This is a genomic window from Shewanella sp. 10N.286.52.E4 (genome assembly GCF_041468785.1).
Lineage (GTDB): Bacteria > Pseudomonadota > Gammaproteobacteria > Enterobacterales > Shewanellaceae > Shewanella > Shewanella electrodiphila.
In genome coordinates, this window is sequence record NZ_JBFRJJ010000001.1 from 1 (window position 1) to 57,671 (window position 57,671).

Sequence of the window (57,671 nt, forward strand, 5' to 3'; positions counted from 1 at the left end):
CGAAGCGCCACGACCTTGACATTAATCCAAACGAAGTTTGGAAATCAAGAGAGCACCACTACGTTGATTTTTCAAAATAGTAAACAAATTTGGGGTAGAAATGAGCGACTCCTACCCCGTTTCGACCAGCATAAAGTGCCAGAAACTATCAATAATCGCCATAGTGAATACACAGTCACAGTGAAACTAACCGTTGTTAACTAACGCAATAATGACAATAAATCGTCCGCATTACCTTGCCATTGACTCTTGGCACTACCCGCTAAAATACTGTCAGCTAAGCTTTGTTTATGCTGCTGCATTTCTTGAATTTTCTCTTCAACTGTACCTTGGGCAATCAACTTATAAACAAACACAGGATTTAGCTGCCCTATGCGGTGCGCTCTATCAGTTGCTTGCTTTTCAGCTGCTGGGTTCCACCAAGGATCAAAGTGGATCACAGTATCTGCAGCGGTTAAGTTAAGCCCTGTTCCGCCAGCTTTTAAACTGATCAAAAATACGGGTACTTCACCTTCTTGGAATGCATCAATTTCAACCTGACGATTACGGGTTTGCCCAGTGAGCTTACTGTAACTAATCCCCATATTGATAAATTCTTGCTCGATAAGCGCAAGCATCCCAGTAAACTGACTGAATATGAGGATTTTACGCCCCTCTTCCACCATTTCAGGTACGTTTTCAGTTAGCCAAGTTAGTTTGGCATTATTCTCAACATGTTGAGCTTGTTCGAGTTTCACTAAGCGTGGATCACAACAAGCTTGGCGTAGCTTAAGTAATGCATCTAAAAATTCAATATGACTACTTGAAACACCTTGTTTAGCAAACAGTTCACGCAGCTTTTTCTCCATCACTAAACGGATACTTTCATATAAATTACGTTGGTCTTTTTCAAGCTCAAGCGTTTGCACAATGATGGTTTTTTCAGGCAGTTCCGACATCACTTCAATCTTAGTACGGCGTAATAAGAAAGGCGCAATACGATTAAGCAAAATCGCTGATTTTTCAGTGTCAGCTTGCTTTTCAATCGGTCCTCTAAACTCTTTGTTAAAGTAGGCGTGCTGACCTAAAAGCCCGGGTAAACAAAAGTCCATTAACGACTTTAATTCACCTAAATGGTTTTCAAGCGGCGTACCCGAAAGGCATAATCTGAATTGGCCTTTAAAGGTTTTCAGCGCTTGAGTCACTTTTGCTTGGGCATTTTTGATTTGCTGCGCTTCATCTAAAATGATGTGCTCAAAGCTGTATTCACTGTAAACCATTTCATCGCGCAAAATTAATGGATATGTGGTCACAATGACATCAAAATCTTCAATTTTATCTAACAGTGCTTGGCGTTTGTTGCCATGTACCACCAGCACTTTTAAATCTGGGGTAAATTTCTGTGCTTCTTTATACCAATTACCGACAAGGCTGGTAGGACAAACAATCAGGCTGGGTCTGGTTTTCCCTGAGGTCGATCTTGCTGGAGTATTTAAGCTGGTACTCGCTGCAGATGCTTTCATCTGTTTTGCTTTTAACAAAAATGCTAGTGTTTGAAGCGTCTTACCTAAGCCCATATCATCGGCAAGGATCCCGCCTAATTGGTACTCTTTCAGGAAACAAAGCCAATCATAGCCTTGTTTTTGATAATCACGTAACGTGGCATTTAAGCCTGTTGGTAACTCAACAGCTTGAATACCTTTGAACTCTGACAATTTAGTCGCAAGGTGCCTGACGCGCTCACCGTTTAATAAACGGATATCACTTTCAGATAACTCATTGAGTAAGTCAGCACGATTTCGTGGCACTTCTAATAAGTCGCCGCCGCCTCGTTGAAACAGTTCTTGGATTACCGAAATCAAAGGTTTAATGGTTTTGGCTTTTATCTTCACAAATCGGCCATTTGGCCCTGGTAGGATAAGTTCTTGCTCATCATCAGGCTCGCCATTTTGCTGTAGCCAACGAGCAACTAAACTCAATAAAGGCACGCTTTGGCCTTCGATATCCGCATTCAGTGATAATGAGAACCAACCACTGTCTTCATCGTCATCTAAATCGACTTCGATGTCTGCATCAATAATGTTGAGATCAAACTCAGGAGCAAACTCAACTTCATAACCTAAGTCTTCTAAGGTCATGATCCCAAACGTGGTTAATTGCGCCCATTCGTTCACCATTTCAGGCATCAAACCTAGACTATAAAAACAGGCTGAATGATTGGTATAAGTTAATAAACTATTATCAATGGCTTGTAACTGCAGGCTTTGTAAACATGCTATTGCTTGTGCTTCACCTTCTAGTTCTCGATGAATTTGATATTGCACCTTACCTTGTTTAATTAAGCTGATTTTCTCACGACTCACTTTACCTGCAATCGCAATATCACCATAAGCAAACTCAAGTTGTAATACTGGTTGAAGCACCGCGCTGTCATTGAGCTGCACCATGGTAAAGGTTAATTTTACCTTTAATGGATCTTCAATCTCATGAAACTCTATCTCACTGGGAACAGGCACACTTTTAGGCGAGAAATGACGTAGCATTTTGTCGCTGATCGAGTCGACCTTATCCAGCGGCACTGGCGGCATTTGTTGTAATAGCTTGAGCTTTTCAACAGTTAAATCCGTTGCAACTGCACCAATTTTTAAATAGTCCAAATCAACGAACATCGGCGGACAAGTGGCAATAAATTCCCAGTTGTCTAATTCAGGCATGCTCATACTAATTTGCGTATGACGTGCATCAGTTTCTTGCCAAACAAAATCGGGAGCTACGGGATGTGTTATTGCTAATGGTGTGCGACTCTCTTCCCAAAAACATGTGCCTAATTCCAGCATTTTGTTCAATGCTAATGCACAAATTTCACCTTCTAGATAAATCTTTGAGGCACTTTTTGAAGAAGATAATAACAAGCTGATTATCTGGCTATCTTCAGGGTTAATCCACCAAGGAAGATGATACTTAACATCGTTTAAGGCGACTTTACTGCCTTTGTTGTATTGGCCTTTCTTATTCAATTTGCTGCGCTTGAAGTCAACAAAAATGCCATGATGATCGCTAGATAAAGAGAAGATGATACGATCTTTCTCTTCGTCCTCTTCTTCGACTGGATTAATAAGATCTTGTTTTTCTAACTGCATTAACCACTGACTTAAGCGTTGCTCTTCAACTGGTTTTTTGTCAATTAGGGCTAAGAGTGCTGCTGCAACATGCTTACAGTTGCTTGCAACAGGACAAGAGCAATGAGATTTCATCACAATTTTATGGTTCACGTTAACCAAGGTTATATCTTGTCGATAAGGCTCAATCGCAGAGCCCACCACGTAAGATTCAATATTATGATTCTCTTGGCTTGCATGTACTTCAAGTACACGCCCTTCAATTAGATAGTTCTGTGCTTTTTGAAGTTGAGCAGAAGAAAATAACTTAGCAATAAGGTCTAAGCTAATTTTAATTGGAAGATTAAATAATTTGGCCGACATGCACTATTCCATACAAGCTGTAGCAAGAAAAATTGGCTACACAACAACGAACGTAACCATCCATTGTATGGAAGAAGATGGCAAAATTCTACTGTATTCGGCCATCTTCAAAAAAAACCATCACCCTTGCAATAAATACTCTTCAGCAGTTTCTATTGCACGGGGTTTTCCCACTAACATAATGATATCTTTACGTTGAAATACCCAATCCTCAGGCGGAGGACTAATTTCCTCTCCTTTTCGCCTTACAGCGCGTATTTCAGCCCCTAACTCAGACCATGGAATAGCCGTCAACGTCTTACCTACCGCGTTAGAACCTGTATCTAAAGACACCGCATGCAATAACTCAAGGGTGAAGTCGGTTTCTGCCCCAGTAAAAAAGCCGTGCAGATATTGATAATGATTGCGTCGTTCTGATTCAAGACGCTTAATAATTCGCGGCAAAGGTACACCACATTTATAAAGTACCTGTGACACAAGCATCAAACTGCCTTCTAGTTTTTCGGGGATAACTTGTGTTGCGCCCATTTCCTTTAAGCTATCAAGCTCCGCATCATCTGTGGTGCGGACAAGAATTTTAGTCTCTGGGGCAAGCTTTCTCGACAATGCTAAACAATCTTCAACTTGCCTTGATTCGCCAAAGGTAATCACCACCATACTGGCGCGGCGAATACCAATTTGTTTTAGCAGACCCATTTTACAAGCATCACCGAAGAATACGGGCTCACCAGCAAGTTTGGCTTCGGACACACGTTTAGGATCTAAATCTAACACCACAAAAGGCACAGCCTCTGTTTTTAAAAAGCGGGCAATGGTTTGGCCCACACGGCCATAACCTAAGATCAATACCAAATCGCCGTCTTCTGGTGGTGGTAATTGAAACTCATCTTCTATTGTCGATTTTTTTGATGTTTTACCTTCAATCTTTTGCGCAATAATAAGGCTATTTCTGACAAGCCATGGCGCTATCGACATTGAAAGCACCGCAACCATGACAAATATCGTGCTCATCTGAGTTTCAAGCAGTTCATAATTAACCGCTAGCGCCAGCACGACAAAACTAAATTCGCCTACTTGTGCAAGGCTGATAGCTGTACTTAACGCGACTTTAAATTGCTCACCACCCAGTTTAAGGATCCCAAACACCACTATGGTTTTAGTTAATAACACCGCGATTAGGATCAATAATATTTGCCACCAAAATTCAGCGACAATTGAGAAATCAAGTAGCATACCAATGGAAATAAAGAACAGACCCATTAACAAGTCACGAAACGGTCTTATATCGGCTTCAAGTTGACGGCGATATTGGCTTTCACCTAATAGCATGCCAGCAATAAATGCCCCAAGCGCCATTGATAACCCAAGCCACTGAGTAAACGCACCCGTCACTAATACAACAACCAAGGTTGAAAGAACAAACAACTCATTTGAGCGAGAGCGTGCAACTTCATCAAATATGCGCGGTAGGATCCACTTACCAAAAGACATTAAACCAATAAACGCTAAGATCCCTGTCAGCATTCCCCATGCAATTTCAAGAAAGCCTATCGGCTCGCCGTTGGTTGATAATAGCGGTAATACAATCAATAAAGGCACGACGGCAATGTCTTGAAACAACAGCACACTGACCGATAGCTCGCCATGCCGTCTTCGCATCCAGCCTTGCTCATTGACTAGCTTAAGGACAATTGCAGTTGAAGAGAGTGCCACTGCAGAACCAATCACCACAGCTGAAATCATGTTTTGCCCAAATAGCAAAGCCACTAACCCTGCAATGAGTGCAGTAAAAGTCACTTGCGCACTACCTAAACCGAATACTGTGCGCCGCATTGACCAAAGTTTAGGTACCGAAAACTCAAGCCCTAAACTGAACATCAGTAATACTACTCCAAGCTCAGCCACAGAGTGCATTTGTTGTTGAGTAAACCAATGAAAACCACTAGGGCCGCTCACAACACCTGTCAGTAAATAAGCAAGAATAGGCGGCAATCCAAATCGTCGAAGTATTGAAATTGCCACAATAGCAATCACCAACATTGAGAGAATATGGATAAAAATGCTGTGCTCCATAAATACGTGTTCTCCGAGTCAAAAAACCAACGATTAAAGAAACAGTCTATTAACAAAGTAATTCATTAACAATAACTATATGAAAATAAGGTATAAAAAATAGTAGGCGCACTTTTTGCATTAGTTATACAAGTTAATAACAAACGGTTCACCACTTTTTGCAGGAAGCAATCATTGAATGAGGTACTAACAATGGATTACGCAATTGCTTCACAGCCATATCCAGAACAAAACTGGGGTAAATCAGCGTCTTATACAAAATATAACAGCGCTAACTCAGAACGTAATTTGATGAATATCCTGCAGCAAATGCATTCGAGTTTAGACCCTAGAACAGTGTTTGCCAGCTACGGCAAAACGCTCGGCCAACTATTGCCGATCCAAGGGTTGCAACTTAATCAACAGCTCAAACTTAACTGGGGACGCTGTCATGGTTTAAACCAACAACGTGTTATCAGTGGGTTTGGTGAGCCATACAGCATTAAATATTATCTAACAGCGCCGTTAACACCGAGCCAAACACTGCAATTAAACGAACTTGAATCTTTGTTTTCTCAGCCATTTTTTAATGCGATTAAATTTGATCAAATGTCTAATAAAGCCATGTTTGATGCGTTGACCGGTTTAGGCAATCGTTACTACTATCGCCAAACCATTAAAAATGCATTGGCGAGAGCTAATCGTAACCAAGGTGATATTGCTTTGTTAGTTTTAGACTTAGACAATTTTAAAAGTCTAAATGATAAACACGGTCACAAGTTAGGTGACACGGTATTGTCTGAATTTGCGGAATTAATCAATGAAGCCATTCGCAATACCGACCAAGCGTTCCGCATTGGTGGTGATGAATTTATTATTATAGCTCAAGGAAATGAACTCGAAATGACACCTTTGTGTCAACGCATTATTGCAGCAATGGCTGAGCACCCATTAATGCACGCTTTTAATGTTCAGTGCAGCATTGGTGTGACGGATTCGACCGTTTCAAATGTGCAAGATAAGTTATATGAAGCCGCTGATAAAGCACTATATAGTGCGAAAGCTGCTGGAAGAAATTGCTTTAAAATGAGCAACAAAAACCTTTAACTGGATATGCGAATTAGTATATCCAGTAGTTAAGAGGCTTTATTAAACTAAGTGCATTGGTTTTATCGTTGAGATATTAAGACGTAAAAACAAATCCCAATGTTTGCTGCTTGGCTAAATAACGCTTATCGACCCAAAGTCCCACTGCTGCAACAAGATTATCGTTATAGAAAACCAGTGGAATTTGACTTCTGATCCAAGGCGGCACGGCAAGTTCTTGCCATATTTTTTTAAGCTCACGTCCTTTATCTCTAAAGTGAGGCTGACAACGTGTACTGCCTTTAGCGCCGAATACCACACTCACTTGTTCACCATTAGGCAGCCTTAACCGCACTCCATCTGTTACAACATTCACCTTCAAACGATTAATGCCAGCTTCAGTGCTTATTAGCTCAGAGCTCGGTAACTCAGAGCTCTGTAACTCAAAAAAAGCACCCGAAATTAGCTCTGACTGAGGCTTATTAACAAAATTGACCAGTTTATCTGTAATCAGCTTCTGCTCTTTCGCCAACTCAGTCAGCTTAATTGCAGAAACAATATAAGCTTTACCTGCAAAACGCTTTATTGAATAGTCGCCACAATGCACATCGACTTTGGCATCATCAGCGGCATATAGCACTTGTTCTAGTACTTGCTCCAGCTGAGACTGGGATGGCAAATTAAACCCTTGAGATTGAATGTAGCCCCGAAGTAATAAGCTTTGCCATTGAGTCGATTGCTCTCGCAACTCTAGTAATTTAAAAGCGGAATAGTGACCAGCGCCTGAATCATCAATAAATGCCGGTAAGCGATTATTCACTTCTTGCTCGATAACTTGTTGCTGCTGAGCACACAAGTTAGCACTTCTTGAAGCGGTGACTGCAATGCTTGGCCAACGTTGTTTCAAACGTGGAATAATATCTTGGCGTAAGAAGTTTCGATCAAATTGCTCGTCTTGATTACTTTCATCTTCAATGTGTTTAAGCTCCACAGATGCAGCAAATGACTCAATTTGCCCTTTTGAGACATCCAGCAATGGCCTAACAATCCAGCTGTGTTGATTAAAAGACTGAATGCCCCCCATAGCAGCTAAGCCTTTAGGCCCTTGCCCACGTTTTAACGCTAATAACAGTGTTTCAAGTTGGTCGTCTTGATGATGAGCTGTAAGTAATATATCGGAAGGATTAAGATACTTTTTAAACACGTTGTAACGTGCTTCTCTCGCTATTGCCTCTAAACTTTTACGCGGCGCTTTAGTTAAATTAACCCGTTCAATTTGAATAGGTAATTGATACTTGGTAGCTTGAGAAATACAGTGTTCAACCCAAGTATCTGCATTAGCACTTAAGCCATGATGTACATGAACTAATAGACAAGGAATATGAGGATTTTTCTGCGCAAACAAACTTAACCCATACGCTAAGCATTCCGAATCAACACCGCCACTGTAAGCTAATACTAACTTCGCTGATTGATTGTTCAAGGCTTGGGCAGTCACAGGCTCAGTTGCTATAGCCTGTGTTTGCATTAAAGGTAAGGTATAACGCTCAAGAGCCTGACAAATATCATTCACTGTCATCTTAGTTAATTCCATAAGTAGCAGGCTCAAAGACATGGTTCATTAAGCAATAATCATCATTGAACATATTAATCAGTTAAAAAACAATTTTCACATTTTTAGAGCCAACTAAGCTTTCAATGGCTAACATCAGTTCATCAGTTGGATTCACCCGCCATTCATCACCTAGGGTTAACTGCCCCGCCGCTTCTTGCTGCTGATAATGAATAATCACCGGTACACTGCCATTTTTCCATGGTGATAATGCCTGCTCGAACTGCTCTAGCCAAGCTTGATTGATATCATCAGCGGTAATATTAATTTCTACCGCATTAGCAAAGTGACTGCGAGCCTCGCCTATTTCGATGATATTTCGGGCGGTCATACGATTACCGCCAGCAAAATCATCAAAGCTAACTTCACCCTCACAAATCAGAATCTTATCTTTTTCTAAAAGGTGGTTAAATTTTTCAAATGCTTCAGTAAATAGCATAACCTCTAAACGCGCACTTTTATCATCTAAGGTGACTAAGCCCATTTTTGAGCCACGTTTAGTAATCATCACTCGGGTAGCAATCACTAACCCTGCCGCTTTCATGGTTTTGCCGCGATCAGTTGGGTGAACATCTTTTAAACGACCTGAAGTGTATTGCTTTAACTCTTTTAAATACTGGTTGATTGGATGACCAGTTAGATATAATCCTAACGTATCTCGCTCACCTTCTAACCATATCTTGTCAGGCCAAGTTGCACATTGCACAAAGTTTTGTTTGTTGTCTTCAGGCTCTGAATTTAATAAGCCAAACATATCGTTTTGGCCAATGGCTTCAGCTTTAGCATGTTGTGCTGCGGCTAAAATCGCTTCTGGCAAGGTGGCCATCATCGAGGCACGATGTGGGCCTAAGTTATCTAATGCGCCGGCGCAAATAAGCTTTTCAATCACACGCTTATTAAGCTTTTTAAGATCAATACGTGCACAGAAGTCAAATAAATCGGTAAAAGGTCCATCTTTACGCGCGTTGAGAATGGACTCTACAGGACCATCACCCACACCTTTAATCGCACCAATACCATAAACAATATTAAGGTCATCATCGACGGTAAACTTAAACAGGCCTTTATTCACATCAGGTGGAATAAGCGGTAGCCCCATTCGTTCACATTCATCGACTAAGATAACAATTTTATCTGTGTTATCCATATCTGCAGACATTACCGCAGCCATAAATTCAGCAGGGTAATGGGTTTTGAGCCATAGGGTTTGATATGACACTAAAGCATAGGCTGCTGAGTGAGATTTGTTAAAACCGTAACCTGCGAATTTTTCAACCAAATCGAAAATTTTCATCGATAAGGGGCCGTCTACACCGTTGTTGATCGCCCCTTCTTCGAAGGTGCCACGCTGTTTAGCCATTTCTTCTGGTTTTTTCTTACCCATTGCACGACGAAGCATATCTGCTCCACCAAGGGTGTAACCAGCAAGTACCTGTGCAATTTGCATTACTTGTTCTTGATACAAAATAATGCCGTAGGTCGGTTCTAACAGCTCTTTTAATGACTCATGCTGATATTCAGCATCAGGGTATGACACCTCTTCACGGCCATGCTTACGTTCAATAAAGTTATCTACCATACCCGATTGCAGTGGGCCTGGACGGAAAAGTGCAACCAGTGCAATCATGTCTTCAAAACAATCGGGCTGAAGACGCTTAATCAAATCTTTCATTCCGCGTGATTCTAATTGGAATACCGCGGTAGTTTCGTAACGTTGCAATAATCTGAATGATTTAGGATCGGTTAAGCTAATAGATTCAATTCTTACCGGATCTTCACCCACTTTTTCTAGGCGTGGATTAATCATTTGCAGTGCCCAGTCAATAATCGTTAGGGTTCTTAATCCCAAGAAATCGAATTTTACTAAGCCTGCAGTTTCAACATCATTCTTATCGAACTGGGTTACTGGGTTTAAACCTTCAGCATCGCAATATAGTGGTGAAAAGTCTGTGATGACGGTTGGCGAGATAACAACACCACCGGCATGTTTACCCGCATTACGTGTCACGCCCTCTAAGCGGCGACACATATCAATCAGCTCACGAACATCTTCATCTGCGCTATAAGCTTCAGGAAGCGATGGCTCTACCTCAAACGCTTTTGTCAGTGTCATCCCTGGTTCAGCTGGGATCATTTTCGTGAGGCGCTCAACAAAACCATATGGATGACCGAGCGCACGACCAACATCTCGTACAACCGCTTTTGCAGCCATGGTGCCGAAGGTAATAATCTGCGATACAGCGTCACGACCATATAGTTCGGCTACGTGATCAATGACTTCATCACGACGATCCATACAGAAATCAACGTCGAAATCAGGCATTGAGACACGTTCAGGGTTTAAGAAACGCTCGAACAGTAAATCATATTCTAGTGGATCTAGGTCGGTAATTTTAAGCGCATAAGCCACCAGTGAACCCGCACCAGAACCACGGCCAGGTCCAACGGGGATATCATTATCTTTACCCCATTGAATGAACTCCATTACGATCAAGAAGTAACCAGGGAATCCCATCTGGTTAATAACTTTAAGTTCGACATCAAGGCGTTCATCGTACTCTGGACGTTTTTCTATTCGCTCTTGTTCGTCTGGAAACAAAAACTCAAGTCGTTCCTCTAATCCCTTCTCTGAAATATCAACGAGGAAATCCTCAATAGATAAGTCACCTGTTGGAAAGTTAGGTAAGAAATACTCATTTAGACGAATCGTCACGTTACAGCGTTTAGCTATTTCCACAGTATTGGCAATTGCCGACGGGATATCAGCAAATAGTTCGCACATTTCTTCTTCTGTGCGCAAATATTGTTGTTCACTGTATTTTTTAGGGCGGCGAGGATCGGCTAAGGTGAAGCCGTCATGAATGGCGACCCTAATTTCATGGGACTCAAAATCATCGGCCTTCAAAAACACAACTTGATTGGTTGCGACGACTGGCAAATCATTTTCTGAGGCGAGTTTAACCGCCATATGTAAATAGCGTTCTTCGTCAGGACGTCCTGTTCGAATGAGCTCTAGAAAATATCGATTTTCGAAATGGGTTTTATAAAACTCGACCAACTCAGTCACTTGAGTTGTATTATCTTTTAATAGCGCCTTACCGACATCGCCCTCTTTCGCCCCTGAAATTAATAAAATACCTTTATTAAATTTGACCAACCACTCTTGGTCAATTACAACGCGACCATTTATCTGACCACGTAAGTAGGCTTCACTGATCAACTGAGTCAAACTCTGATAGCCATCATTATCTAAGGCAATGATGGTTAGTGCGCAAAAGTCGTCATCAAAACCTGGCACTTTCATCCAAAAATCGGCACCGACAATCGGTTTGATGCCCGCGCCATGACAACCACCGTAGAATTTAACTAAACCACAAAAATTATTTTGGTCGGTTATGGCTAAAGCCCCCATTCCAAGCTCTGAAGCTTTAGCGAGAATAGGTTTAACTTTTGCCACGCCATCAGACATGGAAAAATCACTGTGAACACGAAGGTGGACGAAACGAGGATCGGACATAGATTATAATATCTTTGGAATGCTTAATTAAAAGGAAAAAACCGCTGACCAGATTAGCAAACTAACCCAGTTTATAATAGTGAATTATCAATATTGCGATGTCGAGATTGATTTTTAAATGAGCTGAAAAACATTTACTCTATCCATCTGTATTAATTAGAGTAACAGCTCATCCGACTTATATTAAACGTAGATATTTGGTTGAGAATTAACTTTTATTTAAAAGCGCCATCACTGGTTTAAAGCTCTTACGATGCTCATCTAAAACCCCGTGGGCCTCAAGTGCTTCAAAGTGAGCTTTTGTTGGGTAACCTTTATGATTGGCAAATCCATATTGAGGATAACGCGCATCAAGCTCAGTCATTTCTTTGTCTCGAGTTACTTTAGCAATAATTGATGCTGCACTGATAGCTGCAACGAGTCCATCACCTTTGATGATTGCGTGACTTTGAATGCCAAAGTCTGGAGAACGATTACCATCAACCAATACACGCTCTGGAGTAATTGATAACCCCGCAACTGCACGTTGCATTGCTAACATGGTTGCATGGAGAATATTTATCTCATCAATTTCAGCTGGTGTTGCTCGCCCTATGCTAATCGCTAAGGCTTTATCCATGATTTCGGTAAATAAAATGTCGCGGCGTTTCTCAGACAGTTTTTTCGAGTCATTTAATCCAGTAATCGGATTGTTAGGATCTAATATAACTGCAGCGGTAACAACGTCCCCTACTAGTGGGCCACGACCGACTTCATCCACACCAGCAACTACACCACGGCTAATGTATTCAACTTGTTCAGGTGTAATGCCTTTTATCACCGCAGGAATTCTACTCATGACACTTTCTCTTGTGATGGGTTATTATTTTGGATAATGGTTCGTTAGTGCTCGTTTATCACTTTAATTACTGCGTCGGCAGCTCGGTCACTCGCATTACAACGAAGTGTTAGGTGCATCTTTTCAAACTCTGCTTTCAAAGGTGCAAAATCGATATTCAATTGTTCAATTACTGCTGCGGCAATATTATGTTCATTACATTCGTCTTGGACAACTTCCGGAATTAAAGCGCGATCGGCTAATAAATTGGGTAGCGAATAATGTTCAAGGCTCATCAGTCTTTTAGCGATACTATATGTCAGCCCATTCACGCGATAAGACATGACTGTCGGACGTTTAACTAGCATAGCTTCTAAAGCTGCAGTACCTGATGCTAATAATATTGCATCTGATGCTGCCATTACTTCACGAGACTGCCCTTCAATCAATTCGATTTCTAAGTCAGGAGCAAACTCTTTAAGCGCGGCAACAAATTGTTCTCTGCGAGCTTGATTAACTAATGGCGTGACAAACTTTATATCTGGATATTTCTGTTTAACGATGACAATCGCCTTGATAAAAGGCTCTGCAAGCTGTTTAAGCTCACTACCACGAGAACCTGGCAATACCGCTAGGTACTCAGCGTGAGGATCTAATCCGAGTAATTTGCGTGCAGCAAGTTTGTCACTTTCCATTGGAATATCATCAGCCAATGTATGACCAACAAAAGTGCAAGGCACTTGGTACTTATCGTAAAATGCTTTTTCAAAAGGCAGTAGCGACAATACCATGTTAGTGGCTTTCGCTATTTTAAAGATTCGTTTTGGACGCCAAGCCCACACAGATGGACTGACATAATGAACAGTTTTAATACCTTTATTCTTAAGCTTTAACTCAAGACCGATATTAAAATCAGGTGCATCGATACCAATAAAACAGTCAGGTTTCGCTTGGCATATTTCTTCAATTAGCGTTGCCCTAACCTTGAGTAATCTTGGTAATCGCCCTAGGACTTCAACAATCCCCATCACAGCAAGCTCTTCATAAGAAAAAAAGCTTTCAAAGCCTAATGCTTCCATCTGCGGGCCGCCAATGCCGATAAATCGGGCATCTGGATATTGTTTTTGCAAAGATTTAATTAATCCTGCACCTAAAATATCGCCGGAGATTTCTCCGGCGACCATTGCAAATATACGAGGGGTATTATTTGTCATTGTGTATTCTATCGAATGATCCCACGAGATGAGCCATTAATAAAATCAACCATACCTTTAACGTATTCATCAGTTTCAGCATCTTCTGTGATTTCAGCAAGTGCTTCTTCGATGGTTAAGTTTTTACGGTACAGCGACTTATAAGTACGACGGATTGCATGTTGGGTTTCTTTGGTAAAACCGCGACGTTTAAGACCTTCAGCATTTAAGCCTCGAGGAATCGCCGGACTACCTGCAGCCATTACAAACGGAGGTACATCCTGGAAAATAGTTGATGAGCCAGCAGTAAAAGCATGCGCACCAATATGCACGAACTGATGAACGCCAGTCATACCACCCAAAATAGCCCAATCACCAACATGGACATGACCTGCGATAGATGCATTATTTGCCATGATGATGTTGTCACCTAAAACACAGTCATGAGCAATATGCACATAAGCCATCAATAGGTTGTTTGAACCAATACGGGTTTCACTGTTATCTTGAATTGTGCCGCGGTGAATAGTTACGTTTTCACGGATAATATTATTATCACCCATGACTAAGGTCGTTGGCTCACCGGCATATTTTTTATCCTGACACTCTTCACCGATAGAAGAGAATTGGAAAAAGCGGTTACCTTTACCAATGACACTAGGGCCTTTGATAACAACATGAGAACTGACCCAAGTGTCGTCGCCAATTTCAACATCTGCGCCAATATAACTCCATGGGCCAATGGTGACATTATTGCCAATTTTTGCGTCAGGGTGTACGAATGCTAACTTATCAATCACTTGCTGTTCTCTCTACGTGCACACATAATTTCGGCAGAACAAGCTAACTCGCCATCGACGAATGCTTGTCCTTCAAATACACCAATCCCTCGGCGCTCTTTAATCATTTTGACATGGAAATGAACTTGGTCACCAGGAGACACAACGCGTTTAAAACGCGCCTTATCGACACCAGCTAGCAAATATAAAACATCTGGTGAAGGCTCAGGGCTCATGGTCTTGAATGCCAATAAACCTGTTGCTTGTGCCATAGCTTCAATAATAAGAACACCAGGCATAACAGGCTTAACTGGGAAGTGACCTTGGAAAAATGGTTCATTAAACGTCACGTTTTTAATCGCATGCAAAGATTCACCTACGGTATAATCTAATACACGGTCAACTAACAAAAATGGATATCTATGAGGAAGATACTGAAGAATTTCTTCAATATCCATTGTATTTAATTGGTTTGACACGCTTAATTCCTCGCAATGGCTCTGTCGAGCCATGACTTCTAATCTTTGATTTTCTTTTCAATCGTTTTAACACGATTGAATAATTCGTCTAAGTGGCGAAAACGAACAGTATTACGACGCCACGTCTTGTTATCCATTGCAATTGTAGCAGATGAATACAGACCTGGTTTACGAATATCACTAGTTACATTGGTACCACCAGATACTTGAGTCCCGTCAACGACATTTAAATGCCCTGAGACGCCACAGCCGCCACCGAAAATACAATACTTACCGATTTTTGTGCTACCAGCAATAATTGTGGCACCCGCAATTGCAGTATTCTGGCCAATGATACAGTTGTGTGCGATTTGCACTTGGTTGTCGATTATCACACCATCATGAATTTCTGTAGGAGAAAGTGCGCCACAATCAACAGTTGTTCCTGCACCGATCTCGACTTTATCGCCAATTCTCACTCCACCAGTTTGCGGTATCTTAATCCAGTTACCTTTTTCATTAGCATAACCAAAACCATCAGAACCGATGATAGAACCTGAGTGGAAAATACAATCCTGACCTACAATGACATTATGGTAAAAAGTAACATTCGCTTTTAAGCAAGTCCCAGAACCAATAATAGATTGTTCTCCGACAACAGAGCCTGCACCTATTTGAACATCATTGCCAATAATAACATCTGCGCCCACGACAGCATTGGCAGCAATAGCCACATTATCGCCTAATTGAGCAGAAGGGTCGATTTGAGCTGACGGATGAATGCCAGTAGTCACTTTCGGAGTGGTATCGAGAAGTTGAGCTATTCGGGCAAAGCCGACATAAGGATCTTTCAAAACTAAAGCATTACCTTGGTAATCTTCAGCATCTTTTTCACTCAATAACACCGCACCAGCTTGAGAGGCCTCAAGCTGTGCACGGTACTTACTATTGGCTAAAAAAGAAAGTTGATCTTGAGTCGCATCTTCTAAGGTCGCTACACTGGTTATGACCAATGATTCGTCACCTTTTATTGATGCGCCCAACAGCTGACCAAGCTCTTTTAAAGTCACAGTTTTCATTAGTTGCCTTTACTTAACACTTGAACAACTTTATCGCTGATGTCAGCGTCAGGCTTAACATAAATAACTGCACCACGTTGAAGAACGATATCATATGATTCTTTTTCAGCGATGGTGTCAATAGCCTGTTGAACTTGAACTAACAGCTTGTTTTGCTCTTCACCTTGACGACGACGCATGTCTTCATCTAGTGCTTTGCCTTTAAGTTGGAAGTCTGATTTTAATGACTCCATTTTACGAACAAGATCTGTTTTCTGGCTTTCGCTCATCAACGCACCGTCACGTTGCTGCTTTTCAACCATAGTACGCATTTCTTCTTGCATTTTTTGTACTTCAGCAACTCGATCACCAAATTCAGTTTTTAGTGATTGTGAAATTTGTTCACGTTGAGGTAGTTGCTCAAAGACTTCGCCCATATCAACCACAGCAATTTTTTCAGCATGTGCCATCATAGGTGCACTTAAAAATGCCATTGTTACTAACGCGCGATTTACCATCTTTTTCAAAATAGACTCCTTGTTATGATCAGCAAAACTTGCCGAATATATTTGTTTTAGAATGTTTTGCCAATATTAAACGAAAATATTTCAGTTTCATCATCTTCGTATTCTTTAATCGGCCAAGCCAAGCTAAACACCATAGGTCCCATCGGTGATAACCATTGAACGCTCATACCCCAAGAGGCACGGATTCGACTTGGATCACTATAATCTTCCAATTTATCAAACTGATCGGCTGGAAGATATCTATACGAGTCATAATCAAACTCGGTATCCCATACGTTACCGGCATCAACGAAGAAACTAGTACGTACTGAATTAGAATAAGCCTCATCCAAGAACGGAGTTGGAACAATCATTTCCATACTCGCAGTCGCAATGGCGTTACCACCAATAGAACGACCAGAACTCACTTGAATTTGGTTAGGCTCACCAGGTAAAGAACAGCTGTCACCAGATGGATCCGGTGCACATGGCTCACTACCACGGAAGAGATAGAATGAACGTGGGCCAACAGAGTTAGACTTAAAGCCACGTAATGAACTACTACCACCAGAATAATAGTTTTCCCAGAATGGTAAAATTTGATCGTTCTGGTTGAAGCTACCATAACCATTCGCGTAACCTAATCGAGCTCGTGTCAATAATACAAAGCCGTGATTTCGGGTTAATGGTAAATAGAAGTTAGTATCTAAATCTGTTTTAAAATACTGCAGATCTGAACCAGGAATTGTCGCCTTAGCACTAAAGCGCTGCGAGGAACCATCTGTTGGGAACGTACCACGGTTTAACGTACTACGAGACCAGCCGCCATTCATCTCAAAGTTATCAAAACTTAAATCAGCATTAGGATCATCAGACTCACGATATACATTATAAAAACGTAATGCTTGTTCATATGCTGAAATTTCTGAAATCGAGTTATGACGATAACCAATGCCACCATTTAAGCGGTTATATTCATTGATCGGAAAACCTGAGTTTAACGCGATGCCGTATGATTTATTTTTATAACGCTCAAGGTTAGCCTCGTTCGCATCAAATTCATTCCAGTAAATACTCCCACCTAAACTCACGCCATCTTTAGTGAAATATGGGTCAGTATAAGAAAAGTTAACATTTTTAGAGTACTTGTTAGTATTCAAGCTGACACCAGCCTGATTACCTGTGCCTAAGAAGTTACTTTGCTGAACACCAAACTGAAGACTTAAACCAGACTCAGTACCGTAACCCACACCAGCATTAAACGAACCTGAAGGTTGCTCTTTCACATTAAATGCAACGTCAACTAAATCATCGCTACCTGGCACTTGTACAGTCTCGGTATCTACTGTTTCAAAGTATCCCAAACGGTTTAAACGCGCTTTTGATTGCTCAACTTGCGCCGAATTCAACCATGCACCTTCCATTTGGCGCAATTCACGACGCATTACTTCATCTTTAGTAACCGCGTTACCACTGAAGTTGATTGAACGAACGTAGACACGCTTACCTGGATTAACATTAATATTTAATGAAACCTCTTTGGTTTCGTCGTTAATTTCAGGGAAAGTTTTAACTTCTGGGTATGCATAACCAAAACGGCCTAAATATTTACTGTACATTTCTTCGGTGAAAGTCACATCACCGCCGTTGTACATATCGCCTTCTTTGATTGGCAAAATAGCCTTCATTAACTTTTCGCGGCCCATTAGTTCGCCGGTTAAGTTAACTTCAGACACTTTATATTTTTCACCTTCATCAACATTGATGGTGATATAAAGTCCCTTTCTATCTGGAGTCATTGCAACTTGAGTCGAACTGACTTCAAATCGAATATAACCCTGATTATGATAATAGGTTTTAACCGTCTCTAAGTCAGCTTGAAGCTTTTGTTTTTGATAACGACGTTCACCGAATAAATCCCACCAAGCAACATAATCTTTAAGCTCAAGTAAGCCGATAATTTCAGAGTCTGAAAATACTGAGTTACCCACCACGTTAATTTGGCGAATTTCAGCTGCTAAGCCTTCAGTGAAGTTGAATTTAAGTTCAACACGGTTACGAGGTAAATTGATAACTTCCGCTTCAACTTTTGCACCGTATTTACCCACACCGTAATAGAAATCCTGTAGGCCTTTTTCAATGCCGGATAACATGGTTCGATCAAGTGACTCACCGATCTTAATTCCCGAGCCATCCAAGCTTTCTTGAAGCTGCTCATCTTTAATATCTTTGTTACCTTCAAAGGTAACTGCACTGATTGTTGCACGTTCTTTTACAGTCACAATCAATACGCCGTCTTCACGGGCAACATTGATCGTTTCAAAGTTAGTGGAGGCGTACAAGCTTTTAATCGCTTGTTGTAATTTTACTTGGTCAACAGTATCGCCCACTTTAACGGGGAGACTTAACAAGGCAGCACCTAGTGCAACTCGTTGTAAACCATCAATCTGGATGTCGGTCACTTCAAATGGTTGGAAAGTCTCAGCCACACCATTGCCTGAAAATGACGCACCGACTAAAATCATCGAGGCAAAAAGTTTATTCAATCTCATAGAGCACTTCTAATTATTTGTGTTCCCTGCTCAGAGTCTGGAAAAATCGTTAAAAAGCGCAACGCTCATTAACAACAGCAGCATAGCCGCACCAAACCTGAATCCTATATCCTGTACCTTCTCTGGTACAGGCTTACCCGTAATCACTTCGATAAAGTAATACAGCAAGTGTCCCCCATCAAGCACTGGCAAAGGCATTAAGTTTATGATGCCTAAGTTCACACTGATGAGTGCGATAAACCCGAGAAAATACACCAATCCATAGTCAGCACTGGTACCAGCACCTTGGGCTATAGAAATCGGACCGCTCAAGTTTTTCACCGACACATCGCCGGTAAATAGTTTTCCAATCATTTTAAAACTGACAACCACCAGTTGCCATGTTTTATCTGCAGCAGCTGTAAAGGAATCTACTATGCCATACTCAAGCTGGAAGCGCATACTTTCAGGCCAATCTATTTGAGTCGGGCTAACACCTACAACGCCAATTGTTTCCCCATTAGCATTTGTCTGCGCCTGAGGAGTAACAATGATGGTCTTTTGTTTGTTTTCTCTTAGAACAGTTAGTTCTACATCTTTGTCCGCAGACGTTTGTATCACATCTACAAAACCATTCCAATCTTGATAAGGCTGACGATTAATTTCGAGGATTTCGTCGCCTAAAGCTAACCCTGCCATCTCAGCAGCACTGCCTTTAGTAACCAAAGCAATAATAGGTTCAATACCAGGGCGATAAATACCCAATCCCATTGCTGTAATCGGTGACTCTTTATCAGGATCAAATTGCCAATTTCTGATATCCAGCTGATACGTTGTTACTTGAGCTTGTTCTTGTGCTGAAGTATTTTGTGCAGATAAAGAAAGCGGCATTAGGCTAATATCCAGCTCTGTACCACCTATATGACTCACCAATGCAAGGTTAACTTCTTCCCAGTTTCTCACCTTTTGCCCTGACACTGAAACAATTTGCATAGGTTCTTGCAGCTGAATTTGTGCCGCAGGTGTATTCGCTCTTGTTGTATCAATGACAGGCTTCAGGGAAGAAACACCAATCATGTACATAATGTACAAGGCAACTATCGCGAACAAAAAGTTAGCAATGGGACCCGCTGAAACTACAGCAATACGTTGCCAAACAGTTTTACGATTGAAAGCTTGATCTTTCAACTCATCAGGTACGTCTTCAACACGTTCATCCAGCATTTTGACATAGCCACCCAATGGCAACATTGCAATGACGTATTCAGTTCCATCTTTGCCTATTTTGCGCCATAAGGTTTTACCAAAACCAATAGAAAAACGTTCTACTTTGATACCACAACGACGTGCGACCCAAAAATGTCCGTATTCATGTGCAGTAATCAAAATACCCAGTGCGACAATAAATGACCCTAGGTTCCAAAAAAAATCGAACATCGTTCTCCTACGAACTAGTTAATTGCTTTGATTGCTTCTTTAGCGATAGTACGAGCTTGTGCATCTAAACTCATAATATCTTCGATACTGCTTAATGAAGATTGAGGCGTTTTTTCTAAACAAACCTCGTTAATGCGAGCGATATCTGTAAATTTAATTTGTTGCTGTAAGAATGCGTCAACGGCTATTTCGTTGGCAGCATTTAACACTGTTGTTGCTTCTTGGCCTTTTTCGCAGGCTTGCATTGCCAGTGCTAAACAAGGGAAACGACTATAGTCAGGTTCACAGAAGCTTAATTCTCGGACTTTGAAAAAATCCAAAGGTTCAACTCCAGCGTAAATTCTTTCAGGAAAAGACATACAGTGAGCAATCGGTGTACGCATATCAGGGTTACCCATTTGCGCGATAACCGAGCCATCTAAATACTGCACCATTGAATGAATGACGCTTTGAGGATGAATAACAACTTTGAGTTGTTCGGCATTGGTATTAAACAACCAACGAGCCTCAATAAACTCAAGACCTTTGTTCATCATAGTTGCTGAATCAACTGATATTTTAGGCCCCATTGACCAATTAGGGTGATTACAAGCTTGAGCAGGCGTCATCGCATCTAACGTCGCAAGATCTGCTGTTAAAAATGGTCCACCTGAACCTGTCAGCAAAATATGCGAAATACCCGCAGCGGATAAATCACATTGGCCAAGATTTGATTGCACTTCTGCTGGCATGCATTGAAAAATCGCATTGTGCTCACTATCGACAGGAAGTAACGTGGCGCCACTGTCGCGAGTCGTATTCATAAAGAGCTCACCGGACATTACCAAGGCTTCTTTATTGGCTAACAATACTCTTTTACCTGCTTTTACAGCTGCAAATGTAGATCTTAGCCCCGCTGCGCCAACAATTGCTGCCATCACAGTATCAACACTGGATGAAGTCACTAAGCCAATCAGTTCATCTTCACCGGTAATAACTTCTGTCGCAAGGTTAGCTGGCAACATTGACTTAAGTGTTTTCGCAGCTGTTGCATCCACCATATGCGCAAAACGTGGTTGGTGCTTAATACACAGCGCTAACATTTTATCCACGCTTGAATTGGCCACTAGACCATAAACCTTAAACTGCTCAGGGTTATGACTCATCACACTTAATGTGCTGCTACCAATCGAGCCCGTGGCTCCAAGAATAACCATATTTTGCATGGTAAATTAAATCCAGAACGCAAGGTAAATAAAGGTAAAGACAGGTAATGCCGCTGTCAGGCTATCCATTCTATCTAATACACCGCCGTGTCCAGGTAAGATTTTACCTGAATCTTTAATGTTGGCAGCACGTTTAAACATGCTTTCAGATAAATCACCAAATGCAGAAGCAACGGCTGTGATTAAGGTAACTGCTATCACCAAACCTAACTCTTGTTCTGGGGAGTAATACATCACACCAACAACAACAGCCATAGTCGCGGCTAAACCACCACCTAAGCCTTCTAAAGTCTTATTTGGGCTAACATTTGGCATTAGTTTATGTTTGCCCAATGAGCGTCCAGCGAAATAAGCACCAGTATCAGCAGCCCAAACTACTAACATGACTAAAAACACTAAACTAGCACCAAAGTATGGGTCAACGTTTGCACTGATTGATTTAAGGGTAATTAACGATACAAAACAAGGGATAAGTGTCAATTGGCCAAACATGGATTTAAGCATGTGGCTGTCTTTCCAGACGCTACCACTTTTAGGAAAGCTAAATACTAATACTGTACTAACAATCCACCAAAATAGACCAATGGTAATAATGGCAAAATAAATTGGGTGCAATTGCCCCTTAAGCCATAAACTCTCGACAGGGACAAAGAAGTTAAGCGCCACTAGAATAAGCGAAACAGTGACTGTAAATGTCCACTGGGTTGCAGTGCAATTAGGGTCAATAAAACTACCCCACTCTTTTGCACCAATCATAAAGACAGGGATTAATACCCAAGCAAAGTACTCAGTAGGAAGGAAGAATATGGCGCCAATCACTAATGGAAGTAACCATAACACTGTAATAATTCGTTGTTTTAACAAAGCAAAAGCCTCTTAAATATTTTTAAATAGCACGTATTTCTTCGATTTGACTACCCGTCAAACCAAATCTACGTTGCCTACTGGCAAAAACAGCAAGGGCATCTTTAAATGCCTGCTCATTAAAATCTGGCCACAAAGTCTCAGTAAAGACTAATTCCGCGTATGCAGCCTGCCATAAAATAAAGTTACTAATACGGTAATCACCGCCTGTACGTATCATCAAATCAACTTCATTTTGCTCATTCATGCAAAGCTGTTGATTTAATGTTTCTTCAGTCAATTCACTTGATTCAATTTCACCTTGAGCGACTTTATCTGCTAGCTTTTGAGCTGCTTGTAAAATATCCCAACGCCCGCCGTAATTTGCGGCAACATTGAGAACCAACCCTGTATTTCCTGCAGTTTGTTGTTGTGCTTTGTCGATCTGTTTTTGTAAACGTGCAGAAAAACGACTGATATCCCCAATGATATTTAATCGAACTTGATTATTGTGTAACAGTTTTATTTCTCTTTGTAAGACAGAGAAAAATAATTCCATTAATAAACTGACTTCTTTATCTGGTCTACGCCAGTTTTCGCTTGAAAAAGCGAATAAGGTTAACGACTCAATACCCAGTTGACTGGCGACACTCACAGCACGGCGCACTGCTTTAACCCCAGCCTTATGACCAAACACTCTTGGCTTTCCTTGTTGCTGAGCCCAGCGACCGTTACCGTCCATAATTATAGCGACGTGTTTAGGAAGCGACTGCTTAACCACATCAGAAAGTTGACCAGGCAAAATTTCCGACGATTCTATATCAGCACTCGATTGTGTTTTTGGCTCATATCCAACAGTGGATGACATCTATTACAACCCTTTCAAATAGACAAACGCCGTGTAGTATAACCTTACACGGCGCTTTAACTCTAGCTTTGCTAGGACGAGAATTAGACTTCCATCAATTCTTTTTCTTTAGCAGCTAAAATTCCATCAATATTTTTGATACTTGCGTCGGTGAACTTCTGAATTTCATCTTCACTACGACGAACATCATCTTCAGTACACTCTTTCGCTTTTTCAAGCTTTTTGATTTCACTGATAGCGTCACGACGTACATTACGTACGGCAACACGACCATTTTCAGCTTCACCACGTACTACTTTAATGAAATCTTTACGACGTTCTTCAGTTAATGCAGGCAATGGGATACGCATTGCGTTACCCGCAGTCATTGGGTTAAGACCCAAATCAGAACTCATGATCGCTTTTTCTACAGCTTGAACCATAGTCGCATCGAATACGGTTACATTTAGGGTACGAGAATCTTCAATACCAATATTTGCAACTTGCTTAAGCGGTGTCATTGAACCGTAGTAAGACACTTGAATTGAATCAAGTAGGCTTGGGTGAGCACGACCAGTACGTACTTTAGCCATTTGGTTTTTAGTAGCATCAACACACTTGTTCATACGGTCTTGAGCATCTTCTTTAATTGTATCAATCACGATAAATATCCTTTTGGTCACAAATACTTATAATTTGAACGACTCTCTGAGAATGGCACATAGATTTTACTATGTCGACAGTCGTACAAATGAAAATTGTCAGCTAAAAACTAACCTATTAAGATTTAGTTTTAATATGCGTGCCTTCTTCTTCACCCATGATAACACGACGTAAAGCACCAGGTTTATTCATGTTGAAAACTAAGATAGGCATGTCATGGTCACGGGCTAGCGTAAATGCAGCTAAGTCCATCACCTTAAATTCATTTTCTAATACTTCATCATAAGTTAATGAGTCGTATTTTACAGCTTCAGGGTCTTTCATAGGATCAGCTGAGTATACGCCATCAACTTTTGTTCCTTTTAATACCACTTCCGCTTCAATTTCAATACCACGTAAACACGCAGCTGAATCAGTTGTGCAAAACGGGTTACCTGTACCAGCAGCGAAAATAACAACTCGGCCAGACTTTAATAAACTGATTGCCTCTGCCCAATTATAATCGTCACACACACCTTTTAAAGGAATTGCAGACATCAAACGAGCATTGACATAGGCACGATGCAAAGCATCACGCATTGCTAAGCCATTCATTACGGTTGCAAGCATACCCATATGGTCACCAACAACACGGTTCATACCAGCTTGTGCTAAGCCTTCACCACGGAATAGATTACCACCACCAATAACAACCCCAACTTGGATGCCAAGTTCAACTAACTCCTTTACTTCTTGCGCCATACGGTCAAGAACTTTAGGGTCAATACCGAAGCCTTCTTCGCCCATTAACGCTTCGCCGCTTAACTTTAAAAGAACGCGTCTAAATGCAGGTTTTGGATTGGTGCTCATAATTTTTTCCTAATTATAACAAAACCGCAGCGGTTGCTGCGGCTTTAGGGTATGAAGAGATGTTTAATTACGCTTTTTTAGTAGCAGCAATTTGTGCAGCAACTTCTGCAGCGAAATCTTCTTCTTTCTTCTCAATACCTTCACCAACTTCTAAACGAATGAAGTTAGTTACTGAAGCGCCTTTCTCTTTAAGAATGTCGCCAACAGTTTTCTTTGGTTCCATGATGTAAGCTTGGCCAGTAAGAGAGATCTCACCAGTAAACTTCTTCATACGACCGATAACCATTTTCTCAGCGATTTCTTGAGGCTTACCTTCGTTCATCGCGATTTCTACTTGAAGCGCTTGCTCACGAGCAACAACATCAGCAGGTACGTCAGTTGGATTAACGAATTCAGGCTTAGAAGCAGCAACATGCATAGCGATGTGCTTAAGCGTTTCAGCATCTGCTTCACCCGTTACAACAACACCGATACGGTCGCCGTGACGGTAAGAAGCTTGATCAGCACCATCGATGTATTCAACGCGACGAACGTTGATGTTTTCACCGATTTTAGCGACTAGCGCAACACGAGTTTCTTCGAATTGTGCTTTAAGATCTTCAATAGATACTTTAGAAGCAGCTGCAACAGCTAGTACTTCATTAGCAAACGCTAAGAAGTTACCATCTTTAGCAACGAAGTCAGTTTGACAGTTAACTTCTAATAAAGCTGTGTAACCTTCGCCACCTTGAATAAGGATTGTACCTTCAGCAGCAATGTTACCTGCTTTTTTAGCAGCTTTAGCAGCACCACTTTTACGCATGTTATCGATAGCTAGCTCGATATCACCGTTAGTTTCAGTCAATGCTTTTTTACAGTCCATCATGCCAGCGCCAGTGCGGTCACGAAGTTCTTTAACTTGGGCAGCAGTAATTGCCATTGTTAAATCCTCTATTTTAATTCGTCTAATATTGCATTTAAAAACAGGGGCCCATAAGGCCCCTGCTCACCAATTTTTATTGGTTAATAAGGGGGATGGAAACCATCACGCCTTATTTAAACAGTTTCTACGAAACCGTCTTGCTCAGCTTGAACAGCTAAATCTTGACCGCGGCCTGAGTTAGCAGCTGCAGCAACAGAAGAAGTGTACAAACGGATAGAACGCATAGCATCATCGTTACCAGGAACGATGTAGTTAACGCCATCTGGAGCAGAGTTAGTATCAACAACAGCAACAACTGGGATACCTAAGTTGTTAGCTTCTTTAATAGCGATATGCTCGTGGTCAGCACCGATAACGAATAATACGTCAGGTAAGCCGCCCATGTTTTTGATACCACCAAGAGATTTTTCTAACTTCTCTAGCTCGCGAGTACGCATTAACGCTTCTTTCTTAGTAAGCTTGTCGAAAGTACCGTCTACTGACTGGCTTTCTAGCTCTTTAAGACGTTTGATTGACTGACGAACAGTTTTCCAGTTAGTCAACATGCCGCCTAACCAGCGGTGATCAACGTAGTACTGGTCACAAGACATTGCAGATTCTTTGATAGCTTCGCCAGCAGCGCGCTTAGTACCAACAAAAAGGATTTTACCTTTTTTAGAAGCAACGTTGCTGATGAACGCTAGTGCTTCGTTGAACATTGGCACAGTGTGCTCAAGGTTGATGATGTGAACACCATTACGAGCACCGAAGATGAAAGGCTTCATCTTAGGATTCCAGTAACGAGTTTGGTGACCGAAGTGAACACCAGCTTGAAGCATGTCGCGCATTGAAACAGTAGTCATTTTATATACCTTAATTTGGGGGGTTAGACCTCCACGGATCCCATACCTTCGACTCTTGCTTGCTTAAAAAGCGCACTAAGAGCACCCCGAAGAATGTGTCGATACGTGTGTGATTTAGTATTTAGTTAAATTGCCATCTATAACATGTATAATGGCCGCCATATTTTACGCTTAGTGGAACAGTAAGTGAAGAAAGTATTTATACTTTATTCAAATTACAGCTTCATTAAGACTTAAACACAACGGCGCGCTTTATACCATAACTAGGTGTAAAGCACAAATTTTGCCAAATTTATTTGCGCCTTTTTTGACTGATATAACGGTAAGAGATAATTCATGAGCATAGTCATCAAGACAGCAGAACAAATCGAAAAAATGCGTGTAGCTGGTAAGTTAGCTGCAGAAGTATTAGAAATGATTGCACCTTTCGTCAAGGTAGGCGTAACCACAGATGAGCTTAACGACATTTGTGCAAAATTTACCGAAGAACACGGCGCTATTTCTGCACCGCTTAACTACCACGGATTCCCAAAATCTATTTGTACTTCAGTAAATGAAGTGGTTTGTCACGGCATCCCTAGTAGCTACACATTAAAAGATGGCGATATCTTGAATATCGACATCACAGTCATTAAAGATGGTTTCCACGGTGATACATCAAAAATGTTTTTAATTGGTGATGTGAGCCCAAAAGACAGAAGATTGGCTCGCATTGCTCAAGAAAGCTTGTACCTTGCGATTAAAAAAGTTCGCCCAGGGGTTAAACTAGGCGAAATTGGTACTGCCATTGAGAAATTTATTAAAGCCAGTAAATCAGGTTTAGATAAGTACTCAATCGTTCAAGATTACTGTGGTCACGGTATTGGCGAAGGCTTTCACGAAGAGCCACAAGTCGTACACTATAAAAATAATGACAACACAGTATTAAAAGCCGGCATGTGTTTTACTATCGAGCCAATGATCAATGCTGGACGTTACACAACTGTTTTAGATAAAGAAGATAACTGGACAGTAACCACTTCAGATGGTAAAAAATCAGCTCAATGGGAACATACATTACTTGTCACTGAAACAGGTGTTGAAGTTCTGACTTTGCGAAGCGAAGAAGACCTCCCAAGATCAATTTAACTTTTAAGTAAAAATAAGGACATCAATGAACACTGCGCTGGTAGCTAAAAACACGCTCATCGAATTTAACCAGCGCTTATTGGAGCAATTTACTGCTAATGAACCAATAACGGATCTCGTGCAGCAGCGTTGCCAATTTGTTGATGACCTTTTAAAACAAAGCTGGCTCAAATTTGATTTAAATAATCATCAAATGAGTCTTATTGCCGTGGGCGGATATGGTCGCGGCGAGCTTCATCCCCATTCAGATATCGATCTCCTATTATTAACCCAATCAGATAGTGTCAGCCAACAAGCTAAAGATGCTATCAGTCAGTTTATTACCTATCTTTGGGATTCAGGATTAGAACTCGGTCACAGTGTTCGCTCTATTAAAGAAACATTAGAGCAAGGTCAGCTCGATATCACTACCGCCACCAATTTACTTGAAGCCAGGTTGCTTATTGGCCAAGAGGCATTGTTCGATGAACTTTATGATGCCATTAGACAAGAAGATTTTTGGCCGTCTGATACTTTTTTCTTAGGCAAAATTGAAGAGCAGCACCAACGCCACCTCAGAGCAAATGCCTTTGACTTAGAACCCAACTTAAAATCATGCCCTGGCGGGTTACGTGATATTCAAACTGTCGCATGGGTTGCCATGCGCCACTTTGATGCGGCCTCGCTATCTGAGTTAGTTGCACACGACTTCTTAGAGCCTGTTGAGCTTACAGAATTTCTAGAATGTCAGGATTTTTTATGGCAACTGCGTTTTTGCCTGCACATGATTTCGGGACGTAACGAAAATCGATTGTTGTTCGATTTACAAAGGCAAGTCGCCAGCATGATGGGCTTTGAAGATGGTACTCAGCTCGCTGTAGAGCAAATGATGAAGCGTTACTATCGCACGGTAAGACGTGTGATGGAGCTTAATGAAATGCTGCTACAGCTTTTTAAGCGTGCCACATTAAGCTTGTCATCTTCGTTAACCATTTACCCAATAAATGACAAGTATCAACGTCGTGGTCGATACATTGAAGTATTAGATGACCAGTTATTTGAACAACAACCAGAGCAAATTCTAAATCTATTTTTACTTGTTGCCAAAAACTCTAATGTCCGTCGTATATATGCACCAACATTGCGTCTATTGCGACAAGCTAGACGTCGTCTAAAAGACCCATTGCAAGATAACCCAGAATGCCGTAAATATTTCATGGCAATTTTGAAGCATCCTCGGGGGATTGCCGCATTATCGTTAATGCACAAACATGGAATTTTATCTTCCTATTTACCTGCATGGCGTAAAATCGAAGGCCAAATGCAGTTTGATTTATTCCATGCTTACACGGTTGATGAACATACACATAGATTACTGCTAAATATTGAACGCTTTGCCCAACCCGATCAAAAAGATGAGTTCCCACTGGGCGCAATCCTAATAAATCAGTTGCCAAAGAAAGGCTTACTCGTATTAGGCGCCATATTTCATGACATAGCTAAAGGTCGAGGTGGCGACCACAGTAAGTTAGGCGCCACTGATGCATTAGACTTTTGTAAGTTACATGGGTTAAGCGATCACGATGGGCGACTTGTGGCATGGTTAGTTGAAAACCACCTGGTGATGTCAGTTACCGCTCAGCGCCGCGATATTTCAGATCCTGAAGTGGTCGCAGTATTTGCTGATCGCGTTCAAGATGCAGTGCATTTAAGTTATTTATACTGCCTCACCGTGGCAGATATTTGCGCAACTAACCACAAAGCCTGGAATAACTGGAAAGGCTCTCTGTTAAGAGACTTATATTTTGCGACTCAGCGGGTACTATCTCGTGGCAAAGAAAAACCAATTGATGTGGCTGACAGGGTTCTTGAAATTCAGCAAAAAGCCCAAAAAGAATTATTAAGACGTGGCGTTAAACAAAAAGCGATTAATGAGCTGTGGAGCCGATTCAAAGATGATTATTTTTTACGTCATCAACCCAATCAAGTGTCATGGCATACTGAAGCATTACTCAAACATGATAAACAGAAGCCACTCGTGTTAATTTCAAAGCACACGACTCGTGGTGGCAGCGAGCTGTTTGTTTACGCCAAAGACAAACCCAAGTTATTCGCCACTGTTATGACAGTGTTAGATAACAAAAACATAAATGTTCATGATGCTAACATCATGACATCAAACGATGACTTCGCCTTAGATACATTCGTTATATTAGAGCAAGATGGCGAACCAATCAGCCAACTTTCACGCATTCAGTCGATTAAAAAGTCGCTTGAAAAGAGATTGGCGACACAAAAATCTAAACCACCAAAGTTTAGAAAGATGTCACGAATCATGAAACCTTTTAAAGTTCGTACACAAGTGAGTTTCTTACCTGGTGCGAAGCATGATACAAGTATGATGGAGCTAATTGCGCTGGACACCCCTGGCCTACTCGCCAAAGTAGGTGATGTACTTTACCGCTGCGATATCACGTTATTATCAGCAAAAATTACCACCATTGGTGAAAGAGCAGAAGATTTCTTTATTTTACAAACAGCTCAAGGCCAAGCGCTCAACGAAGCTCAACAAACACAATTATCAGAAGCGCTTTCAGAGGCGCTTACTCAACCTTTACATCAATAAACACAATTTGGGAGAAAGTAATGGAGGCATTACGCCAACGCATAGAAGCTGCATTTGAGGCTCGTCAGGACATCACACCTAGCACGGTAGAGCCAAGTGTTCGTGCAGATATCGAAACTGTTATTAGCATGCTTGATAAAGGCCAAGCTCGCGTAGCAGAAAAGATTGATGGCGAATGGCATGTACATCAGTGGTTAAAGAAAGCTGTTTTACTTTCTTTCCGTATTTTCGACAACGAAGTTGTTGAAGGCGGTGACACTAAGTACTTTGATAAAGTGCCACAAAAATTCTCAGACTACACTGCTGAACGCTTTAAAGAAGAAGCTATTCGTGTTGTTCCACCAGCAACCGTTCGTAAAGGTTCATTTATCGGTAAGAATACCGTATTAATGCCATCTTACGTTAACCTAGGCGCATTCGTTGACGAAGGCACTATGGTTGATACATGGGCAACAGTTGGCTCTTGTGCACAAATCGGTAAGAACGTGCATTTATCAGGTGGTGTTGGCATTGGTGGCGTACTTGAGCCATTACAAGCAGGCCCAACAATCATTGAAGATAACTGTTTCATTGGCGCACGTAGTGAAATTGTTGAAGGCGTTGTGGTTGAAGAAGGCAGCGTAATTTCAATGGGCGTATACATTGGCCAAAGCACACGTATCTTTGACCGTGAAACTGGCGAAGTGCATTACGGCCGCGTACCTGCAGGCTCTGTAGTGGTTTCTGGTAACCTACCATCTAAATGTGGTACTTACAGCTTATACGCAGCTATCATCGTTAAGAAAGTTGACGCTAAAACTCGCGGTAAAGTGGGCATTAACGAATTATTACGTATCGTCGATTAATCGATAAAACACTGAGTGTGATAAGTCATAACGACCACTAAGCACTCCGATGTTAACGTAAAAAGGCTCAGATGATACTGAGCCTTTTTTATTGAATTTTTGCCAACTAACAGCTTAAAACACGACGGTTTTGTTGCCGTACACCACCACTTGTTCTTCAAGCACTAATTGTAATGCTTTACTCAATACACTCTTTTCAACGTCACGGCCGTTATGGGCCATTTCTTCAGCGCTAAAACTATGATCAACATTAATCACATCTTGCTTAATGATTGGTCCTTCATCTAAACAGTTATTCACAAAGTGCGCTGTTGCACCAATAATTTTAACCCCCCTTTCCCACGCTTGGCGATAAGGCGATGCGCCAATAAATGCCGGCAAAAATGAATGATGAATATTGATAATGGTATTTGGAAACTCTGCAACAAACTCAGGGGTTAGGATACGCATGAATTTGGCCAGCACGATATAGTCAGGCGAATAACGTTTTATCTTTTCAAGCATCGCTTGTTCATGTTCTTGTCTATCAAGCCCTTGATGACTCACATAATGAAACGGGATATCAAACTTCTCCGTTAAGCCTTGCAAAATGTCGTAATTACCAATGACAGCCGCAATTTCGACGTCTAAACCACCATAATATGACTTCATTAGAATATCACCTAGGCAATGAGCTTCTTTAGTCACTAATACCGCAATACGCTTCTTACCGGCATCAACTAACTTCATGTGGTTTTGTTCTGGTAAAACTTGACGAAGATCTGCCAATAACGCTTCATCATTAATCTTGCCTTCTAACACGGTACGCATGAAAAAACGGCCTTGCTGATGATCAACAAATTCGGTGTTTTTGATAATGTTTAGCTGATGAGCAAAACATACCCCTGTGATGTTCGCGATTAATCCTTGAGCATCTTCACAATCAGTAATTAAAATTTTCCGAGGTAATGGTGTCGATGCAGTTTCACTTTGTTGACTTAAAGGGGAGTTATTCATAATTACACTACTCATATCAATAATATTAAACGCTTATAGCCATTCATTAATAACACAGCAATTGAGAAAATAAATATTCAGGAATATATTTTTATGATTGCGAATTAAATAAGTGCCTTGAGATAGGATATGTATAAAAATATGACTTAAAAGATGATAATTCTATAATTAAACTTGAATTTTACTGACGAGTGTCGAGATATTTCTGCAATAGCTTTCTTAAGCTTTCTGCTTTAGTACCAAATACGACTTGTACCCCCTTGCCTACTTTAATCACGCCCTTTGCTCCCAGTCTCATCAATCTAGGCTTATCAACTAGCTTAGGATCGACAACCGCAATACGTAATCGAGTTAAACAAGCATTCAATTCAACGATATTATCAGGTCCACCTAAGGCACTGATCATTGATCTCAAACTCTCTTTATTTCCATCGTCATTAAGCTCTAACCGACCAGGTGTCTTCAAATTAAAAGCTAAAATACTGACTCTAAAAATAAGGTAGTAAATAAAGGCCGTTAATGGCCCTAAAAACCAGAACCAACTGGTATTGCTGGACTGAGCAAACAATAAACTGAAATCAATTAACCCATGGGAAAACACCACACTATGGTTAACATCAAGTAAAATACAGACGGTATAAGCAAGCCCAGTTAATATGGCATGAATAACAAATAACACAGGTGCCACAAACATAAATGCAAACTCAATCGGTTCAGTTATTCCCGTAAGCCAACTTGTAGCTGCGGCTGATAACATAATGCCGGCAACACGGTTGCGCTCTGATTTATCTGCGCAGCGCCAAATCGCAAATGCAGCAGCAGGTAAGCCCCACATTTTAATTAAATAGCCACCAGCTAAATTCCCCGCTAACGGATCGCCTGCAAGATAACGTGCGATTTCACCACGAACCATTTTTCCTTCATGAAAATACTGACCCACTTCAAGATAAAAAGGTGCATTCCAAATATGATGTAAACCAAGAGGGATCAAAAAACGTTCAATAGTGCCATAAACACCGAAGGCAAGAGCGGGATCTTGATATACCGCCCAAAGCGATAGTGAATCAATATAGTAAGCTAACGTTGGCCAAATATGAGCAAGTAAAAAAGCCAGAGCAATTGTGAAAGGAATGATGATTAACGCGGCGCTGCGCTGGCCTTCAAAAAAAGAAAACATCGCAGGCAGCTTAACATCCTGACTTAACCGAACAACAAAACAGGTTAACGCGCCAACAAGAATACCGCCTGCAATACCTGTATCAATGGTGTCAATTCCCCATATTGGCCGGGAGTTTAACTCATAAATCGCAGTAAATGCTCCTAGGCTAGATATAAAGACCCCGTAGCCAAACACTGCAACAAATGCTGCAATGCCTTGATCTTTACAAAAACCTATAGATATCGCCACCGCAAAAAGCAAAGGCATCATAGTAAAAATGAGGTTACCAACAGCGGAGAAAACCGTCGCCAGCTCTGCTGGAATAAAAGGGAGTGGATTAAATGATAAACCGAGCATTACACCGGCAGCGGGTAAAATGGCAATAGGAATAAGCAGCGCCTGACTCAGGCGCTGGGCAAACTTAAACCATTGCTGGCTAAGTCGTCTTAACTGGCGAGTGATTGAACTGCCGCGTGCCAAGCTGGTATCCATTGTGTCGCTTCAGTTTCAGGTTCCATGGTTTCGCATGCATCAATTTCTAATGTCTCAGTGAGTTTTTTTGCCCCAAGTTCAGACAATAACTCATCAAATTGTTTAGCGGCACCACAAAAGGTTTCATAACTTGAATCCCCAAGACCAATGATACTGTATTGCAACTTAGGTAAATATGGCGCCACTGATTTCAGCTCACTAAACCACTGGGCAATATCATCCGGTAAATCGCCTTGCCCGGTCGTTGAAGTAACGACAATCAATAACTCATCTTCACTGGGCACATAACCAGTTAAATCGGCTGGCTGCAGCAGATTAGCCGTGAAATCTAATTCGGCAATTTTATCGGTCAATGTTTCAGCAACAAATTGAGCACTACCGTATACCGTCCCAAACACTAAATTAACTTTTTCCATGATATACTTCTCTTTAAGTTAACTGACTTCTATAATTCATTTAGCAGTGCGCTGCTTTATGAGGTTAATAACTTCACCATACTGTATTCTAATACTAGGCTGCAAGTATGAAATACAAACAAAAGTAATAACTTACCCATTCGTTAAGGTTACTGTTATGCGTCAGGCCAACAGGCACAGATTGTTTAAACTGCAACACAAATCAGCCCATATTCGCCGTAATTTTTATTTTCGTTGTGAGCAACAAGATACCAGTGAACCTCTGGCAAAAATTGAAGAGTTTGAAAAACTTAAATCGGTATTGCTAGAACATACTAAAGTGCCGCTTAAGGCCAGTTAGTCCGTTTTAGTCCAATAGTCGCGGTTGTTATTAGCTCGTTATTGACAGCCATGAAATCGACCAAAGAATATTGAAAAAAGAGATATCCCTGACAGATATCTCTTTTTATTATTCAACTTTTTCTATTTTCTATTTTCTATTTTCTATTTTCTATTACTAAACATTTAGCACTAGGCACTAGGCACTAGGCACTAGGCACTAGGCAAGCAGCATAGGCTCTTCATCAATTAGTTGCTCTTGCCAACCAAACTGTTCAAAAATCGTTAACCACTCTTGCTCAAGCTCTGTTTCAATATGCATTAATTGCTGAGTGACAGGATGGGTAAAGCGAATAGATTTCGCTATCAGCCATAGTCGATTTATCTCAAAGTGCGATCTGAAGAATTTATTTTGTTTGCCGTCACCATGGGTGGTATCACCAATGATCGGGTGACGTAAATGTGCCATATGACGACGTAATTGGTGTTTACGTCCTGTTTGCGGTGTTAATTTAATTAAACAAAAACGACTCGTCGAGTAACGACCTGAACTAAATGGAATTTCTGTATTTAATAAAGGAGCATAGTCAGTCACCGCATCTTGAGGAGGTTTATCTTTGCGGGCTTTTTTGTCGGCAACATCATCAAGTTCTACTTTTAATGCGTAATCCAACCTAGCTGCTTCATGCATATTACCCCGCACTAATGCTAAGTAGGTTTTCTCAATTTGGTGCAGCTCGAACTGCTCACATAAAGCCCTAGCCACCTCACTACTTTTAGCAAACACCAATACACCTGAAGTCGGCCTATCTAAGCGGTGAACAGGGAATACATGACATCCAACTAAATCACGTGTTAATTGCATCGCAAAAAAACGCTCTTTTCTGGCTAAGTATGAACGATGTACCAATAAACCGGCAGGCTTATGGATGGCCACAATATGTTCATCTTCAAATAAAATCTCTAACTCAGGAGCGACTTCATCGCTTTCCTCTAACTCAGTATTAAGCGTTTCATCGTCAAAGTATTCATCATCAGCAAATGGACTAATATATTTATCTTCTGTCATTATATTCACCTTACTGACGGGTTAAAAAGTTATCTATCTGAGTCAGCAATTCAACTAAAGCTGTTAAGTCACCGTGATTTACCCAAGCTTGCTCTGCCATTGGCGTTAACGATATTTGCGTCGGCAGAGGTAAGCATTGCTCAATTAACTGACCCATTTTCGGAATGAATATGAACTGCAGCCACTGCTCAAAACGCAATGAGTCACAAGCAAATGGCGCCGTACTGGCAAGCGCTGTATCTGAAGGTATAGAGCCAGACCACAAATCACTTTGCTTTAGTTGCTGTTCTAACTGTATTAAATATTGAGCGGTTTGAATATGAGGCATAACGGCAGGTTTTCGCTTAAACGGTTTAAAATAATCATAGTTGTTTGTGCGACTAATCATATCATCAGACGCCAGTTAACCCTATAATAGCGGCAAGTTAATCGCGATAAATAAACTCCCATGACACAACTCGAAACCTTAAGCCAATTCCTAGACACCGCTAACACTCAATTTCAGGTTTATGATTTAGGCCGAAGAGTGGAAAACATTGACCCAGTGTTATTCAACCAAATTGAAGCATTGAACACCCCTTACCCATTTCCAATTCAAGGCCACGCCCAGTTTGCTATTGTGTTTTGGCGTGAAGAACAACCGCCTTTTATTTGGTTTTTAAAGTTGCCCCTTGATGAGCAAGGTTTGTTATCGCCTGCCCAGCGTAGCCAGTTTATTAAAATGATCCTAGAAGCGTTAGGGCGTGATCCAACTAAAGCTTTGTCTGATGAAGAACAAGAACGCTACGCCAATCATCCGTTCAGTTTTAAGCCTAGCCAAGAAAAACTAGCACTGTTTAATGCAATGGTTAAAAAGCAATTAAGTCAGCAAGCATCAGCTCAATATGAATATGCAGCCCAGTATTTTTCGAATTTAAATGAAACCAATGCTCAAGGTGACAACTGGCAACAACTCGGATTGCAAGGTATTGCCGATGTCTGTGTCCGCTTAGATAAGTTTGACCATGACAAGCATATCAATGCAGCTATTACCCTAGCACCGTTAGAGGTTCAAGCTGCTATTTGTCAATGTTTAGAGCACGTTGCCATTTCAGATGCATTAGCTAATACCTTATTTGATAAGTTATCCGCCGCAGAAGTTGAGCATAAGCATATCTACCTTAGAGCGCTCGCATCTCAACCAGAATTAACGCAAAAAGCGATTAAGCTATTAGTGAATTACCAACAGTTAGATGAGAACTTATTGATCACAATTGCAGCAAGAAGTTGGACTGCTCTAAAAGATGATGCAACTCGCAAACTTTATCTTGAAGTATTAGCTAACCAACCGCAAAACTTCTTTAATCAAGTTTTTGCTGATATCGTAGCTATTCCAAGTTTACGAGATTCACTGCTGCTCGATTTAAGAAGTGCTGACCGTAGTGAGAAACTTTCTTCCGCCATCGGCGGATTATTTAGGGCCGTTAGCCAATGATGTCAGATTTTATTTTAATCGTCGCAGTTGTCGTTATTGCTGCATTCTTTTGGCAATTACGTCAAATGGCTGAAATCAGTCGTCGCTATGCTGAAAGATCTTGTGCCAATCAAAAAGTACAATTGTTGGCTATTGCTATGGAATCAGCAAGACCAAGTATTGGTGGCACAACAGGCTTATGTTGGCGTGCAAAATTTATGTTTGAATTCAGTACCGATGGTATTAATCAATACCGCGGTCACATCGATATGCACGGCAAAAAGATAGAAAAGATTAACTGGCCGATATTTCCAGAGCCGGAATGGATGGATGCGCCAATGGCCAAAGGTAAGTTTGGTGGCTGTGGTGGCGCATCAAGCTGCAATTCTGGCAAATGCCGTTAATACGCATACGTTAAGCAAGCCTTCAATTAAGCATCTACTTAATTAAAGTATAAAACGTCCACATGATGAAACGCTATTAGAGGGTTAAGCACACTCTCAATAGCGTTTTTTATTGGCTGAGTATTAGAGTGTGTTGATCTTTTAAGGTTTTTTTGCAGTGAAATTTGCTTAGATTGCTAGGCGGCAATTCACTAGCCGCGCTTAATTCGCTTTTTACCTCGAACAAATTCAACCAGTAAAAATCAACTCGCCCTAGCTGATATCTCGTTTCAATATCAACGTAAGTCGAATTTTAAGCAAAAGAAAGACCGCGGCAATAAATTGTCGCGGTCTCTTATACTCTTGTTAAGCCATCCAGCTATATTTGTGCTCCCTGCACCATCCATGCGTCTAACTTGCTCCGTGCGCTATCCTTATTCAATCCTTGATGTTCCATGTACACTAAAGTACTGTCCCTCTTACTCGATTATCCTTTGACCGAGCCTGCTCAAATCCTTAAGCGTGTCCTTTAAATCATCCTTGGGGTTCTTCCATGACATCCTTGCTTCAATTATCTGCATCCATTGCAATCACTGTTATCCTTAACAGCGTAAATCCATTTTACTGATGTCCAAACATTAAAATCCATTTCACCATAAAGTCTTTCATCATCTCTGATGTCAGTGTCATCCATTAACACTGTCGTTTTCCTTAACGACGCTTTATCGTCCACTTAATTAATGTGCTATAAGTCATCATCCTGATGAGCAACATCAATAACTAAGGTAATAACTAGGGTTCATCCTGAGCAAGCCATTACAACAATCTATTGTAATCAGTCTCATGTTACAGCCACTTGCTAAAATCTTAATTAGCAGCAGTTTTGTTTAAAACTACTAAACACATCCTGTGCTTATCTGCTTCCTTGTCACTTATTTTAAGCAATATGTGAGTAAATAAATATGCACAAAACACGCAATTAACACAGCAGCAACAAACAGCAAAAGCCAAACTAAAAATTAAACTAACTGATACAACAACTTAAATAAAAACGCTCCAAATAAGCCAATCTAAAAGCGCTAAGTCTCACAGCGCTTGTGAGATATATCTCACAAGGCGAGTGGAAAAGTAAGAAGCTAAGTCTTTTGACCGACTTACATATTTAACATTTACATAGCAGGCATGCATTCATAAAAGTAAGCATGTATAAAAGTAGGCATGCATAAATATTGATTTCAATTAAGCATAAAAAAGCGCAACCTAATAAGGTTGCGCTCATTTTACTCTTCGTTAGCTATCCTGCTAAATTGTGCTCCCTGCTCCATCCATGCGACTAACGTGCTCCTTGCTCCATTTTCCTTTTAACTCAATTTCCTTGTACTACCCTTGAAGAGTATTACTTGAGTGTTCATTCCTTTGAATCAGTCTATCCTTGTGACTGAGAGGCTAACTCCTAATATACCGTCCTGGTATTTGCTTCCTGCAATCCTTCATCTTCCTGATGAGGTTCATCCTTGTTTCAGTTAATCATTAACTGAGCTTATGCCCATTCCTTGAGCGTGTCCTAGTTTCATCCTGAAATTGATACGCTCATCCAAAACTAATGAAAAAGCATTTTTATTCACTTTAAGCACTAACTCAATTAACTTTGATTGTGGCTACATCCTGTAACTCACTCAATTAATTCATTGATTGCTTAATAAGTTCATTGTAAATAATAATTGAATTCGAAATCAGCCTAAAAACCATTGAAACAAAATATTCACAAAGTAAATATTACAACCAAATACATAAGTACCTGTTTTTATTTAGCTTTAAATTAAATGGTGAGAAATTAGATAACTCATAACGAAAGAATACCTACACTACTGTGAGATAAGTCTCACAAGCATAGGTAACAGTTAGCTTGAAGGCGAGCCTAAACCAAGGCGCTTTTTTAACATTTGTGCAAACATCACCCAGTCGGCTAGTAAGCTATATAAAGGATATTCAAATGTGGCAGGTCTATTTTTTTCAAATACAAAGTGTCCTACCCAAGCAAAACCATACCCAATAACTGGCAAAAGCCATAATTGCCACCACTGTTGATTCAACAAAGTAACAATGATTAGCACAATGATTAAGGCACTGCCGACATAATGAAGTCTCCGGCAAGTTGTGTCTTGATGTTGTGATAAATAGAAAGGATAAAAAGATTTAAAGTCTTGATACTTTTTTTCACTTATCTTTTCATTCATAACCGTCACTCATCTTTTCATCCATAACCGAAGCTAATTGTAATAATATAAATTAACGCAAAAATTTTTCTTAAACGATCAGCTACTTCATGAAGTTAGCTAATGGTTAGATAATAGGTAGCTAATAGCTTGTTAACTGAAGCTTTTACTTACTCGGATAAATTAATATTTCACCATCTACGCTACCTATAGAAAGTTCAGATAAATGATTAAAACCTTCGCGGGCAAATAGCTCTGCATGTTTAGGGTTATTCACAAACACCCCAATGCCATCTAAATCAGGCTGTTCATCACACCAACTTAATACTGCTTCGATCAATTTTGCACCGTTACCTTTACTTTGTTCATTAGGGGTTAATGCAATAAATTGCAGGATCCCATATTGCTTACTCGGCAAGCTTTCTAAGATGCTGTGTTCTTTTTTAATTAATGCCTGAGTGGAATTCCAGCCTGTTCCCAGTACCATTTTCAAGCGCCAATGCCAGTAACGGCTTTCCCCTAGCGGCACTTGGTGAGTAATAACACATGCAACGCCAATTAGGCGATCACCATCGAACCAACCAATTAAAGGTTGTTCTTGCTGCCAAAGCTCCGTCAATTCTTCACGAATAGCTGCGCGAAGCTTTTGCTCGTAACTTGCCTGATTTGTTGTAGCAAGTGCTTCAATAAAGAAAGGATCATCATGGTAAGCGTTATAAATAATCGAAGCTGCCACTCGCAAGTCTTCTGCCGTTAAGTAAACGGCTTTATGCTCTGCCAACACGTTCTGTTCCATATTCTCACTCATTGCTAAATCAAGTTGATAGTTACAACTTAACAAGTTTGAAACATATTGCAATTTTAATGCAGTCACCTACGCTTAAAGTTAATTTAATCGCGAAATTTAAGCATAATAACGGGACTATTATGGACACGACTTCAGCTACGCTTGCACACTTATTTGAGCAACTCGGTTTAGATGCTACAGAGGCCGGTATCAAGCTTTTTCTGTCACAACATAGTATTGATGCCAATACCAAATTAACCGATGCAAGCTTTTGGAATCATGCTCAGAAAGCATTTTTAGAAGAGAGTTTAAAAGAAGACGCCCAGTGGTCTGAACTCGTGGACCAACTGGACGTTCTTTTAAGGCAATAGCTAAGATTCTATCTAAAATTGCATAGCCATAAAATATTGATAAAAACTTACTCAACTAATGGCTGGTATTAAATCTTTTGATACGCAGTTTCACCCCAACCCACTAATTTATTGTCACTTATGACTACTGGGGTACATTCATCTTTGGTAGTTTTGCCATCGCCTTTACTCCACTGCGTACGATAGAAAAGCACATTCACTTCTTTCTTCGGACTTTCAGCATCTGCTTGAGTCACGTAAGCTTCACTAAAATCTGCTGTGCCCATTAAAATAGTGACTTGATCGCGCGCCATACCAATGGTTAATTTTGATAAGTTAGTTCTATTAGTTTGTTGCTGTTTTTCCCAGTAAGAATCACTACGATTACCTTCATGATCACCAACATTCAACACACAACCACTCAAAGAAAGGCTACTCACAGCCATTAAAAATGCTAAACCCAATTTTGTTTTCATGATACTTCCCTTTTATTAAAATGATTCTCACGTAATTACTACTCAAACTGCTTTTGAGATACGTTATAATGTTGTCAATTATCATTAAGCTAAAACCGTGCCAAAATTTATACAATTGATTTTATTAAGTTTTATAAATATCTAATTGGCGGTTGAGCATTTTCACTAATCAATATTGAGGGTTTTCACCAATTATGAGTCCAATCGAACAGGTCCTCGCAGCGGCAAAAACTATCGCAATGAATGGTCATACACCGACAATGGCATTGATTAAGGGGAAATTAGGTGGCCGAGTACCTATGCCAATTCTTATTCAAGGCTTACAGCAATTCAAAGCCATTCCGAAAGAGCAATGGCAAACCTTGCCAGACTTAGGCGATGCGCTTGAAACAACTAAACAAGCAACAAATGATGCACCTAGTATGATTGAGCAACAATTAATGGCTCAAATGCAGCAAATGAAAATTGAATTTGAAGCTAAAATAGAATCACTAGAAAAGCGTGTTTTACAGCTTGAAAATAAACAATAACGATTGAAGTACAACAGTATTTTCATTTAAATAAATGAGTCTGCTGACACAAAATTAGTGCCTTAACTTGTGCACTCACATTGACTTAGTACACTCACATTGATTTAGTACACTCACGTTGACTTAGTGCACTCACATTGATTTAGTGCACTGGAACCTTGTCATTTTACAGCCCAAGAATTGAACGGAAACCCCATGTTTGTCACAGAGCTCAGATTTGAATGTTTTGCGGATACCACGATAACCGCAGCCGAGAAAGCCATTAACCATTACCTCGAATCATTAAGAGCAAACGGTCAAATTTTAGGAAGAGAATTCGCTGTTGCATTTAACGAAGGTGAGTTTAAAGTCAGATTGTTAATGCCGGAAAAAACCAGCTTATCGAGCCGTCATAACAGCCCTTGGACTAAACAAGCTTTACTGCAATTGACTGAAGCAAAGTTACTTGCGCCACGTGAGAAGTACATTGGCCAAGACATTAATTCAGAACAAAGTAATGAAGAAGTACCAAGTTGGCAGGTGCTTTATACCAGTTATGTTCATATGTGTTCGCCACTACGTAGCGGCGATAACTTGTTACCTATTCCGTTATATCAAATCCCTGCCACATTTAATGGCGACCACAAAAGAGTGATCCGCTGGCAAACAGAGTGGCAAGCCTGTGATGAATTACAAATGGCTGCAGCGACTCAAGCTGAGTTTGCCGCTCTAGAAGAAATCACCAGCCATAAAAGCGACCTATTTAGACGCGGTTGGGATATACGCGGCAGAGTCGAATTTATCACTAAAATTCCAACCTACTATTACTTATATCGTGTAGGTGGTGAAAGCCTAGCCAAAGAGAAAGAACGAGCTTGTCCTAAATGTGGCTCGAAGGAATGGCGTTTAGATGAGCCATTACTCGATATGTTCCATTTTCGATGTGAGCCTTGTCGAATCGTGTCTAATATTTCTTGGGATCATCAGTAAGCTTGTACTCATAAGCCCTTAACTAATAAGCCTTTAGCTAATAAGCCCTTAGCTAATAGCTTCTTAATTAATAACCTCTTAGGCTATAAGCCTGCGGTTCAAAAAAGCCTGACTTATAATGAGTAAGTCAGGCTTTTATTTTCACATCATGCTAAACGCGCTGATTGATCATTTACGTTTCAGTAAATCATTACACATCATCTTCATTCGCTGCCAAATTCCAGGGTGAGCGACATAATTGTCTTCAACAATAGGCGCAACTGGCGGCATAACCCGCGGCGATAATGCATCGATAAATTCGGCTAAACTGTCAGCCAGCTTGTCTTTAGGTTTATTACCAGGAATTTCAATCCACACACTGCCGTCTTCATTATTTACGGTGATCATTTGGTCACCATCACCTAATACACCCACAAACCAAGTTGGCGCTTGCTTAAGCTTTTTCTTCATCATGAGATGACCGATCACATTTTGTTGCAAAGATTCAAAGTCTTGCTGATTCCAAACTTGGAGTAATTCCCCCTCACCCCATGTTGAATCAAAATACAAAGGCGCAGAAAAATACTCACCATAAAATGCATTAATATCTTGATGTAATTTGAGCTCTAAAGCGTGTTCTACATTACTGAAATCAGAGCTATTTTTACGTTTAACAGCCTTCCAGGAAACGGCTTCATCTGATTCAAGATCATACTTACCTTCAATGCAGGCGGATCCTTGCCCAAGTGGGAAATAACGGGGAAACTCGCCTAATACATCCTGATAAGCTTGAATATAACGGCTAGAAAAATGATCCAATGAAGTTGAACAAGACACTTAAGATGCTCCAATTTTGGGTTATAATATAAGTCTATTTTGACACGGAAACAGACTAGATGACACACAATCACGACCCCTATAGTGATGCAGAGGCACTTAAAGGACTCACTTTAGGCCAAACGACGCAATATCAAGCAGAATATGATGCTTCACTGCTGCAAGGGGTTCCTCGTAAACTGAATCGCGATGCCATTGAATTAACTGATACGCTTCCTTTTCAAGGTGCTGATATTTGGACAGGTTACGAGCTGTCTTGGCTAAATGCCAAGGGTAAGCCCATGGTCGCTATTATTGAAGTTTACTTAGCGATTGAAAGTGATAATTTAATCGAATCAAAATCTTTTAAGCTATATCTCAACAGCTACAATCAGACACGATTTGACAGTGTTGAACAAGTGCAGCAAACATTAGTTACCGACTTAAGCCTCTGTGCTAATGGTAACGTTAGCGTCAAAGTCATTGAGCCAAAGCATTTTAATACCCAGCGTATTGTTGAATTGCCGGGTCACTGTATTGACGAGCTTGATATTGAAGTAGATGACTATCAGTTTAAACCTGAGTATCTTGAAAACAGCACTGATGATAAACACGTAGCAGAAACGCTGACTTCAAACCTGCTAAAATCCAATTGCCTTATCACCTCACAACCTGATTGGGGCAGCGTAATGATCCGTTATCAAGGCCCTAAAATTGACCGTGAAAAACTGCTACGCTATTTAATTTCTTTCCGCCAGCATAACGAGTTTCATGAGCAATGTGTCGAGCGTATTTTTACCGATTTAAAGCGCTATTGTGAATGCACAAAACTAACGGTTTATGCCCGCTATACACGTCGTGGTGGTTTAGATATTAATCCATTCAGAAGTGACTTTGAGCAGCCACCAGAAACTCACCGTTTAGCTAGACAGTAAGCTGTGTAGTGACAAATAAAAACGGATTAAGCGCGGCAAGTGAATTGCCGCCTTACAATCTAAGCAAAATGCGTTTTTTGTTATTCGATACTTTTTTGCTGTTCTAAGCTCAAAAGATGTCGGAAAAGTTAACTTGTTTAGCCTTCACAACAACCTTATTTTCAGCCCCGCAACCGACACTGATCGCAAATCGGTATGTTTGATCAATCCTGCCTAAATAACATTGCCAATTGGATGCGGTGACATATTGCTTTGTGTCGGTTTCACACAGCAAACTCAGTGGAATGTTATCAGACAATAACAACTCCTTGTTTAGTAACTTATAAGTACTTGACGTCATATGCGCATCTGGCACTTTATGAGTAACTGACAATGGTTCATGTGAAACTGGCAAAGGACAAAATTGTAGGTTCTTGAGGTCAAATGCAAACGATTTAAGTGATAATGCCAAGCCTAGGCCTTTGGCTTTTATGTAAGATTCTTTTAAAGACCATAAATCAAAGAAGCGCTCTCTCTGCTGATTTTCCGGTAACGCCAATAACGCAGATTCTTCTGGGGATGAGAAGTAGTGATGTAAAATGGCATGAATGTTAGTACTGTTTCGGCGTCGTTCTATATCAACGCCAAAATCAACACCAAACTCTTCTGCAATCACTGAGTCTGCACTCTTAAAGGCAATAGTATTAGAATCAATCGCATTTTGGATCACGCCAATCAACAGCCACTCACCGCTATGGCTGACATTAAACTGAATTCCCGTTTGCTTATATTGCGCAGCTGATAACCTTGGTTTCCCCTTCTCACCATATTCAAATTGCCACTGCTGTGGCGTAATATCTGCAAATTTGGACAACACTGCACGTAAATATCCACGTACCATCAAACCTTGTTCCCTGGCTGATTGTTGAATAAAGCGATCGACTTTAATCAGTTCATTTTCAGGCAGCCATGAACGCACGATAGATGCACTACAATCATCGAGTAAATCAGTATTAAGAGAACAATAAAACAGTTGAATGGTGGTAGAAGACTGCAAATTAAGCTCACACAGAGTAACAATAGCGTATTGTCGCTTTTTTTAGGGGCTTGTTTCAACTAGCAGCCTATCTGTTTGTTGCAATAAAAAAGAGCTAAGCCAAGCTTAACCCTTTTATTTTTCGGTCAATAGGTATTGCAAGAGTTACTCAAGCAATTAACCTGCTAATGCTTGAATAGATTTACGCTTATATCAAAAAGTACTTTTATCAAAGAGTACTTTTATCAAAGAAAGCTTATATCAAAGAGAGCTTTTATCAACTAACGCGTTAATTGACTTATAAGCTAACTAACCACAGCCTTGAGCTCTTTTTGTGGCAATACATCGTAACGACTGAATTGCATCGAGAACTGACCATCTCCTCCGGTCATCGATTTTAGCCGAGTAGAATAGTTACTCACATTGGCTAGCGGCGCTTCTACATTAACTTCCACTAAACCTTTACTGTTAGCCTGTGTGCCACACACAATACCGCGGGCAGAACTAATGTCACCGGTGATCTCACCGACATGGGTTTGCGCTACTTGAATATTCATATCAACTATCGGCTCTAACATTACAGGTTGCGCTAATTTCACTGCCTCCATAAAAGCTCTTTTACCTGCCATAACAAAGGCTATTTCTTTTGAGTCAACGCTGTGATGCTTGCCATCAAGCACGGTCACTTTGATATCTTGCAGCGGGTATCCTCCTAACTCTCCGACGAGCATGGCTTCACGAACGCCCTTCTCAACTGCTGGAATATACTGACTAGGCACCGAGCCACCCACGACTTTAGAGACAAACTCAAAACCTTGCCCACGAGCAAGAGGCTCAACTTTTAACTCAACCTCACCAAACTGGCCTGAACCACCAGATTGCTTTTTATGGCGATAACGAAATTCAGCCTCGCCCATAATGGTTTCCCGATACGCAATGGCAGGAATGTCGGTTTCCATATCAACATTAAATAGATTCTGCGCTTTTTCCAATGCAATTTGCAGATGTAAATCCCCTTGTCCTTGCAATACTGTTTGGCCTTCAGCTTCATTGCGACTGATTTGCAAGCTAGGATCTTCTGCCACTAACTTATGTAACACTTCCGATATTTTTTGCTCATCACCGCGGCGTTTTGCAGATACCGCTAAGCCAAAAATAGGCTGCGGGAATTTGAGCTCCGGTAAATGGAATTCATCTTCATCATGACTGTCATGCAGCACTGCGCCTACTGTCAATTCTTCCAATTTAGCGATGGCGCAGATATCTCCTGGTAACGCTTGGTTCACATTGATTTGTTTGTCACCTTGCAACTTCATTAAATGAGACACTTTAAACGGCTTACGACCGCTACCAATAAACAATTTCATTCCCACAGAAATCGTACCTTGATACAAGCGGAAAACCCCCATACGTCCAAAAAACGGATCTATCGCCACCCTAAATACATGAGCTAAAACATGGTCTGAGGCTTTTTGTGTGACATTAACTGGCTTAGTATCATCACCAAACCCTTTAATAAACTGTGGTGGATTAGCTTCAAGCGGGCTAGGCATTAATTTAATCAGCATTTCTAATAACGAGCCAATACCAATATCTTGCTCAGCACTGGTAAAACAAACTGGCACTAGGTGCCCCATTCTTAATGCTGTTTCTAATGGTGCATGTAATTGCTCAGGGCTTAGTGATTCCCCCTGCTCGAGATAAAGCTCCATTAAGGCTTCATCTTCTTCTAATACGGTATCGACTAGCTCATCTCTGGCTTGGGTAGGGCGACTGAATAGCGTCGATGTGGTTTCATCACAATGTAAATAACAATCAACGACTGAATCCACAACGCCATCAGCATTGGTATGAGGTAAATTAACCGGCAAACAGCGATGACCAAATTGATGCTGAATATCCATCATCACTTCTGACACGTTTGTTTCATTGCCATCCATATGATTAATCGCAATGATCACCGCTTTACCTTGACGGCGCGCAGCTTCAAAAGCGCGTTTAGTGACAGATTCAATGCCGACACCGGCATTGACGACCAATAACACCGACTCAACGCCGGGGAAGGGTAATAGTGCACGACCAAAAAAGTCAGGTAATCCAGGAGTATCGATAAAATTGATGTGATGCGATTGATAATCAAGATTTAAAAAGGAAGGTTCTAAACTGTGGCGGTGGGATTTTTCTTGGGCAGTGAAATCAGCATGATTTGTACCCTTATCGACCCTGCCTTTTAAAGTGATTGCATCAGCGCTAAAGAGTAATGCCTCAAGTAATGAGGACTTCCCTGCGCCAGTGTGTCCGAGCACTGCCAGATTGCGGATTTGCTCAGTGGTAAACTCAGCCATGATGGCCTCCTTTGTTCACATTATTAAACTATCCATATTTTGTCTTTGTATGTTTACAGCTGCCTATTATTTGCACTCAAACCAGTATACGACTGAAAGAAAGTGAATAAATTGACCTAGATCAGTCTTTACACCGACCCCATTTTTCATAACAAAATCACCCATTCAGCTTACAAGTGTTAGCTAGTTCTGGTCGTATCAGTGATTAATTAGTTTCGGGTGATTGTATCGACCTGAAACCTCAGGTACTCTGCATGCTCGTTTATGCTAAAACACTAATAATGAAGATGAACAAACGTTAATCTTCATTATGATTTTAAGAGTCCCAATAGATTGTACGGAGTATTCATTCTGCTATGGCCGTCCTTAAATGACAGCAAACCGACAAGCTAAATCTGCCATGAAAAAACCTGGCAAAAAAGTATCTTCCGATTGTGATGCGGCAAACACACCTGTGCGCCATCGCAATGCAACAACGACACCTGAAATGCGTCAATTCATTCAGACTTCCGAGTTTACTGTCAGCCAGTTAGCTAAAATTCTTAATATTACTGAAGCAACAGTCAGAAAATGGCGCAAGCGAGACTCAATAAGTGATACACCTAATACCCCACATCATTTAAAAACCACCCTTTCACCAATGGAAGAGTATGTGGTTGTCGGGTTGCGCTATCAATTGAAAATGCCCTTAGATAGGCTGCTAAAAGTCACCCAACAGTTCATCAATGAAAACGTATCTCGCTCTGGTTTAGCCCGTTGTCTTAAACGTTACGGTGTATCCAAACTCGATGAGTTTGAAAGCCCTTTTGTACCTGAACGATATTTTAATCAGTTGCCCATTGTTCAGGGTACAGATGTAGCGACTTATACCTTAAACCCTGAAACTCTGGCTAACACCCTTGCTCTACCAGAGGCTACGCCCGATAACGTGGTACAAGTGGTTTCATTAACCATTCCACCGCAACTGACACAAGCAGACAGTTATTCAATTTTACTCGGTGTCGATTTTGCAACCGACTGGGTTTATCTCGACATCTATCAAGACAACCACACACAAGCGACCAATCGATATATCGCTTATGTGTTAAAGCACGGACCGTTTCATCTACGTAAGTTACTCGTCAAAAATTACCATACATTTTTAGCTCGTTTTCCTGGTGCAACTGCAGCAGAAAACGCGCCTCAAAATAATAAATCAGCTAAGGATAAGCTGAGTACTGGAGACTCAAAATGAGCCAAACCCCTACTAATCCTGAGACGCCCTCTCAAGAAAACAGTCAATCTCAAGATTCGAGATTAAATAAGCGCCTTAAAGACATGCCAATTGCCATTGTTGGCATGGCAAGTATTTTTGCAAATTCGCGTTACCTGAATAAATTTTGGGATTTAATCAGTGAAAAAATTGATGCGATTACCGAAGTGCCTGAGTCGCACTGGCGTCCTGAAGATTACTTTGATGCTGATAAATCAACGCCAGATAAAAGCTACTGTAAACGTGGTGGCTTTATTCCAGAAGTGGACTTTAATCCAATGGAGTTTGGCCTGCCGCCAAATATCTTAGAACTAACTGATACTTCACAGCTGCTTTCGCTAGTCATTGCCAAAGAAGTGCTTGCAGATGCGGGTGTTACCTCTGAGTACGACACTGACAAAATCGGTATTACGCTGGGTGTGGGTGGCGGTCAAAAGATCAATGCAAGCTTAACGGCGCGCCTGCAATACCCAGTGCTTAAAAAGGTATTCAAAAGTAGCGGCCTAAGTGATGCTGACAGCGATATGCTGATCAAAAAATTCCAAGACCAATACATTCACTGGGAAGAAAACTCATTCCCAGGCTCACTAGGTAATGTTATTGCAGGTCGTATTGCTAACCGCTTCGATTTAGGCGGCATGAACTGTGTGGTTGACGCTGCATGTGCAGGCTCACTTGCCGCAATGCGTATGGCATTAACTGAGCTGGTTGAAGGCCGCAGTGAAATGATGATCACTGGTGGTGTTTGTACCGATAACTCACCTTCAATGTACATGAGCTTTTCAAAAACCCCAGCGTTCACGACCAATGAAACGATTCAACCATTTGATATCGATTCAAAAGGCATGATGATTGGTGAAGGTATCGGCATGGTTGCACTTAAGCGCCTTGAAGATGCAGAACGTGATGGTGACCGTATTTACTCAGTCATTAAAGGTGTTGGCGCTTCATCAGACGGTAAGTTCAAGAGTATTTATGCTCCGCGCCCTGAAGGCCAAGCAAAAGCACTAAAACGTGCTTATGATGATGCAGGTTTTGCCCCTGAAACTGTTGGCTTAATTGAAGCGCACGGCACAGGCACTGCAGCAGGTGATGTAGCGGAATTCAATGGTCTTAAATCAGTATTTGGTGAAAATGACCCGACCAAACAGCACATTGCGTTAGGTTCGGTTAAATCACAAGTGGGACACACTAAATCTACCGCTGGTACTGCTGGCGTGATTAAAGCCGCCCTTGCACTGCACCACAAAGTGCTACCGCCAACCATTAACGTCTCAAAGCCAAACCCTAAACTAAACGTTGAAGATTCGCCGTTTTTCGTTAACACCGAAACCCGTCCTTGGATGCCTCGCCCTGACGGCACACCACGTCGTGCTGGTATCAGCTCATTTGGTTTTGGTGGCACTAACTTCCACTTAGTCTTGGAAGAATATAGTCCAGAACACAGCCGTGATGACAAATACCGTCAACGCCAAGTGGCTCAAAACTTATTAATTAGTGCTGATAACAAAGCAGCCTTAATTGCAGAAGTGAATAAGTTAACCGCTGAAATCAGCGCACTTAAAGGTACTGACAATAGCAGTATTGAGCAAGCAGAGCTCACGCGCATTGCCAAGCAATATGCAGTGACTAAAATTGAAGATTCCGCTGCCCGCTTAGGTCTTGTGGTATCAAGCCTTACCGAGCTAACCACTCAGCTTGGTTTAGCGTTAAAGCAACTTAATAACGATTCAGAAGCATGGCAATTGCCATCGGGTACCAGTTACCGCTCATCAGCACTCATCACTGTGACAACTAAGGGTAAAAAAGCAACTAGCGAACCAAAAGTCGCAGCGTTATTTGCCGGCCAAGGCTCGCAATACGTCAACATGGGTATTGAAGTCGCTTGTCATTTCCCTGAAATGCGTCAGCAACTGATCAAAGCCGATAAAGTGTTTGCAAGCTTTGACAAAACACCACTGTCACAAGTGATGTTCCCTATTCCTGCTTTTGAAAAAGCAGATAAAGATGCACAAGTGGCATTACTCACCAGCACCGACAACGCGCAAAGTGCTATTGGCGTAGTCAGCATGAGTCAGTATCAGTTACTGAGTCACGCAGGCTTTAGCGCGGATATGTTTGCAGGTCATAGTTTTGGTGAGCTTTCAGCATTATGTGCCGCTGGGGTAATTTCAAATGATGATTACTATCAGCTTTCATATGCTCGCGGCGCAGCTATGGCTTCATCGGCTATAGATAAAGACGGTAATGAATTAGATAAAGGCACCATGTACGCCATTATCTTGCCAGCTAATGATGCTGATGCAGCAAACAGCGATAACATCGCTAAGTTAGAAACCTGTATTGCTGAATTTGACGGTGTAAAAGTCGCTAATTACAACTCTGCGACTCAGCTTGTTATCGCAGGCCCTACAGAGTCTTGTGCACAAGCAGCTAAAGCCATTAGCGCATTAGGCTTTAAAGCCATTGCACTGCCTGTCTCTGGCGCATTCCATACGCCACTTGTAGGACATGCACAAAAGCCATTCGCTAAAGCCATCGATAAAGCCAAGTTTACTGCCAGCAAAGTTGAATTATTCTCAAATGCCAGCGGTGAAAAACATCCAACGGATGCTAAGTCGATTAAAGCGGCATTTAAACAGCACATGCTACAGTCGGTTCGCTTTACTGATCAGTTAAACAGCATGTATGACGCTGGAGCGCGTGTATTTGTTGAATTCGGGCCTAAAAATATCTTGCAGAAACTGGTTGAAGCCACGCTAGGTAACAAAGCAGAAAGCGTATCAGTGATTAGCATCAACCCCAATCCGAAAGGTAACAGCGATCTGCAGTTACGTATTGCGGCTATGCAACTTAACGTTCTTGGCGCACCGCTAACGGAGGTTGATCCTTATCAAGCAGAAATCGCCGCCCCTGCAGTGCCGAAAGGCATGAACGTCAAGCTAACAGCTTCAAACCATATCAGTGCACCAACCCGCGCTAAAATGGAAAAATCATTAACCACTGGCAAAGTCACTTCACAAATTGTTGAAACTGTTGTCGAAAAAGTGGTTGAAGTACCGGTTGAAAAAGTAGTAGAGAAAATCGTGGAAAAAGAAGTCATTAAAACAGAATACGTTGAAGTTGCCGCATCAGGTTCAACTGCAGTGTCTAACGCTGCTGCTCAAGCGCCTCAAAAAATAGCACCTCAAGCTCCAGCACAAAGTGCTCCAGCTTCAGGCAGCTTAGAAGCGTTCTTCAATGCACAACAGCAAGCAGCTGATTTACATCAGCAGTTCTTAGCCATTCCACAGCAATATGGTGACACCTTTACTCATCTAATGGCCGAGCAAAGTAAAATGGCTGCTGCAGGACATGCTATTCCTGAGAGCCTACAACGCTCAATGGAGCTATTCCACCAGCATCAAGCTCAAACACTACAAAGTCATACTTTGTTCCTTGAGCAACAAGCACAGTCAAGCCAAAACGCATTAAGCATGCTGACTGGTCAAGCACCAGTAGCGACAGCGCCTGTTGTTGCAGTTCCTGTTATCAATACTCCTAGAGTTAATGCGCCTATCGCTGCAACTCCAGTGATTACTGCGCCAGCACCAGTCGTTGAAGCTGTAAAAGTAGCCGCTCCAGTACAAGCGCCTGTTTCCAAACCTGCCGCTATGGCTGCTCCAGCGCCACGTATTGAACCAGTAAAAGCACCTGCCCCAATTACAGCTCCTGTCGTTGCGCCGGTAGTTGCAGCAGCGCCTGCAGGTTTAAACGCAAAAACAGTGCTGAACACTATGCTCGAAGTCGTTGCAGAAAAGACCGGTTACCCGACTGAAATGCTTGAATTAAGCATGGATATGGAAGCAGACCTTGGTATCGATTCAATCAAGCGTGTTGAAATTCTAGGAACCGTTCAAGACGAACTACCAACGCTACCAGAGTTAAGCCCTGAGGATTTAGCTGAATGTCGTACACTTGGCGAAATCGTTGATTATATGAACAGTAAGCTACCCGCTGAAGGGACTCAAATAGCAGCTCAAACTGCTGTTGCAGCACCAGCATCAGGTCTTAGCGCAGAAACTGTGCTTAATACAATGCTTGAAGTCGTAGCTGAAAAAACCGGTTACCCAACTGAAATGCTTGAACTGAGCATGGATATGGAAGCAGACCTTGGTATTGATTCAATCAAACGTGTTGAAATTTTAGGTACAGTTCAAGACGAACTACCAACACTGCCAGAATTGAGCCCTGAAGATTTAGCTGAGTGTCGTACCCTTGGCGAAATCGTTTCTTATATGAACTCTAAGCTACCAGCTGAAGACTCTAAACTTCCTACAAGTGCCGCTGAAGCCTCTCAGCTACCAACTGCTGGTTCTGCTCCAGTAGGTTTAAGCGCTGAACAAGTTCAAAGCACCATGATGACTGTGGTTGCTGAAAAGACGGGTTACCCAACTGAAATGCTTGAACTGAGCATGGATATGGAAGCGGATTTAGGTATTGATTCAATCAAGCGTGTTGAAATTTTAGGTACCGTTCAAGATGAACTGCCAACACTGCCAGAATTGAGCCCTGAAGATTTAGCTGAGTGTCGTACCTTAGGCGAAATCGTTTCTTATATGAACTCTAAGCTGCCAGCTGAAGGCTCTAAACTTCCTACAAGTGCCGCTGAAGGCTCTCAGCTACAAACTGCTGGTTCTGCTCCAGTAGGTTTAAGCGCTGAACAAGTTCAAAACACCATGATGACTGTGGTTGCTGAAAAGACGGGTTACCCAACTGAAATGCTTGAGTTGAGCATGGATATGGAAGCGGATTTAGGTATCGACTCAATCAAACGTGTTGAGATTCTAGGTACCGTTCAAGACGAATTACCTACGCTACCAGAGTTAAGCCCTGAAGATTTAGCTGAATGTCGTACCCTTGGTGAGATCGTCAGCTACATGAACAGCAAACTTCTTCCGACAAGTGCAGCCGCAGGCGCTAATACACAGGCCGCAGCAGGCGCTTCTCAAGTAGCAGCGCCAGCAGTTAGTGGTTTATCAGCTGAGACAGCCCTGAGCGCGCAAGAAGTTCAAAACACCATGATGACTGTGGTTGCAGAAAAGACCGGTTACCCAACTGAAATGCTTGAGTTAAGCATGGATATGGAAGCGGATTTAGGCATCGACTCAATCAAACGTGTTGAGATTTTAGGTACTGTTCAAGACGAGCTACCAGGCTTGCCAGAGCTTAACCCTGAAGATTTAGCTGAGTGTCGTACACTTGGTGAAATCGTCAGCTACATGAACAGCAAGCTTCTTCCTACAAGTGCAGCCGCAGGCGCTAATACACAGGCAGCTCCAGCAGTTAGTGGTTTATCAGTTGAGACAGCCCTGAGCGCCCCGTCAGGTTTATCTGCAGAGCAAGTTCAAAGCACTATGATGTCTGTGGTTGCTGAAAAGACCGGCTACCCAACGGAAATGCTTGAGCTAAGCATGGATATGGAAGCGGATTTAGGCATCGACTCAATCAAGCGAGTTGAAATCTTAGGTACTGTTCAAGACGAACTACCAGGCTTACCAGACCTAAACCCTGAAGATTTAGCAGAATGTCGCACTTTAGGCGAAATCGTTAGCTACATGAACAGCAAACTAACGACAAGCAGTGTTGTGAACACTGCAGCATCAACGGCAGCTGCACCAACAGCCACAGCAGATTTAGCAAACGACTTACCTCCTCATCAGGAAGTCGCACTAAAAAAGCTACCAGCGGCGGATAAGTTAGTTGACTGTTTTTCAAAAGACGCATGTATCGTTATCAATGATGACGGTCATAACGCAGGTGTTTTAGCTGAAAAATTAGTAGCAACAGGCCTAACCGTCGCCGTTATTCGTAGCCCTGAATCTGTGACATCTGCGCAATCACCGCTAAGTAGCGATATTGCCAGCTTCACTTTATCAGCGGTTAATGATGATGCAATTAGCGATGTAATAGCTCAAATCAGTAAGCAACATAAGATTGCAGGTTTTGTTCACCTGCAGCCTCAACTCGCAACATCAGGCAACTTACCATTAAGTGATGCTGGATTTATCGCAGTTGAGCAAGCTTTCTTGATGGCAAAACATCTACAAAGTCGTTTTAGCGAATTAGCACAATCACAACGCGTAAGCTTTATGACAGTGAGCCGTATTGATGGTGGTTTTGGTTATTTAAATACCACTGAACTGGCAAAAGCTGAGCTTAACCAGGCTGCTTTATCTGGTCTCACCAAAACCCTCGGCCATGAGTGGCCAAACGTGTTTTGTCGAGCATTAGATATTGCACCAAGTTTTGAAGCTGTTGAGCTTGCTCAAGCAGTGATTGCAGAGCTTTATGATGTTGAAACAAGCATTGCAGAAGTCGGTGTTAGCGACCAAGGTCGTCATACACTCACAGCAACAACAGCGGCGCAAACTCGCTACCAAACAACATCGCTCAATAGTAGTGACACAGTGCTTGTTACTGGCGGCGCAAAAGGCGTGACATTTGAATGCGCCCTAACCCTTGCTAAGCAAACTCAATCACACTTTATTCTTGCAGGTCGTAGTGAACATTTGGCAGCAAACTTGCCGACTTGGGCACAAAACAAGCAAGCATCTGAGCTGAAAGCTGCGGCAATTAAGTTTATTCAATCACAAGGTGACAAACCAACGCCTAAGCAAATTGATGCCTTAGTTTGGCCGATAACCAGCAGTTTGGAAATTGATCGTTCACTCGCAGCCTTTAAAGCCGTTGGCGCAAGTGCTGAATACATCAGTATGGATGTCAGTTCAGATGCAGCGATTAAACAGTCATTAGCAGGTCTTAAGCCGATTACTGGCATCATTCATGGTGCTGGCGTACTTGCCGATAAACACATTCAAGACAAAACCTTAGCCGAGTTAGGCCGCGTTTATGGCACTAAAGTGTCGGGTTTTGCCGGAATCATCAATGCGATTGATGCAAGCAAATTGAAGCTAGTTGCTATGTTCTCATCTGCAGCGGGTTTCTATGGCAATACGGGTCAAAGTGATTACTCAATGTCGAATGAGATCCTTAACAAGACAGCACTACAACTTGCAGTGAACTACCCGCAAGCAAAAGTGATGAGCTTTAACTGGGGACCTTGGGACGGCGGTATGGTCAGTTCAGCCTTAAAGAAAATGTTTGTTGAACGCGGCGTATACGTGATTCCACTCGATAAAGGCGCAAACTTGTTTGCTCACAGTCTATTGTCTGAGTCTGGCGTACAGCTATTAATCGGTTCAAGTATGCAAGGTTCGGCATCAACTGAAGGCGCTGCTGTAAAAAAGCTTAATGCGGACTCTTCGCATAATGCCGAGGGTTCGCTGATTCTTTCTTTAAATAATGCTGCAAGTCACCGTGTTGTGAGTAACACGGTGAGTGTTGAACGAGTACTAAATCCTGTTGCAATGCCTTTCATTGAAGATCATTGCATCGCGGGTAATCCGGTACTACCAACAGTGTGCGCCATACAATGGATGCGTGAAACTGCGCAGCAATTGTGTGGCCTGCCTGTATTGGTTCAAGATTATAAGCTGCTAAAAGGCATTATTTTCGAGACTAAAGAGCCACAAGTATTAACGCTGAAACTGACGCAAACTGAATCAGGCTTAACAGCACTGATTGCTAGTCGCATGCAAAGTGATGATGTGGATAGTTTGCTTAGACCTCAGTATCAAGCCAGCCTCCTTGTTAATGAGAAAGTTGTTAATGATAAGCTCGCAAATGACGCTGTTTCAGACACGCTACCAACAGTAGCAAAAGACGCCCAGCAGTTAGCTGATTCAGGCAAAGTCATCAGCACAGATAGCGAGCTATATAGCAACGGCAGCTTATTCCACGGCCCTCGCCTACAAGGAATAAAACAGCTGTTAATTGCCGACGATAAGCAGTTAGTTTGTTCGGTTGAATTACCACAAATTGATGCCAATGATTGTGCAAGCTTTACACCGCAAACAGGTTTAGGTGGTAGTCAGGCTTTCGCTGAAGATTTGCTACTGCAAGCCATGTTAGTGTGGGCGCGTATCAAGCATGATGCAGCCAGCTTACCGTCAACTATTGGTGAGTTAACCACTTATGCACCGTTTGCATCAGGTGACAGTGGCTACTTAGTGCTGAATGTGGTTAAAAGTACCAGTCGCTCATTAACGGCTGACATTGCTTTATATCATCAAGATGGCCGTCTAAGTTGTACGATGACAAACGCTAAAACGACAATCAGCAAAAGCTTAAATGAGGCTTTTTTAGCCCCAGCTAAAGCATTAGCTGATTTGCAGGAGTCTGTGTGAGTAATCAAACTCTTTCTGCACAAAAAGTACAGTCTACAACATCAGCAAGTGCGGCTAACATGCGCATCGCGTTAAAGTTAGTGGCGAATGAGTCTTTCTCATTCGCCGCGCAAGCTGAAATGAACAGCTCTGCTTTTGCTGCCATCAAGTCATGTTCTTTAGCTGACAGTA

Annotated in this window: 45 protein-coding genes (1 of these 45 running past the window's edge); 15 read left to right on the top strand and 30 right to left on the bottom strand. The window is 41.5% G+C overall.

From position 1 onward, the window contains the following. Window positions 1–204, top strand: a 204-nt coding sequence (locus AB4153_RS00005) for a hypothetical protein (protein ID WP_371995898.1), incomplete at its 5' end; no start/stop codon positions are given. Here AB4153_RS00005 and AB4153_RS00010 read toward each other — a convergent pair. Together AB4153_RS00010 and AB4153_RS00015 are read right to left on the bottom strand one after the other, a co-directional pair. After that, window positions 201–3,461, bottom strand: coding sequence for an SNF2-related protein (locus AB4153_RS00010; protein ID WP_371995899.1), 3,261 nt, complete (start codon window positions 3,459–3,461; stop codon window positions 201–203). The two genes, AB4153_RS00005 and AB4153_RS00010, sit on opposite strands and share 4 nt — an antisense overlap. Before the next feature lie 120 nt (window positions 3,462–3,581). Continuing rightward, window positions 3,582–5,534, bottom strand: a complete 1,953-nt coding sequence (locus AB4153_RS00015) for a monovalent cation:proton antiporter family protein (protein WP_229367432.1) — start codon at window positions 5,532–5,534, stop codon at window positions 3,582–3,584. 192 nt (window positions 5,535–5,726) lie between these two features. On the opposite strand from AB4153_RS00015, the gene AB4153_RS00020 reads away from it, so the two are divergent. Then, window positions 5,727–6,620, top strand: coding sequence for a GGDEF domain-containing protein (locus AB4153_RS00020; RefSeq protein ID WP_102527898.1), 894 nt, complete (start codon window positions 5,727–5,729; stop codon window positions 6,618–6,620). Between the two features lie 76 nt (window positions 6,621–6,696). Here the strand turns inward: AB4153_RS00020 and tilS are convergent, their stop codons facing one another. The 17 genes from tilS to rpsB form a co-directional block, all read right to left on the bottom strand. After that, window positions 6,697–8,178, bottom strand: a complete 1,482-nt coding sequence (tilS, locus tag AB4153_RS00025; RefSeq protein WP_371995900.1) for a tRNA lysidine(34) synthetase TilS — start codon at window positions 8,176–8,178, stop codon at window positions 6,697–6,699. A 76-nt stretch (window positions 8,179–8,254) separates the two neighbouring features. Beyond that, the gene (gene dnaE, locus AB4153_RS00030) at window positions 8,255–11,728 is read right to left on the bottom strand and encodes a DNA polymerase III subunit alpha (protein WP_371995901.1); all 3,474 of its coding nucleotides are present in this window, start codon (window positions 11,726–11,728) and stop codon (window positions 8,255–8,257) included. A 208-nt stretch (window positions 11,729–11,936) separates the two neighbouring features. Continuing rightward, window positions 11,937–12,566: a ribonuclease HII gene (gene rnhB / locus AB4153_RS00035; protein WP_102527895.1), complete on the bottom strand. Its 630-nt coding sequence runs from the start codon at window positions 12,564–12,566 to the stop codon at window positions 11,937–11,939. 44 nt (window positions 12,567–12,610) lie between these two features. Beyond that, the gene (lpxB, locus tag AB4153_RS00040) at window positions 12,611–13,759 is read right to left on the bottom strand and encodes a lipid-A-disaccharide synthase (protein ID WP_102527894.1); all 1,149 of its coding nucleotides are present in this window, start codon (window positions 13,757–13,759) and stop codon (window positions 12,611–12,613) included. Window positions 13,760–13,767: 8 nt separating this feature from the next. Continuing rightward, window positions 13,768–14,538: an acyl-ACP--UDP-N-acetylglucosamine O-acyltransferase gene (lpxA, locus tag AB4153_RS00045; protein ID WP_102527893.1), complete on the bottom strand. Its 771-nt coding sequence runs from the start codon at window positions 14,536–14,538 to the stop codon at window positions 13,768–13,770. After that, window positions 14,535–14,996, bottom strand: a complete 462-nt coding sequence (gene fabZ / locus AB4153_RS00050) for a 3-hydroxyacyl-ACP dehydratase FabZ (RefSeq protein ID WP_371995903.1) — start codon at window positions 14,994–14,996, stop codon at window positions 14,535–14,537. Before fabZ ends, lpxA begins: the two co-directional genes overlap by 4 nt. A gap of 38 nt (window positions 14,997–15,034) precedes the next feature. Further along, the gene (gene lpxD / locus AB4153_RS00055; RefSeq protein ID WP_371995905.1) at window positions 15,035–16,054 is read right to left on the bottom strand and encodes a UDP-3-O-(3-hydroxymyristoyl)glucosamine N-acyltransferase; all 1,020 of its coding nucleotides are present in this window, start codon (window positions 16,052–16,054) and stop codon (window positions 15,035–15,037) included. Next, entirely contained in the window at window positions 16,054–16,551 is a 498-nt protein-coding gene (locus AB4153_RS00060) for an OmpH family outer membrane protein (RefSeq protein ID WP_102527890.1), read from the bottom strand. The genes lpxD and AB4153_RS00060 overlap by 1 nt, the downstream gene beginning before the upstream one ends. 56 nt (window positions 16,552–16,607) lie before the next feature. Then, on the bottom strand, window positions 16,608–19,091 hold the full coding sequence (gene bamA / locus AB4153_RS00065; protein ID WP_371995906.1) for an outer membrane protein assembly factor BamA: 2,484 nt from the start codon (window positions 19,089–19,091) through the stop codon (window positions 16,608–16,610). Window positions 19,092–19,121: 30 nt separating this feature from the next. Beyond that, entirely contained in the window at window positions 19,122–20,507 is a 1,386-nt protein-coding gene (gene rseP / locus AB4153_RS00070; RefSeq protein ID WP_102527888.1) for a sigma E protease regulator RseP, read from the bottom strand. Between the two features lie 14 nt (window positions 20,508–20,521). Then, a complete protein-coding gene (ispC, locus tag AB4153_RS00075) occupies window positions 20,522–21,712 on the bottom strand; it encodes a 1-deoxy-D-xylulose-5-phosphate reductoisomerase (RefSeq protein ID WP_371995907.1) in 1,191 nt (396 codons plus the stop codon). A gap of 6 nt (window positions 21,713–21,718) precedes the next feature. Continuing rightward, the gene (locus AB4153_RS00080; protein WP_102527886.1) at window positions 21,719–22,576 is read right to left on the bottom strand and encodes a phosphatidate cytidylyltransferase; all 858 of its coding nucleotides are present in this window, start codon (window positions 22,574–22,576) and stop codon (window positions 21,719–21,721) included. Between the two features lie 22 nt (window positions 22,577–22,598). Continuing rightward, the gene (locus AB4153_RS00085; RefSeq protein ID WP_102527885.1) at window positions 22,599–23,423 is read right to left on the bottom strand and encodes an isoprenyl transferase; all 825 of its coding nucleotides are present in this window, start codon (window positions 23,421–23,423) and stop codon (window positions 22,599–22,601) included. 83 nt (window positions 23,424–23,506) lie between these two features. Beyond that, the gene (gene frr, locus AB4153_RS00090) at window positions 23,507–24,064 is read right to left on the bottom strand and encodes a ribosome recycling factor (protein ID WP_102527884.1); all 558 of its coding nucleotides are present in this window, start codon (window positions 24,062–24,064) and stop codon (window positions 23,507–23,509) included. A gap of 118 nt (window positions 24,065–24,182) precedes the next feature. Continuing rightward, window positions 24,183–24,914: a UMP kinase gene (pyrH, locus tag AB4153_RS00095; RefSeq protein ID WP_102527883.1), complete on the bottom strand. Its 732-nt coding sequence runs from the start codon at window positions 24,912–24,914 to the stop codon at window positions 24,183–24,185. Between the two features lie 67 nt (window positions 24,915–24,981). Next, a complete protein-coding gene (tsf, locus tag AB4153_RS00100; RefSeq protein WP_102527882.1) occupies window positions 24,982–25,833 on the bottom strand; it encodes a translation elongation factor Ts in 852 nt (283 codons plus the stop codon). A 116-nt stretch (window positions 25,834–25,949) separates the two neighbouring features. Then, entirely contained in the window at window positions 25,950–26,678 is a 729-nt protein-coding gene (gene rpsB, locus AB4153_RS00105; RefSeq protein ID WP_102527881.1) for a 30S ribosomal protein S2, read from the bottom strand. 336 nt (window positions 26,679–27,014) lie between these two features. Between rpsB and map the strand changes: the two genes are divergently transcribed. Genes map through dapD form a run of 3 tightly spaced genes read left to right on the top strand, consistent with a single transcriptional unit; the run spans window position 27,015 to window position 31,256 of the window. Next, window positions 27,015–27,806, top strand: a complete 792-nt coding sequence (gene map, locus AB4153_RS00110) for a type I methionyl aminopeptidase (RefSeq protein WP_102527880.1) — start codon at window positions 27,015–27,017, stop codon at window positions 27,804–27,806. A 25-nt stretch (window positions 27,807–27,831) separates the two neighbouring features. Then, on the top strand, window positions 27,832–30,411 hold the full coding sequence (gene glnD, locus AB4153_RS00115; RefSeq protein WP_371995908.1) for a bifunctional uridylyltransferase/uridylyl-removing protein GlnD: 2,580 nt from the start codon (window positions 27,832–27,834) through the stop codon (window positions 30,409–30,411). 20 nt (window positions 30,412–30,431) lie between these two features. Continuing rightward, window positions 30,432–31,256: a 2,3,4,5-tetrahydropyridine-2,6-dicarboxylate N-succinyltransferase gene (dapD, locus tag AB4153_RS00120; RefSeq protein ID WP_102527878.1), complete on the top strand. Its 825-nt coding sequence runs from the start codon at window positions 30,432–30,434 to the stop codon at window positions 31,254–31,256. A 114-nt stretch (window positions 31,257–31,370) separates the two neighbouring features. Here the strand turns inward: dapD and purU are convergent, their stop codons facing one another. From purU to AB4153_RS00135, 3 genes are all read right to left on the bottom strand, one after another. Further along, window positions 31,371–32,252: a formyltetrahydrofolate deformylase gene (gene purU / locus AB4153_RS00125; RefSeq protein WP_371995909.1), complete on the bottom strand. Its 882-nt coding sequence runs from the start codon at window positions 32,250–32,252 to the stop codon at window positions 31,371–31,373. Window positions 32,253–32,433: 181 nt separating this feature from the next. Then, window positions 32,434–33,903: a PTS transporter subunit EIIC gene (locus AB4153_RS00130; protein ID WP_371995910.1), complete on the bottom strand. Its 1,470-nt coding sequence runs from the start codon at window positions 33,901–33,903 to the stop codon at window positions 32,434–32,436. Beyond that, a complete protein-coding gene (locus AB4153_RS00135; RefSeq protein WP_102527875.1) occupies window positions 33,858–34,319 on the bottom strand; it encodes a flavodoxin in 462 nt (153 codons plus the stop codon). Before AB4153_RS00135 ends, AB4153_RS00130 begins: the two co-directional genes overlap by 46 nt. Before the next feature lie 157 nt (window positions 34,320–34,476). Between AB4153_RS00135 and AB4153_RS00140 the strand changes: the two genes are divergently transcribed. After that, window positions 34,477–34,659, top strand: a complete 183-nt coding sequence (locus AB4153_RS00140; protein WP_102527874.1) for a hypothetical protein — start codon at window positions 34,477–34,479, stop codon at window positions 34,657–34,659. A gap of 198 nt (window positions 34,660–34,857) precedes the next feature. Here the strand turns inward: AB4153_RS00140 and truC are convergent, their stop codons facing one another. Both truC and AB4153_RS00150 read right to left on the bottom strand, forming a co-directional pair. Beyond that, entirely contained in the window at window positions 34,858–35,706 is an 849-nt protein-coding gene (truC, locus tag AB4153_RS00145; RefSeq protein ID WP_102527873.1) for a tRNA pseudouridine(65) synthase TruC, read from the bottom strand. A gap of 10 nt (window positions 35,707–35,716) precedes the next feature. Further along, complete coding sequence (locus tag AB4153_RS00150; protein WP_324295146.1) at window positions 35,717–36,094, bottom strand: YqcC family protein; 378 nt, start codon at window positions 36,092–36,094, stop codon at window positions 35,717–35,719. A 60-nt stretch (window positions 36,095–36,154) separates the two neighbouring features. Between AB4153_RS00150 and AB4153_RS00155 the strand changes: the two genes are divergently transcribed. Together AB4153_RS00155 and AB4153_RS00160 are read left to right on the top strand one after the other, a co-directional pair. After that, window positions 36,155–37,180, top strand: a complete 1,026-nt coding sequence (locus AB4153_RS00155; protein ID WP_371995911.1) for a DUF3549 family protein — start codon at window positions 36,155–36,157, stop codon at window positions 37,178–37,180. Continuing rightward, entirely contained in the window at window positions 37,177–37,563 is a 387-nt protein-coding gene (locus tag AB4153_RS00160; RefSeq protein WP_102527871.1) for a DUF3301 domain-containing protein, read from the top strand. The genes AB4153_RS00155 and AB4153_RS00160 overlap by 4 nt, the downstream gene beginning before the upstream one ends. Window positions 37,564–39,443: 1,880 nt before the next feature. Here AB4153_RS00160 and AB4153_RS00165 read toward each other — a convergent pair. Continuing rightward, on the bottom strand, window positions 39,444–39,779 hold the full coding sequence (locus tag AB4153_RS00165) for a DUF962 domain-containing protein (protein WP_229367452.1): 336 nt from the start codon (window positions 39,777–39,779) through the stop codon (window positions 39,444–39,446). Between the two features lie 145 nt (window positions 39,780–39,924). Further along, window positions 39,925–40,554: a GNAT family N-acetyltransferase gene (locus AB4153_RS00170; protein ID WP_248954656.1), complete on the bottom strand. Its 630-nt coding sequence runs from the start codon at window positions 40,552–40,554 to the stop codon at window positions 39,925–39,927. A 131-nt stretch (window positions 40,555–40,685) separates the two neighbouring features. Between AB4153_RS00170 and AB4153_RS00175 the strand changes: the two genes are divergently transcribed. Further along, window positions 40,686–40,916, top strand: a complete 231-nt coding sequence (locus AB4153_RS00175) for a DUF2789 domain-containing protein (protein WP_102527928.1) — start codon at window positions 40,686–40,688, stop codon at window positions 40,914–40,916. Window positions 40,917–40,984: 68 nt separating this feature from the next. On the opposite strand, the gene AB4153_RS00180 is transcribed toward AB4153_RS00175, so the two are convergent. Further along, on the bottom strand, window positions 40,985–41,371 hold the full coding sequence (locus AB4153_RS00180; RefSeq protein WP_102527868.1) for a DUF3192 domain-containing protein: 387 nt from the start codon (window positions 41,369–41,371) through the stop codon (window positions 40,985–40,987). Window positions 41,372–41,565: 194 nt separating this feature from the next. Between AB4153_RS00180 and AB4153_RS00185 the strand changes: the two genes are divergently transcribed. Next, complete coding sequence (locus AB4153_RS00185) at window positions 41,566–41,901, top strand: hypothetical protein (RefSeq protein ID WP_102527867.1); 336 nt, start codon at window positions 41,566–41,568, stop codon at window positions 41,899–41,901. Between the two features lie 195 nt (window positions 41,902–42,096). Continuing rightward, window positions 42,097–42,870, top strand: coding sequence for a Zn-ribbon-containing protein (locus AB4153_RS00190; RefSeq protein ID WP_371995913.1), 774 nt, complete (start codon window positions 42,097–42,099; stop codon window positions 42,868–42,870). A gap of 168 nt (window positions 42,871–43,038) precedes the next feature. Here AB4153_RS00190 and syd read toward each other — a convergent pair whose 3' ends face one another. After that, window positions 43,039–43,686 (bottom strand): SecY-interacting protein, encoded by a 648-nt coding sequence (gene syd, locus AB4153_RS00195; RefSeq protein WP_371995914.1) that lies wholly within the window; start codon window positions 43,684–43,686, stop codon window positions 43,039–43,041. Window positions 43,687–43,745: 59 nt separating this feature from the next. Here syd and queF point away from each other — a divergent pair, with 59 nt between their 5' ends. Next, window positions 43,746–44,600, top strand: a complete 855-nt coding sequence (gene queF / locus AB4153_RS00200; protein WP_102527864.1) for an NADPH-dependent 7-cyano-7-deazaguanine reductase QueF — start codon at window positions 43,746–43,748, stop codon at window positions 44,598–44,600. 109 nt (window positions 44,601–44,709) lie between these two features. Here queF and AB4153_RS00205 read toward each other — a convergent pair whose 3' ends face one another. Together AB4153_RS00205 and fusA are read right to left on the bottom strand one after the other, a co-directional pair. Then, window positions 44,710–45,636: a 4'-phosphopantetheinyl transferase superfamily protein gene (locus AB4153_RS00205; RefSeq protein ID WP_371995916.1), complete on the bottom strand. Its 927-nt coding sequence runs from the start codon at window positions 45,634–45,636 to the stop codon at window positions 44,710–44,712. A 284-nt stretch (window positions 45,637–45,920) separates the two neighbouring features. Further along, window positions 45,921–47,960 carry an elongation factor G gene (gene fusA, locus AB4153_RS00210; protein WP_371995917.1) on the bottom strand — a complete coding sequence of 680 codons (2,040 nt, stop codon included), beginning with the start codon at window positions 47,958–47,960 and terminating at the stop codon, window positions 45,921–45,923. A gap of 370 nt (window positions 47,961–48,330) precedes the next feature. Between fusA and AB4153_RS00215 the strand changes: the two genes are divergently transcribed. The 3 genes in view from AB4153_RS00215 to AB4153_RS00225 are tightly spaced (each overlapping or abutting the next) and all read left to right on the top strand, a layout consistent with a single transcriptional unit that may run on beyond the window. After that, the gene (locus AB4153_RS00215; protein WP_371995918.1) at window positions 48,331–49,194 is read left to right on the top strand and encodes a transcriptional regulator; all 864 of its coding nucleotides are present in this window, start codon (window positions 48,331–48,333) and stop codon (window positions 49,192–49,194) included. After that, complete coding sequence (locus AB4153_RS00220) at window positions 49,191–57,500, top strand: phosphopantetheine-binding protein (protein WP_371995920.1); 8,310 nt, start codon at window positions 49,191–49,193, stop codon at window positions 57,498–57,500. The genes AB4153_RS00215 and AB4153_RS00220 overlap by 4 nt, the downstream gene beginning before the upstream one ends. Next, on the top strand, window positions 57,497–57,671 hold the start of the coding sequence (locus AB4153_RS00225) for a PfaB family protein (protein WP_371995922.1). 2,057 nt of this gene lie beyond the right edge of the window; 175 of the gene's 2,232 nt are visible here — the first part of the coding sequence; its start codon is at window positions 57,497–57,499; its stop codon lies beyond the right edge, outside the window. The genes AB4153_RS00220 and AB4153_RS00225 overlap by 4 nt, the downstream gene beginning before the upstream one ends.

What these genes read in the sequence shown, in the direction of transcription:
- dnaE (WP_371995901.1), bottom strand. Translation starts at nt 11,728, where the DNA reads ATGTCCGATCCTCGTTTCGTCCACCTTCGTGTTCACAGTGATTTTTCC.
- AB4153_RS00180 (WP_102527868.1), bottom strand. Translation starts at nt 41,371, where the DNA reads ATGAAAACAAAATTGGGTTTAGCATTTTTAATGGCTGTGAGTAGCCTT.
- tilS (WP_371995900.1), bottom strand. Translation starts at nt 8,178, where the DNA reads ATGACAGTGAATGATATTTGTCAGGCTCTTGAGCGTTATACCTTACCT.
- AB4153_RS00155 (WP_371995911.1), top strand. Translation starts at nt 36,155, where the DNA reads ATGACACAACTCGAAACCTTAAGCCAATTCCTAGACACCGCTAACACT.
- tsf (WP_102527882.1), bottom strand. Translation starts at nt 25,833, where the DNA reads ATGGCAATTACTGCTGCCCAAGTTAAAGAACTTCGTGACCGCACTGGC.
- rpsB (WP_102527881.1), bottom strand. Translation starts at nt 26,678, where the DNA reads ATGACTACTGTTTCAATGCGCGACATGCTTCAAGCTGGTGTTCACTTC.
- AB4153_RS00220 (WP_371995920.1), top strand. Translation starts at nt 49,191, where the DNA reads ATGAGCCAAACCCCTACTAATCCTGAGACGCCCTCTCAAGAAAACAGT.
- purU (WP_371995909.1), bottom strand. Translation starts at nt 32,252, where the DNA reads ATGAATAACTCCCCTTTAAGTCAACAAAGTGAAACTGCATCGACACCA.
- AB4153_RS00165 (WP_229367452.1), bottom strand. Translation starts at nt 39,779, where the DNA reads ATGAATGAAAAGATAAGTGAAAAAAAGTATCAAGACTTTAAATCTTTT.
- AB4153_RS00140 (WP_102527874.1), top strand. Translation starts at nt 34,477, where the DNA reads ATGCGTCAGGCCAACAGGCACAGATTGTTTAAACTGCAACACAAATCA.
- AB4153_RS00185 (WP_102527867.1), top strand. Translation starts at nt 41,566, where the DNA reads ATGAGTCCAATCGAACAGGTCCTCGCAGCGGCAAAAACTATCGCAATG.
- AB4153_RS00170 (WP_248954656.1), bottom strand. Translation starts at nt 40,554, where the DNA reads ATGGAACAGAACGTGTTGGCAGAGCATAAAGCCGTTTACTTAACGGCA.
- rseP (WP_102527888.1), bottom strand. Translation starts at nt 20,507, where the DNA reads ATGTTCGATTTTTTTTGGAACCTAGGGTCATTTATTGTCGCACTGGGT.
- AB4153_RS00085 (WP_102527885.1), bottom strand. Translation starts at nt 23,423, where the DNA reads ATGTCATCCACTGTTGGATATGAGCCAAAAACACAATCGAGTGCTGAT.
- map (WP_102527880.1), top strand. Translation starts at nt 27,015, where the DNA reads ATGAGCATAGTCATCAAGACAGCAGAACAAATCGAAAAAATGCGTGTA.
- AB4153_RS00060 (WP_102527890.1), bottom strand. Translation starts at nt 16,551, where the DNA reads ATGGTAAATCGCGCGTTAGTAACAATGGCATTTTTAAGTGCACCTATG.
- AB4153_RS00160 (WP_102527871.1), top strand. Translation starts at nt 37,177, where the DNA reads ATGATGTCAGATTTTATTTTAATCGTCGCAGTTGTCGTTATTGCTGCA.
- AB4153_RS00015 (WP_229367432.1), bottom strand. Translation starts at nt 5,534, where the DNA reads ATGGAGCACAGCATTTTTATCCATATTCTCTCAATGTTGGTGATTGCT.
- AB4153_RS00020 (WP_102527898.1), top strand. Translation starts at nt 5,727, where the DNA reads ATGGATTACGCAATTGCTTCACAGCCATATCCAGAACAAAACTGGGGT.
- AB4153_RS00010 (WP_371995899.1), bottom strand. Translation starts at nt 3,461, where the DNA reads ATGTCGGCCAAATTATTTAATCTTCCAATTAAAATTAGCTTAGACCTT.
- AB4153_RS00135 (WP_102527875.1), bottom strand. Translation starts at nt 34,319, where the DNA reads ATGGAAAAAGTTAATTTAGTGTTTGGGACGGTATACGGTAGTGCTCAA.
- lpxB (WP_102527894.1), bottom strand. Translation starts at nt 13,759, where the DNA reads ATGACAAATAATACCCCTCGTATATTTGCAATGGTCGCCGGAGAAATC.
- glnD (WP_371995908.1), top strand. Translation starts at nt 27,832, where the DNA reads ATGAACACTGCGCTGGTAGCTAAAAACACGCTCATCGAATTTAACCAG.
- bamA (WP_371995906.1), bottom strand. Translation starts at nt 19,091, where the DNA reads ATGAGATTGAATAAACTTTTTGCCTCGATGATTTTAGTCGGTGCGTCA.
- queF (WP_102527864.1), top strand. Translation starts at nt 43,746, where the DNA reads ATGACACACAATCACGACCCCTATAGTGATGCAGAGGCACTTAAAGGA.
- AB4153_RS00130 (WP_371995910.1), bottom strand. Translation starts at nt 33,903, where the DNA reads ATGGATACCAGCTTGGCACGCGGCAGTTCAATCACTCGCCAGTTAAGA.
- fusA (WP_371995917.1), bottom strand. Translation starts at nt 47,960, where the DNA reads ATGGCTGAGTTTACCACTGAGCAAATCCGCAATCTGGCAGTGCTCGGA.
- AB4153_RS00190 (WP_371995913.1), top strand. Translation starts at nt 42,097, where the DNA reads ATGTTTGTCACAGAGCTCAGATTTGAATGTTTTGCGGATACCACGATA.
- AB4153_RS00175 (WP_102527928.1), top strand. Translation starts at nt 40,686, where the DNA reads ATGGACACGACTTCAGCTACGCTTGCACACTTATTTGAGCAACTCGGT.
- ispC (WP_371995907.1), bottom strand. Translation starts at nt 21,712, where the DNA reads ATGCAAAATATGGTTATTCTTGGAGCCACGGGCTCGATTGGTAGCAGC.
- lpxD (WP_371995905.1), bottom strand. Translation starts at nt 16,054, where the DNA reads ATGAAAACTGTGACTTTAAAAGAGCTTGGTCAGCTGTTGGGCGCATCA.
- pyrH (WP_102527883.1), bottom strand. Translation starts at nt 24,914, where the DNA reads ATGAGCACCAATCCAAAACCTGCATTTAGACGCGTTCTTTTAAAGTTA.
- dapD (WP_102527878.1), top strand. Translation starts at nt 30,432, where the DNA reads ATGGAGGCATTACGCCAACGCATAGAAGCTGCATTTGAGGCTCGTCAG.
- AB4153_RS00150 (WP_324295146.1), bottom strand. Translation starts at nt 36,094, where the DNA reads ATGATTAGTCGCACAAACAACTATGATTATTTTAAACCGTTTAAGCGA.
- rnhB (WP_102527895.1), bottom strand. Translation starts at nt 12,566, where the DNA reads ATGAGTAGAATTCCTGCGGTGATAAAAGGCATTACACCTGAACAAGTT.
- truC (WP_102527873.1), bottom strand. Translation starts at nt 35,706, where the DNA reads ATGACAGAAGATAAATATATTAGTCCATTTGCTGATGATGAATACTTT.
- AB4153_RS00215 (WP_371995918.1), top strand. Translation starts at nt 48,331, where the DNA reads ATGACAGCAAACCGACAAGCTAAATCTGCCATGAAAAAACCTGGCAAA.